A 57,671-nucleotide genomic window follows, 5' to 3' on the forward strand; every position below is an offset into this window, starting at 1 on the left:
TCCTCGGCTCGGCGCTCGCGGAGACCACGACCGATCTCGGCGACGGCTCCGCGATCCGCTACACCGACATCATCGCGATCTTCGTCGATCATCTGAAGCGTCGCGCTGAAGCGGCTGCGGGCGAATCGATCGGGCGCGCGGTGCTCGGGCGGCCGGTGTTCTTCGTCGACGACGATCCGCGCGCGGATCTGCTCGCGCAGCAGCAGCTCGAGGCGGCGGCGCGTTCGGTGGGGCTGAACGAAATCCACTTCCAGTACGAACCGATCGCGGCCGCCTTCGACTACGAATCGCATCTGAACAAGGAAGGGCTCGTGCTGGTCGCCGACATCGGCGGCGGCACGTCGGACTTTTCGCTCGTGCGCGTGGGCCCCGAGCGGATGAAGCAGATCGACCGCAAGGACGACGTGCTCGCGCATCACGGCGTGCACGTCGCGGGCACCGACTTCGACCGGCGCGTCGAACTCGCGACGATCCTGCGCGAACTCGGCAACCAGAGCTTCGATCCCGAAGGCCGCGAGGTGCCGAACCGCGTCTACTTCGATCTCGCGACCTGGCATCTGATCAACACCGTGTACGCGCCGAAGCGCGTCAGCGAACTGTCGCTGATGCGGCACCTGTACACCGATGTGCGTCATCACGATCGCCTGATGCGCGTGGTCGAACGACGGCTCGGTCATGCGCTCGCGGCGCACGCGGAAGAAGCGAAGATCGGCGTCGCTGCCGGCGGCGAAACGCTGATTGATCTCGACGACGTGGAAGACGATCTGCGTCTCGCATTCGACGAAACGCAACTCGTCGCGGCCGGTCACGACGAGACGCAGCGGATCGTGCAGGCGGCCCGCGAGACGGTCAAGGCGGCGGGCATCGCGACGCAGGACGTGACCGCGATCTATTTCACCGGTGGGTCGACGGGGCTGAAGTTTTTGTCGGCTGCGTTAGCGGCGGCGTTTCCGGATGCGGAGCCGGTGTTCGGCGACCGTCTCGCGAGCGTCGCGACCGGGCTCGGCATTCACGCGCAGCGGCTCTTTCGATGAATCGATGAATCGCTGAGGTTCGCGTTTTGTGCCGTTATGGTTTATCGCCTGCGCAATAAACCGCGACCAATAAAAAACCCCGCCGAGGCGGGGTTTTTTTGCGTCCAGAAGGAAGCGTTGCTGCTTACACCGGCTTGATGTTAGCGGCTTGCTTGCCCTTCGGGCCCGTCTTCACTTCGAAAGACACTTTCTGGTTTTCTTGCAGCGTCTTGAAGCCTTCCGTGCGGATTTCCGAGAAATGCGCGAACAGATCTTCGCCGCCGCCGTCCGGCGTGATGAAGCCAAAGCCCTTTGCGTCATTGAACCACTTGACGGTACCGGTTTCCATATTACTTAGTTCCTAAAGATGATAAATAAGGCCGAAGCCCGTGGGGTGCATGAAAATCAAGGAAGGGGGTAATGGGACCAACCGGAGTACCGTTGATGGGCGAACTACGAAAGACCAATTCACTCGCCGCTTGAAATCCTGCCCGTCCGTTATACGGATATTTCGGGCCGAGGTCAACTCAATCCCGCCCTTGATAGGGGGTTTTTTACGGATGGCTCAAGTCTTGCTTACAAAGCTTGCTATTTGCTCGATTTTTTTGTAGGGACACTCGCATTTCCCTGCAATCATTTGGTGCAGTCGTTAAACTACGCGCCGCATGGCGCTTGCACTCCTTCATTGGATGGCACCATGTATGCCGGTCAGTCGCCGGGAGACGATGTGCATGCAGTATTGCAGGACAAGGCGACCCATGACATGACCGCATGTACTCGAATACAGGAGAAGACGTGAAGAGCTCAATTCAACGGAACATCGGCCCGGTCGCGCTGATGCTGACCGGCCTCGGTTCGATCATCGGCTCGGGCTGGCTGTTCGGCGCGTGGAAGGCGGCAAAGATTGCAGGGCCCGCGTCAATTTGTGCATGGGTGATCGGCGCGGTCGTGATCCTCGCGATTGCACTCACGTACGCCGAACTCGGCGCGATGTTTCCGGAGTCGGGTGGGATGGTGCGCTACGCGCGCTATTCGCACGGCGCGCTCGTCGGCTTCATCAGCGCATGGGCTAACTGGATCGCGATCGTGTCGGTGATTCCGATCGAGGCGGAAGCGTCGATCCAGTACATGAGCACCTGGCCATATCAGTGGGCGCACGACCTGTTCGTCAACGGCTCATTGACTACATTAGGGCTACTGCTGTCCGCGGGGCTCGTGATTATCTATTTCCTGCTGAATTACTGGGGCGTCAAGCTGTTTGCGCGCGCCAACTCGGCGATCACCGTCTTCAAGTTCATCATTCCGGGCGCAACGATCCTCGGTCTGATGCTAACGGGTTTCCATCACGAGAACTTCGGCGACGCCACGACGTTCGCTCCGTACGGCTGGTCGGCGGTGTTCACGGCGGTCGCGACGAGCGGCATCGTGTTCGCGTTCAACGGCTTCCAGAGCCCGATCAACCTCGCAGGCGAAGCGCGCAATCCGGCGAAGAGCGTGCCGTTCGCGGTGATCGGCTCGATCCTGCTGGCGCTCGTGATCTACGTGTTGCTGCAGATCGCGTACATCGGCGCGGTGAATCCGACCGACGTGCTGAAGGGCTGGAGCCACTTCAACTTCGCGTCGCCGTTCGCGGAACTGGCCATCGCGCTGAACCTGAACTGGCTCGCGATCCTGCTGTACGTCGACGCGTTCGTCAGCCCGAGCGGCACCGGCACGACCTACATGGCGACGACCACGCGGATGATCTACGCGATGGAGCGCAACAACACGATGCCGAAGATGTTCGGCAACGTGCACCCGTTCTACGGCGTGCCGCGTCAGGCGATGTGGTTCAACCTGCTCGTGTCGTTCATCTTCCTGTTCTTCTTCCGCGGCTGGAGCTCGCTCGCGGCGGTGATCTCGGTCGCGACGGTGATCTCGTACCTGACCGGCCCGATCAGCCTGATGTCGCTGCGCCGCGCGGCCACCGACCTCGAGCGTCCGCTGCACATTCCGGGCATGTCGTTCATCGCTCCGTTCGCGTTCGTCTGCGCGTCGCTGATCCTGTACTGGGCGAAGTGGCCGCTGACCGGCGAAATCATCCTGCTGATGATCGTCGCGCTGCCGGTGTACTTCTACTATCAGGCGAAGGCCGGCTTCGCAGGCTGGGGCCGCGATCTGAAGGCGGCGTGGTGGCTGGTTGCGTATCTGCCGGTGATGGCGATCCTGTCGTTGATCGGCAGCAAGCAGTTCGGCGGCCGCAACGTACTGCCGTACGGCTGGGACATGCTGGTCGTGATCATCTGCGCGCTGATTTTCTACTACTGGGGCGTGCATACCGGTTATCGCACCGAGTATCTCGACGAGCGTGAGCAGCAGGACGATATCCTTGAGGGGATCGGCGCCTGATTGTTCGCGGTTGTGCCGCGTTGCTGGCGGCACAGTCTAGTGAAAAACAAAGCCCGCCTGACGTGAGTCAGGCGGGCTTTGTCGTTCTGGTCGGGTCGACGCGGCGCTTACGCGTTGCCGAATACGTAGTTCGTCATCGCGAGCGCACGCTGATACGTACCGAGCGACTGGATCTGCAGCGTGTAGTTGTCATCCGCGGCACCGAGCGCGGCGAATACCGGCAGCAGATGCTCGTCGGTCGGATGCATCAGTGCGGCGTGCGGCGCACGGTTCCGGTAGTCGAGCAGCGCATCGATGTCGCGCGCGGCCAGCCGGTCCTCGAACCAGTCGGTGAATTCGGCGACGCGCGGATCGGCGTCTTCCGGCCGCGCCGAAAAATCGGCGGCGCGCAGGTTGTGCGTGATCTGGCCGGAGCCGATCACCATCACGCCATCGTCCTGCAACTCGCGCAACGCACGGCCGACGCGAAAGTGATGCGCGGCGTCCATGTGCGGCTGGATCGACAATTGAGCGACCGGAATGTCGGCGTCGGGGAACATCAGCAGCATCGGCACCCACGCGCCGTGATCGAGGCCGTGCGGCTGCGTCGAGGCGGCCACGCCGTGCGCGTCGAGCATCGCAGCAGCGCGGCGTGCGACGTCGGGTGCGCCAGGTGCCGCGTACTCGATCTCATAGAGCGCGCGCGGAAAGCCGTAGAAGTCGTGAATCGTCTCCGGACGCTCGGCGGTGCTCGCGACCGGCGCGGCGGTGCCCCAGTGCGCCGACAGCATCAGGATCGATTCGGGACGCGGCAATTGCGCCGACAGCGTCGCGAATTCACCGGACGGTAACGACGGGTCGATCGGCAGCGTCGGTGCACCGTGGGACAGGAAGAGGGTAGGCAAGCGGTTCATCGCAGCGGCGCCGCGACGGGCGCGGCGTGAAAGTTGGGTTGCCTTCAATATAGAGGCGAACCACCGGCAGATAAACGGGCGAAAGGGGAATTGATTGTGTCGCTGGTGTTGCGAATCGCGAGCGGCCCTTCGCTCTTTCCGCTTACTCGTCGTCGCTGGAACGCAGCCCTTGCCACGCAGGCGCCAACGCCGGCCCGAGCGCAAACAGATCAAGGACACGCGCGACGGTGTGATCGACCATCTCATCGATCGACTTGGGCGCGTTGTAAAACGCCGGCAACGGCGGAAAGATCACGCCGCCCATCTCAGTCACGGCCGTCATATTGCGCAGGTGCGCGAGATTCAGCGGCGTTTCGCGGACCATCAGCACGAGCCGGCGCCGCTCTTTCAGCGTGACGTCGGCGGCGCGCGCGATCAGGTTGTCCGACAGACCGTGCGCGATGCTCGCGAGCGTTTTCATCGAGCACGGCGCGACGATCATGCCGTCGGTCGCGAACGAGCCTGACGCGATGCTCGCGCCGACGTCGCGCACCGGATGGACCACGTCGGCAAGCGCGTGCACGTCGTCTTTCGACAACTGCAGTTCATGCCGGACGTTGAGCCAGCCCGCGCTGGAAATCAGCAGATGGGATTGCACGCCGCCGACGCGGCGCAGCGTTTCGAGAAGCCGGACGCCGTAGATGGCGCCGGTCGCACCGGTGATCGCGACGATCAGCCGGCGCGGTGCCGCGGCCTGTGATGTGGAGGAGAGCGGCACCGTCATGCGGGACAACGACAGCGGTTAACGCGCGCCGCTCAGGCGGCGGCGAACAGTTGCTGCAGTTCGCCCGACTGGTACATCTCCATCATGATGTCCGAGCCGCCGATGAATTCGCCCTTCACGTACAGCTGCGGAATGGTCGGCCAGTTCGAGAATTCCTTGATGCCCTGGCGGACGCCGTCGTCTTCGAGGACGTTGACGGTCTTCGGTTCGTCGACGCCACATGCCTTCAGGATCTGGATCGCGCGGCCCGAGAAGCCGCACATCGGAAATTGCGCGGTGCCCTTCATGAAGAGCACGACGGCGTTTTCGTCGACGATTTGCTTGATGCGTTGTTGCGTGTCCATGAGACTGACCTTGCGGTTCCGGAATGGTGGGGGATAGGCTGAAATGATAGCGGATTTCGCTACAGCCGGCCGGGCGTGGCTCGACGGCCGGGTTCAGGCACTGGCGAGTCCGCCGCTAATTCTCTCGATGCCGGCGAGATCGCACGCCGACCGGACGTCGCGCAACCCGGCCGCCGACAGCAGCGTTCGCACGGCGGCAGCCTGATCGTAGCCGTGCTCGATCCACAGCGCGCCGCCGGCGGCGAGCCGTGCCGGCGCACCGGCGACGATCGTGCGAATGGCCGACAGGCCGTCTGCTTCGTCGGTGAGCGCGCCGCGCGGTTCGAAGCGCAGATCGCCTTGTACCAGGTGCGGATCGCCGTCCGCGATATATGGCGGGTTGCTGACGATTACGTCGAACGGTGCTTCGTTGGATGCGTCGAGGGCCGCGTACCAGTCGCCTTCGAGAAAGCGTAACGCACCGCCGGGCCGACGCGAATCGACGAGCCGCGCAGCGTTGCGTGCCGCGACCGCGAGCGCCTGTGCCGAGCGGTCGGTCGCGCAGACCCGTGCGTCGGGTCGTGTTGCAGCAATCGCAACCGCGATCGCGCCGCTGCCGGTGCCGAGATCGAGCACGCGAGGTGCGTGAGGTGCGCGAGGCGCATGCGACAGGCTCCGGCCTTCGAGCGCCGCCAGCGCAGTCTCCACCAGCAGTTCCGTCTCTGGCCGTGGAATCAGCACGTCCGCAGTAACTTCGAATTCGAGCCCGAAGAATTCGCGCGTGCCGATCAACTGGGCAACCGGCTCGCCCACAACCCGACGTGCTTCGAGCGCACGATAACGAGCGATCGCCACAGCATCGAGCGGCTCGTCCGCACGCGTGATCAGCTCAGTACGCCGCCAGCCGAGCGCATGTCCGAGCAGAATGCGCGCTTCGAGCAACGGCAACGGCGAAGCACGGAGCAGGGTAGCAGCGGTATCCATCAGCGTGGGATCAGTCCGCGTCGCCGAGCGATGCGAGCAGTTCCGCCTGATGCTCGCTGACGAGCGCCGCGATCAGTTCGTCGAGATCGCCGTCCATCAGCGCGTCGAGCCGGTACAGCGTCAGGTTGATCCGGTGATCGGTGAGGCGGCCCTGCGGAAAGTTGTAAGTGCGGATGCGCTCCGAGCGATCGCCCGAACCGACGAGGCTCTTGCGCGTCGCCGCTTCCTTCGCGTGCTGCTCCTGATACTGCCGGTCCTTGATCCGCGCGGCGAGCACCTTCAGCGCGCGATCCTTGTTCTTGTGCTGCGAGCGATCGTCCTGGCATTCGACGACGATCCCCGTCGGCATGTGCGTGACGCGCACCGCCGAATCGGTCTTGTTGATGTGCTGCCCACCCGCGCCCGACGCGCGGAACGTGTCGATCCGCAGATCGGCCGGATTGATTTCGACCTCGCCGATTTCATCGGCCTCGGGCATCACGGCGACCGTGCACGCGGACGTGTGGATGCGCCCCTGCGTTTCGGTCGCCGGCACACGCTGCACGCGATGGCCGCCCGACTCGAACTTCAGCTTCGAATACGCGGCTTCGCCCGCGATCCGCACGATCACTTCCTTATAGCCGCCGAGATCCGACTCGCTCGCCGACATCATCTCGACCTGCCAGCGGTTGCGTTCCGCGTAGCGCAGGTACATCCGCAGCAGATCGCCCGCGAACAGCGCCGATTCGTCGCCGCCGGTGCCCGCGCGGATTTCGACGAAGATGTTGCGGTCGTCGTTCGGATCTTTCGGCAGCAGCATCTTCTGCAGTTCGCTGGCCAGTTGCTCCATCCGTTCGCGCGCCGCGCGGACTTCGTCTTCGGCGAAGTCGCGCATCGACGGATCGGCGAGCAGTTCCTGCGCGGTCGCCGCATCGCCGGCGGCCTGGCGCCAGTGTCCGTAATGCTCGACGACCGGACCGATTTCCGCGTGCTCGCGTGTGAGTTTGCGGTACTGGTCGAGATTGGCCGTAATGTCTTCGCGGCTCAACAGATCGTTCAGTTCGGCCAGCCGCGTAGTGAGCTGGTCGAGCTTGCGTTGCATGCTCGTTTTCATCGGTGGGTCGGAGCGGGTTCCGGAAAGGTCGGACAGTGAATTGGAATCGGTACGGCGCGCGGCCCCTGAACGGGTGCCGGCAAGCGCGCGACAATCCGCGCGACGGCGGGGGAGCGCCGCTAACGCTCCGAGGAGCCAGAGTGTTTGTAAAAGCCGCCCAGCAGATCGATGAGCGAGTCGCGGTCCGCGCCGCTCGCGCGATTGAGCGCGTGCGTGGGGCCGTGGATCAGCTTGTTGGTCAGCGACTGCGACAGCGCTTCGAGTACGGCAGCCGGATCGTCGCCGCGCGCGAGCATCTTCTGCGCGCGTTCAACCTCCGCGCGGCGCAGTGCGTCGGCCTGCGTGTGCATGTGGCGGATGACCGGCACGATGCTGCGCGCGTCGAGCCACTGCATGAAGTTCTGCACGCGCGTTTCGATGATCGCTTCGGCTTGCGCGACCGCCGCCTGACGCGACGCATTGCCTTCGCGGACGATCGCGCCGAGATCGTCGACGGTGTACAGGAACACGTCTTCGAGCTGACCGACTTCCGGTTCGATGTCGCGCGGCACGGCGAGGTCGACCATGAAGATCGGCCGGTGGCGGCGTGCCTTCACCGCGCGCTCGACTGCGCCGAGCCCGATGATCGGCAACGTCGACGCGGTACACGACACGACGATGTCGAACTCGTGCATCCGCGTGGGCAGATCGGCGAGCGGAATGGCGCGGCCGTTGAAGCGTTCGGCGAGCCGCGAGCCGCGTTCGGCGGTGCGGTTCGCGACCACCAGTTCACGCGGCTGCTGCGCGGCGAAGTGCGTCGCGCACAGCTCGATCATTTCGCCCGCGCCGATGAACAGCACGCGCTGGTTCGAGATCTTGTCGAAGATGCGCTGCGCGAGCCGCACGGCCGCCGCCGCCATCGATACCGACTGCGCGCCGATCTCGGTCGTGCTGCGCACTTCCTTCGCCACGGCGAACGTGCGCTGGAACAACTGGTTCAGATAGGTGCCGAGCGCGCCGGCCTCCGACGCGGTACGCACCGCGTCCTTCATCTGTCCGACGATCTGCGTTTCGCCGAGCACCATCGAATCGAGGCCCGACGCGACGCGAAACGCGTGCCGCACGGCTTCCGACTGCGGCAGTGCGTAGACGTGCGGGGCGAGTTCATCGACGGGGAGATTGTGGTACTTCGACAGCCACTGGATCGCGGCTTCGCGCGCCGTCTGGTCGTCGGTCGCGCAGTAGAGTTCGGTGCGGTTGCAGGTGGACAGGATCGCCGCTTCGGGCGCCGTGCGGGCCGTGGCGCCGAGCCATATGTCCTTGAACGTCGCAAGGGCAGGCTTGATCTGTTCGAGCGGAAACGCCACGCGTTCGCGCAAGGCGACGGGCGCGGTGTGGTGATTGATTCCGATCGTTAGAAGCTGCATATGCGGGGCTATGGTTCAGCGCAATATTATAGCTTTTCCGCGGTTCTTTCAGTCTGTCCGGCCGATTCTCCGGCGAATGGGGCGTCGCCTGCGTCCGGCCTCGCGCGAAGCGGCTGCTTCGCGCTGCCGGGAAAGCCGGCGCGGATAGCTGCGATGAAGCGGGCGCAGGCTTGCCGGCACCTCAGCCGAGCCGCGACTATCCGCCGCAGAACCGCTTTTCGTAGTGGTCAATCCTGATTCGTCTTACCTGAGACGAAACTTGCGCGCCGTCGGTTGGTTTCTGGAGTGCCGGTCGTGAGAAGATCGGGGTCTGGCAGCCCTACGCGCAAACAGCGTACCCGTGGTTCGACCGTGTCGATCGAACGGGCACTGCGATTCGTGTCCACAACCGGCCGGCCGTGTGGACTGTCCATAGAGAATGGAACATTAAACAAACCGCTGCGTACAACGAATAACCGTCAGCAGCGGTGCCGACCTTCGATGAAAGAGAGAACGATGTTATCCGGGGACGCGACGCCCGCCCACTCGACCGGTCCGCAGCGCGGCGAGGTCCGCTGATGGGCTGGTTCGGCATTCTGGTGCTCGGCGTCGCAGTGGGTCTCGCTGGTAGATGGCTGCACCCGCTGCGCCGTGCGAGCCGCGCCCGCTGGTGGATGGCGGTCGCGGCCGGCGTCGCCGGCGCGGTGATCGGCCTGATGGCCGGCAACGTGACTGGTCTCTTTCATGATGGCGATCTGCTCGAGTGGCCGGTGTGCACGGCTGCCGCGCTGATCGCCGTCGCCGTGACGGTCGGCCTGTTATCCCGTCGATGAACGCTAGCAGGTGAATCCGATGAATGCCCGTCTTCCGAAAATCTCCTCGATCCCCGAGCGCATCGCCGAGCTGCGCGGCGCGATGGCCCGCGAAGGAATCGCCGCGTATCTGGTGCCGTCCGCCGATCCGCATCTGTCCGAATATCTGCCGGGCCGCTGGCAAGGCCGCGAATGGCTGTCCGGCTTCACCGGTTCCGCCGGCACGCTGGTCGTCACCGACAAGTTCGCAGGACTATGGACCGACAGCCGCTACTGGGTCCAGGCCGACGCGCAGCTGGCCGACACCGGCGTGCAGTTGATGAAAATGACCGGCGGCCAGCAGAGCGCCCCGCATGTCGAGTGGCTCGCGCAGAACGTCGCGGCTGGCGGCACGGTAGGCGCGGACGGCGCAGTGCTGGGCGTCGCTGCCGCACGCACGCTGACCGACGCGCTGACCGCGCGCGGCGTCCGCCTGCGCACCGACGTCGATCTGCTCGAAACGATCTGGCCGCAGCGTCCCACGTTGCCGACCGATGCCGTCTACGAACACGCTGCGCCGCACGCGAGCGTCGCGCGCGCCGACAAGCTGGCCCAGGTGCGCCGCGCGATGCAGGAAACCGGGGCGCAGTGGCATCTGATCTCGACACTCGACGACCTCGCGTGGCTCCTCAACCTGCGCGGTGCGGACGTCAGCTACAACCCGGTGTTCGTGGCGCACGCGCTGATCGGCCTCGACCGCGCGACGCTGTTCGTCGCCGACGGCAAGGTGCCGGACGGCCTCTCGTCGTCGCTGGCGCGCGACGGCGTGCGGGTCGAGCCGTATGCGCACGCGGCCGCCGCGCTGATGGCGCTGCCCGCCGGCGCAACGCTGCTGATCGATCCGCGGCGGATCACGTTCGGCGTGCTGCAGTCGGTGCCGTCTACCGTGAAGCTGATCGAGGCGGTGAATCCGTCGACGTTCTTCAAGTCGCGCAAGACCGAGGCCGAAGCCGAACACATCCGCGCGACGATGGAGCAGGACGGCGCCGCGCTCGCCGAATTCTTCGCGTGGTTCGAAAGCGCGCTGGGCCGCGAGAAGGTCACCGAGCTGACCATCGACGAGCGTCTGACGGCAGCCCGCGCGCGCCGGCCCGGCTTCAAGTCGCTGAGCTTCGCGACGATCGCCGGCTTCAACGCGAACGGCGCGATGCCGCACTATCGCGCAACGGCCGAGTCGCACGCGACGATCGAAGGCAATGGTCTGCTGCTGATCGATTCCGGCGGCCAGTACCTGAGCGGCACAACGGACATCACGCGGGTCGTGCCGGTCGGCACGATCAGCGACGCGCAGCGCAACGATTTCACGACGGTGCTCAAAGGCACGATGGCGCTGTCGCGTGCGCAGTTCCCGCGCGGCATCCGCTCGCCGATGCTCGACGCGATCGCGCGCACGCCGATCTGGGAAGCGGGCGCGGACTACGGTCACGGCACCGGTCACGGCGTCGGCTACTTCCTGAACGTGCACGAAGGTCCGCAGGTGATCGCGCACTACGCGGCCGCCGAATCGTGGACCGCGATGGAAGAAGGGATGATCACGTCGATCGAACCGGGTCTGTACCGGCCGGGCAAGTGGGGCGTGCGGATCGAGAACCTCGTGTTGAATCGCGCAGCGGAGCAGACCGAGTTCGGCGACTTCCTGAAGTTCGAAACGCTGACGCTGTGCCCGATCGACACGCGCTGCCTCGCGCTTGCGCGCCTGCGCGACGACGAACGCGCGTGGCTGAACGCGTATCACGAGATGGTGCGCACGCGCGTGTCGCCGCATGTGTCGGGTGACGCGAAGGCGTGGCTCGACGCGCGCACGCAGCCGGTGTGAAGCCAGGGTTCTGACGAGGACACGGTATGACTGATCTCGCGGTGCTGGTCATCGACGTACAGAAGGCGTTTTTCTTCGGCCCCGACGCTGCGTATCGCGGCGACGAAGTGGTCGACGGCATCAACCGGCTGACCGGCGCCGCGCGTGCAGCCGGTGTGCCGGTGTTCTTCGTGCAGCACGACGGCGAGGCCGGCGACGAAGTCGAGCCGAACACCGACGGCTGGCAACTGCACCCCGGCCTCGTGCGCAACGATGCGGACGCGGTCGTCAACAAGGCGGTCGGCGATTCGTTTCACGAGACGCGGCTCGCCGATCTGCTCGCGCGGCGCGGCGTCGAACGCGTGCTGATCTGCGGCTACGCCACCGAGTTCTGCATCGACACCGGCGCGCGCAGTGCGGCGTCGCTTGGCTTCCGGACGACGATCGTCGGCGATCTGCACACCACACAGCACACGTCGGCACTCACGCCGAAACAGCTCGTCGATCACTACAACCAGCTGTGGCCGCGCACGTCGCTGTCGGGCAACCGCGTCGGTGTGCGTCTGCTGTCCGACGTGCTCGCGACGGAGCTCGCATGACGATCAAGGCAGTCGTGTTTGATTTCGGCGGCGTGTTGATCGACTGGAGTCCGGAGCATCTGTATCGCAAGCTGATTCCGGACGAAGCGGAGCGCCGCTGGTTTCTCGCGAACGTCTGCACGATGGACTGGGTGATCCGCCAGGACGGCGGCCAGCCGCTCGCCGAAGGGACTGCCGAACTGATCGCGAAGTTTCCCGAACACGCGCCGCTGATTCGTGCGTTCTACGACCGCTGGCACGAGATGATCGTCGGCCTGCATGAAGACATGATCACGATCGTCGAAGCGCTCGAAGCTGCTGATGTGCCGATCTACGGGCTGACCAACTGGTCGGCGGAGACGTTTCCGTATGCGTGGGAACACTTCCCGGTGCTGCGGCGGTTTCACGACATCGTCGTGTCGGGTCGCATCAAGCTCGTGAAACCGGACCCGGCGATCTTCGCTGTGATGCGCGAGCGGATCGAAGCGCGGCTACCGGGTATCGCGCCGGAAGAGCTGGTCTTCATCGACGACAATCTGAAGAACGCAGAGGCTGCGACTGCGCTCGGCTGGCATGGGGTGCATCACACCGGCGCGGCGACGACGGGTGCCGCGTTGCGGGCGCTTGGGCTGCCTGTCTGAACGTTCGTTTTGTGTCGCGTTGCGCGTAGTCGCGACTGTCTGCCGCGCAATATGGCCGTGAGCCGTTCTACAACTGCACGACACGCAGCACGCAGCGGCTCGATTGAGCTACGGTTCGATCTATCTTCGTGCCGCTACTGCCCGCCGCGCGACATCGGCGTGAGCCGTTCCGCAATCGCACGACACGCCGCCCGCAGCGGCTCGATATAAGTTTCCTCCGGCGTCGCGCTGCGGCGAAACAGCGGAATACTCACGCTGATGCACGCGACCGGCTCGCCGTCCGGACCCGTAATCGCGCAGCCGTAGCAGAAAATCTGCGCTTCGTTTTCCTCGCGATCTTCCGCGTGACCACGTGCCCGCGTCGCGTCGAGTTCGGCCGCGAGCGCTGCCGGTTCGACGATCGTGTTCGGCGTGAAGCGTTCGAGCACGAGTCCTTGCAGCAGTGCATCGCGTGCGCGCGAATCGAGCGCCGCGAGGTATGCCTTGCCGACCGAACTCGAATAGAGCGTCACACGCGTGCCGATCCGCGACGCCATCCGCACCGCGTGCGGACTTTCCAGCTTCTCGATGTAGACCATCTCCGTGCCGCTGCGCACTGCGAGATGCACGGTCTCCTGCGTCGCATCGCGCAGCGCCTGCAACGCATCGGTCGCGGCGACGCGCAGATCCGAGCGCTCCCAGCTGCGGCTCGCGAGCGTCAGCAGCCGCGGACCGAGTTCGAACGTCGCGCCGTGCGGGCGCTCGATCACCAGTCCCTCGGCGATCAATGCACCGACGATCCGGTAGACCGTCGGCCGCGGATAGCCGCTAAGCGTCGCGAGCTGCGCGATGGTCGGCGGTTCGGCGGCATCCGCGATCAGTTGCAGCACCGCCATGAACTTCGAGAAGGCGGCGGTACCGGTGGCTTGGGCGGCGTCGCGAGAGTCGGTGGAAGTCGGCATGGTTGTCGATGGCGGATAGCTGTGTGACTGACGACGGTTGTGAGTTGCGGACAGGAAGGCGATCGATGCCGTGCCGTGCATGGCGCACGAGCCCTGCTAGAAAGTGGCCGCGATTATATCGGTCGCTGAAGTGGCACCCGTGGGGCGACTAGTGGCTCGCGTCACCGCTGCTTTCACGGCTCGTTTGCCGACCGCTCCCGACACGCTCAAGCCGCCAGATACCCCCCATCCACCGGCAAAACCGTCGCCGTCACAAACGCCGCAGCCGGCGAGCAAAGAAACGCAACCGCCTGCGCGATATCGTGCGGCTCACCCCATCGACCGAGCGGCGTGCGCTCCAGAATCGCACGTGAGCGTTCCGCATCGTCCTGAAGCGCCTGTGTAAGCGGCGTCGCGATCCAGCCGGGTGCGACCGCGTTCACGCGAATACCGTCGCGCGCATACGCGAGCGCGAGCGATTTCGTCAGCTGCACGATGCCGCCCTTGCTCGCCGCGTACGCCGGCACCAGCCCGCCGCCGAAAAAACTCAGCATCGAAGCCGTATTGACGATCGTGCCGCGACTCGCCGCGAGCAGTGGTCGAGCCGCCGAGCACGCGCGCATCGTGCCGGTCAGGTTCACGTCGATCACCTGCTCGAACACATCGACGTCGTGCTCTTCGCCGCGACGGATCATGCCTGCGCAGTTCACGAGCACATCGAGCGACGACAGCGGCGCGAACAGCGCGGCGACGTCGTCAGTCGATGCAACGTCGAGCGCGACGACCTCGATCGACGCACCGAGTGCCGCGCGCTGCGCATCGGTCGGCGCGAGCCCGGCCGCGACGACGCGTGCACCGAGCGCGGCGAGCCGCAGCGCGATTGCCGCGCCGATGCCCTGAGTGCCGCCGGTCACGACAGCGGTTTTGCCTGCGAAAAGATCGTGCTGAAACGTCATGATGGATCGATCAACCGGAAAGAAAAAATCACGCAGGCCGAGCCGCGACCGCTTCGTCGACGCGATCGGCGATCGGCACGCGCACGACGAACATATAAACGAGTGCCGCCGCAAACGACACCGCCGCGCTGATCAAAAACGCGTTGACGAACGAATGCGTGCGATCGACGACGACCCCGGTGATGAACGGCGCAAACGACCCGCCGAAATACCCGCCGAAGTTCTGAATGCTGCCGAGCGACGCCACCAGATGCCGTGGCGCCGCGACGCTGACGAGCGCCCACGCGCCGCCGCTCGCGAGGTTGATGAAGTACATCGCGAGCGACAGATAGACGATCGCGAGCGTCGTGTTCGGCGTGTACGCAGCGGGCACCGTGAAGACCGCCGCGAAAATGAGTCCGGTGCAGATCGGCCACTTGCGACTGCGGATCGGCGCGACGCCGCGCGCCATCAGACCGTCGGCGACGAAGCCGCTCGACAGCATCCCGAGCGTGCCGAACAGATACGGAATCGACACGATCCAGCCGGTCTTCGCAATCGACAGATGGCGTTCGTGTTCGAGATACGCGGGCAGCCAGGTGAGATAGAGCCACACCATGTAGATCACGCCCATGAAGCCGAAGATCATCCCCCACGTGGTCCGCGACGCGAACAGGCCGCGCCATTCGGCGAACGTCATCCGGCGTTCGGCGCGTGTGTGCGGTTCTTCTTCGGTCAGGTGGACGACTTCTTCGGGCGCGAGCCGGACGTCGGCGCGGTTGCGATAGACGATGTACCAGCCGATCGCGACCGCGATGCCGAGCACGCCCATCACGACGAACATCCAGCGCCAGCCGAACACCAGCAGCAACACGGTGAGGATCGGCGGCGCGAGTGCGGGGCCGATCGTCGACGACGTCGTGAAGATGCCGGTCGGCCGGCCGCGTTCGCGCAGCGCGAACCATTCGCTGACGACCTTCGCGCCCGCTGGAAACTGCGGCGCCTCGCCGATGCCGAGCGCGATCCGCGCGGCGAGAAACTGCGGCAACGTCTGCACGAGTCCGCCGAACAGCTGCGCGACCGACCACACGAGCATCCCGACACCGAGCATCAGCCGCGCGCCGAAGCGGTCGAGCAGCACGCCCATCGGCAGTTGCGAAAACGCGTACGAGAACGAGAACGCCGACAGCAGCAAACCCATCTGCGATGCGCTGAGACCGAGTTCACCGCTGACCGAGTGATTCGCGATCGACAGCGTGCTGCGATCGAGATAATTGACGATGCCCGCGAGTGTCAGAAACACGAGCGCGATCACCTGGATGCGCGCGAGGCGCGAGGTCTTGGCCTGCATGGTTGTCTCCTCCGATGCTCTTTTGAGTCTATGGATGGATGAAGCAGAGTGACCGCGCTTACCTCACGAACTGGTCGACGAATCCGCCGCCGAGTCCGACCTTCTCGAAATGCGCGCGGCACATTTCGAGCTTCGTGAACACGTCCTCATAACCGGTGAAGTTGCCGTACGGATCGCAGTAGTACATGACGCCGTTCACCTGGAAGTAGGTGATCATTTCCTCGACGTCTTCGGGCACGTACAGCGTGTGCGTTTCGCCGGGCGGCTCGAACACGTAGCTGCCTTCGGTCGCGACCCAGTCGTGTTCGAGATAGCGCCATTTGCCCTTCAGCACCATCCCGTGCACCGCCTGCGGATGACGGTGACGACTCAGCACGCCGGACTTGCGCACGCGCAGCAGGTTCATCCAGTAGCCGGTCGACACGTTCAGGCACAGCGGGCGAAACCATACGTTGTCGGCTTGCGGGACCCACAGACGTTCGTCCGTTGGGATCGCGGATTCGACGACAATCTCGCGCAATGCTTCGGGGGGATTGGGGAGTTGGTAGGGCGTGAGTGCATCCGGCGCATTTGCGCCGGCGGAGGGAGCGGACATGGTGTCTCCTGATTTGTCCATATTGTGGATCGATAAATCAGATTATGGACAAATCGTCGAGCTTTGCGCGGCGCGTGTCAAGCACGCGCTCTTTACTGCCCGATCAGATTCTTCAACGCATCGCCGAGTCCCTTCACCGTTTCTCCCGCGCCCTTCGCGACACCTTCCACGCTGACGCCCAGCGTCTTTGCAAAACCGGTGCGCAGTTCGGTCATCAGGTTTTCGTTCAGCCGGAATTTCGGATCGCGCAGATTGCCGTCGAGCACGAAGTGCAGCGTGATGTCGTTACCGTGCGACTTGAGCGCCGCGACGGCGGCGCGCGTCGGGATCGACAGGAACGTGTCGAGCGGATCGCTGCTTTCCGCGAGCTGGAGTTTATGTAGCGTCAGCGTGCCGGGTGCGTGCAGCCGGTAGTCGCGCACCGTCGAATTCAGCGTGAGGTCGATGGTGCCGCCCGTGACCTGCGCTTTCGCGCCGGCCTTCTTCAGCAGATACGGATCGAGCGTCACGACGTCGACGCCGCGCAGCGACGTGGTCATCTGAGAATCCTTGCTCGCGATCTTGATCCATCCGTTGAGCGACACCTTGCCGGTGTGCTGCGGACCTTTGATCGATCCATTGACTGCCACGTTGGTCGGCTCAGTGAGCGCAGGCAGATGCAGATGATCGACCTGCGCGCCCGCGTCGCCGATGGTCACATGAAACGGCGGATTACTCACCGACTGATCGTAGAACTCGAACGTGCCGCGTTCGAACGAGATGTGGTCGATCAGCTTTTCGGCGGGCATGGAAGGCGTGGCTGCGCTCGCAGCTTGCGACGGCTGCGGTTCGCCCACGGTTTGACGCAGATTCGGCAACAGCCGCAATGCGCCATCCTTCGTGCGCAACGCGGTGAGGGTGAAGCCGCGAACGGTGATGTCGCGCAGATGCACGCGATGCGTGAGCAGATCGCCAATGTCGGGCGTGAGGACAATTTCGTCCGCGTGCAGCGGATCGGCGGGCCAGCCTTCGGGCGCCTTCAGCCGCACGTCGAACAGATGCACCGACGTGAAGCCGACATCGATCCGCCCCGCGCTGCCGAGCGGTCCGAGTGCCGCGACCACGCGCGCTTCGACTTCGCGTTGCACGAAGTGGAGCCCGACAAGCGCGGCTGCGGCGGTTACGACTACGACGCCCGCAACGGCGATGGCCACGCGTTTGCCGATCGACATCACCATGCCTGCCTCCTCGTTGCCGTGCTTTACGCGTCGAGCGTTGCTCGGCTTGTGGCGTTGCCCGGTGCGGCCGGGCCTATGCGGCGGCGCGTGCTTGTGCGCGATGCGCAGCACGCGGCGAATATAGTGCGGCGTTCCAGTGGTGTTACTGCGATACAGACGAGCAGAGAAACAAAGCCGCGTTACGGCGAGCGTGCGCGCAAGCGCCGTACCCGGCGGCGTATCGATAGAGACCTGCCGCCGGGCCGCGCACCGCGCCGCGTTACATCAGCGAGCGATCGGCTTGTAGCGCAGACGCTTCGGACGCGCCGCTTCTTCGCCGAGCCGTTTGATCTTGTCGGCTTCGTATTCCTGGTAGTTGCCGTCGAAGAACGTGATCTGCGAATCGCCTTCGAACGCGAGAATGTGCGTCGCGATCCGGTCGAGGAACCAGCGATCGTGCGAGATCACCATCACGGAGCCGGCGAATTCGAGCAGTGCGTCTTCGAGTGCGCGCAGCGTTTCGACGTCGAGATCGTTCGACGGTTCGTCGAGCAGCAGGACGTTGCCGCCCGCGATCAGCGTCTTCGCCAGATGCAGCCGGCCGCGCTCGCCGCCCGACAGGTTGCCGACGTTCTTCTGCTGGTCGCCGCCCTTGAAGTTGAAGCGGCCGATGTACGCACGCGACGGCGTTTCGTACTTGCCGACCGTCAGCACGTCGGCGCCGCCGGAGATTTCCTCGAACACGGTCTTCGAGCCGTCGAGTGCATCGCGGCTCTGATCGACATACGCGAGCTTCACGGTCGGGCCTTGCACGATCTCGCCCGAATCCGGCTGTTCCTTACCGGTCAGCATCCGGAACAGCGTCGACTTGCCGGCGCCGTTCGGTCCGATGATCCCGACGATCGCGCCCGCCGGAATCTTGAAGCTGACGTCGTCGAGCAGCAGACGGTCACCGTACGCCTTGCTCACGTTCTTGAATTCGATCACTTCATTGCCGAGGCGATCGCCGACCGGGATGAAGATTTCGAGCGTTTCGTTGCGCTTCTGGTAGTCCTGGCTGTTCAGTTCCTCGAAGCGCGCGATCCGTGCCTTCGATTTCGCCTGGCGTCCCTTCGGGTTCTGGCGCACCCACTCCAGTTCCTTCTTGATCGCCTTCTGACGCGCCGATTCCGACGACTCTTCCTGCTTCAGCCGCTCGTCCTTCTGGTCGAGCCAGCTGCTGTAGTTACCCTTCCACGGAATGCCGTGGCCGCGGTCGAGTTCGAGAATCCATTCGGCTGCGTTGTCGAGGAAGTAGCGATCGTGGGTCACGGCGACGACGGTGCCAGGAAAGCGCGTGAGGAACTGTTCGAGCCACTCGACCGATTCCGCGTCCAGGTGGTTGGTCGGCTCATCCAGCAGCAGCATGTCGGGCTTTTCGAGCAGCAGCTTGCACAGTGCGACGCGACGCTTTTCGCCGCCCGACAGATTTTCGATCTTCGCGTCCCATGCCGGCAGACGCAGCGCGTCGGCGGCGATTTCGATCTGCTGCTCGGCGCTGCCGTCGGCAGTGGCCAGGATCGCTTCATACTTCGCCTGCTCGGCGGCGAGCGCGTCGAAGTCGGCGTCCGGCTCTGCGTACGCCGCGTAGATTTCGTCGAGCTTCTTCTGCGCGCCGAACACTTCGCCGAGACCTTCCTCGACGGCTTCGCGCACGGTCTTCTGCGGATCGAGCTGCGGTTCCTGCGGCAGATAGCCGATGTTCAGGTTCGGCATCGGCGTCGCTTCGCCTTCGATGTCCTTGTCGACGCCCGCCATGATGCGGATCAGCGTCGACTTGCCCGAGCCGTTCAGGCCGAGCAGACCGATCTTCGCGCCGGGGAAGAACGACAGCGAGATGTCTTTGAGGATCTGGCGCTTGGGCGGCACGATCTTGCCGACCCGGTTCATGGTGAAGACGTATTGGGCCATTTGCTTGCAATAGGACGTTGGCGACGCCGGCCGCATGAGGACCGGCAATCGGGGGTGAATGGGAAATCGGTACAGGCCCGCGGTGCAGGCCGGGCAGGGCGCCCGGCACCGGCGCGTCGCTGGGCTTGAGACTGCCCCCGCGCGCGGGCGGATGGTTCAGGTGGCATTGTACTTCGCCGCGACGGGCGACAGCGAGCGGGGCGGCGTAGCGGCTCGCGCAGATCTACAGCCAGTCCGCGACACCGCCGTGCCGTGAGCAAGTGCCGCTGCGATGGCGGCTAAAACTATAGGTGCCGTCGCGGCAGCGCGCGGTCGCGCTTTGCGGAACCTGTCCGGACAGCGAGCGCGCCGGCGCATGCACGGTGTCGCCGTCGTGATTCCGGTAGGTGTTGTGATTGCTGAGATTGCCTTCGTCGGCGTTCGTGCCGGGTGCGACGTACGCGAATGCCGGCGACACGCTCAATAGAAACGCGACGGTGAACGCCGCGCACGGACGGATCAATCTGAGTGCGATGGGTCGTCTCATGGTTTCTCGATCGTGCGCGTCGCCGCGTAGTCCCGGCTCGCGTCAGTTCGCCCGCTGCCCACTCGCCGGATCGAAGAAATGCAGATGCCGCGCAGGCAGCGCAACCTGCAGTGCTTCGCCCGCTGCGGGCCGGTGCGTGTGCGGCAGCCGCGCGGTGACATCGTGCACGCCCCAGCGCCCATGCGCGAGATTATCCGCGCCGAGCAGTTCGCACGAATCGACGGTGAGCGTCGCATGCGCCGCGTCGGGCAAACCCGGCGTCATGTGCTCGGGACGGATGCCGACGATCCACTCGCGCCCAGCCGTCACTTCGCGACCGATCGACGGTGCACCCGCGATCGGCAGCGAAGGACCACCGTCCGCGATCTCGAACGTCGAGCCGTCGGCGGACACGCGGCCGTGCAGCAGATTCATCCCCGGCGAGCCGATGAAGCTCGCGACGAACACCGTCGCGGGCCGCTCGTAGACGTCGGTCGGCGAGCCGATCTGTTCGGCGTGGCCCTTGTTCATCACGATCACGCGCTGCGCGAGCGTCATCGCTTCGACCTGGTCGTGCGTGACGTACAGGCTCGTCGTCGCGAGGCGCGCATGTAGTCGCTGGATTTCGAGCCGCATCTGCACGCGCAGCCGCGCGTCGAGATTCGACAGCGGCTCGTCGAACAGAAACACCGCCGGTTCGCGCACGATCGCGCGACCCATCGCAACGCGCTGCCGCTGACCGCCCGACAATTCGCGCGGCTTGCGTTCGAGCAGTGGCCCGAGTTCGAGAATCTTCGCGGCCGCATCGACGCGCTGCGCGATCATGGCGGGCGCAGTGCCCGCGATCTTCAGCGCGTAGCCCATGTTCTGCGCGACGCTCATGTGCGGATACAGCGCGTAGTTCTGGAACACCATCGCGATGTTCCGGTCTTTCGGTTCGAGCCGGTTCACGACCGTGCCGCCGATCGAGATCTCGCCGTCGGAGATGCTCTCGAGCCCGGCGACCATCCGCAGCAGCGTCGACTTGCCGCAACCCGACGGACCCACCATCACGACGAACTCGCCGTCGCGGATGTCCACATCGATCCCGTGCAGCACGAACTGTTTGCCGTCGTAGGTCTTCTTGACAGCCTTGAGCGTCAGCGCAGCCATTCCACCCGCCTTTCAGTGCAGAGGCGGCCGGCTCGATCCGAGCGGCCGCGTGTTGTGTTCATTGAGGTATTCACTGCTTCGGCCCGCTCACTTTTCCGCATCGACGAGCCCGCGCACGAACCAGCGCTGCATCGTCAGCACGACCGCGAGCGGCGGCAACATCGCGAGCAGCGTTGCGGTCATCACCAGATGCCATTCCGTCGCGGTGTCGCCGGACGCGATCATGCTCTTGATCCCGACGACCGCCGTCGTCAGCGACTGCTGGCTCGTGATCAAAATCGGCCACAGATACTGGTTCCAGCCGTAGATGAAGGTGATCACGAACAGCGCGGCGACGTTCGTCTTCGACAGCGGCATCACGATGTCCCACAGGAATCGCAGCGGCCCCGCGCCGTCGATGCGCGCGGCCTCCATCAATTCGTCGGGCAGCGTCATGAAGAACTGGCGGAACAGGAACGTCGCGGTTGCGGATGCGATCAGCGGCAGCGTGAGCCCTGCGTACGTGTTGCTCAGATGCATCGACGATACGACCTGCACCGTCGGGAAGATGCGCACCTCGACCGGCAGCATCAGCGTGATGAAGATCAGCCAGAACGCCGTATTGCGAAACGGGAAACGGAAGAACACGATCGCGTACGCCGACAGCATCGAGACCGCGATCTTGCAGACCGCGATGACGAGCGCCATCACGAGGCTGTTGAACAGCATCCGGCCGAACGGCGCGGCCGCGTTGCCGCTGCCCTGCGACCACACGGTCGCAACGTTCTCGAACAGATGCGTGCTCGGGATCAGCGACAGCGGCACGGTGAACACTTCATGCTCACTCATCGTGGCCGCGCAGAACGCGACGTACACGGGAAACACCACCAGCACGACGCCGATCAGCAGCACCGCGTGGCAGAAGATATCGAAACCGCGTCGATTTTCGATCATGAGTATTGAACCCTCCGCTCGACGAAACGGAACTGCACGACCGTCAGCCCGACGACGATCACCATCAGCACGACCGACTGCGCGCCCGAGCTGCCGATGTCGAGCCCCTGGAAGCCTTCCGCGAAAATCTTGTAGATCAGCGTGCGGGTCGCCTGAGCGGGACCGCCGCCGGTGGCTGCATCGATGACCGGGAACGTGTCGAAGAACGCGTAGACCAGATTCACGACGAGCAGGAAGAAGCTGGTCGGCGACAGCAGCGGCAGCGCGATGCCGAAGAAGCGCCGCACCGGACCGGCACCGTCGATCGCAGCGGCTTCGATCAGCGAACGCGGAATCGCCTGCAGGCCCGCGTAGAAGAACAGGAAGTTGTAGCTGACCTGCTTCCACACCGACGCGAGCACGACGAGGAACATCGCCTGCCCCGCGTTCAGCGCGTGATTCCACACGATGCCGTACTTCGCGAGCGCATACGTGACGAGTCCGATGCTCGGATTGAACAGGAACGACCACAGCACGGCCGCGATCGCGGGCGCGACTGCGTACGGCCAGATCAGCAGCGTCTGGTACGCCTTCGCGCCGCGCGTCACGCGGTCCGCGCAGGCCGCGAGCAGCAGCGAGATCACGAGACCGGACACCGTGACGAGCGTGCAGAAAATGAGCGTCGTCCACATCGACGACAGATACAGCGGATCGGCGAACAGCTGGCGGAAGTTCGCCAGCCCGACGAATTCGCTCGACGTGCCGAACGCGTCCTGGGTCTGCGTCGATTGCCATAGCGCGGCGCCGGCGGGCCACAGGAAGAAAACCAGCGTGATCGCGAGCTGAGGGCCGACGAGCAGATAGGGCAGGACGCCTGAGCCGAAGCGGGAGCGTTTATCCATCGAATTTTCCTGCTGGAGTGAAACGTGATGCGGAACGACGAAGCGGCCGCGTGGGTAAAACCACGGCCGCTTCGTCATGCTTCTCTGCTTTTACAACCGGTACGACAACCGTATTAGCTGCCTGCCTTCTCGAAACGACGCAGCAGTTCGTTGCCACGCGACACCGCCGAGTCGAGCGCTTGCTGCGGCGACTTCTTCTCCGCCCAGACCTGTTCGAGTTCTTCGTCGATGATCGTGCGGATCTGCGGCATGTTGCCGAGACGCAGGCCCTTCGTGAACGGCAGCGGCGGTTTGTTCAGCATCTGCTTGATTGCCGTGTCGCTGCCCGGGTTCTTTTCATAGAAGCCCTGTTGCTGCGTCAGCTCATACGCGGCCTTCGTGACCGGCAGATAGCCCGTGTCCTGGTGCCACTTCGCGGCGACGGCCGGCGAGCTCAGGTACGCGAGGAACTTCGCGACGCCCTTGTACGTGGCCGGATCCTTGCCCGACAGCACCCACAGGCTCGCGCCACCGATGATCGCGTTCTGCGGCGCACCCTTCACGTTCGCGTCGTACGGCATCATGCCGGTGCCGAAGTTGAACTTCGCGTACTTCTTGATCGTCGCGAGCGAGCCCGACGAGTTCGTGATGATCCCGCAGTCGCCGCTATAGAACTTCGACACCGGTTCGTCCTTGCGGCCGACGTACGAGAACGTGCCTTCCTTCGCCATCTTCTGCAGGAACTGGATGTGCGCGACCTGCAACGGCTTGTTGAATTCGAGCACCGCGTCGGTGCCGTCGAAGCCGTTGTTCTCCGACGCGAACGGCGCACCGTGCCACGCACTGTAGTTCTCGAGCTGGATCCAGCTCTGCCAGCCCGACGAGTAGCCGCACGACATCCCCGATGCCTTCAGCTTCTGTGCGTCCTGTTCGAGTTCGGCCCACGTCTTCGGCGGCTTGTTCGGATCGAGCCCGGCCTTCTTGAACGCGTCCTTGTTGTAGTACAGCACCGGCGTCGAGCTGTTGAACGGCATCGAGATCAGCTCGTTGGTCTTCGCGTCGCTGTAGTAGCTGGCGATGGTCGGCACGAACGCTTTTTCGTCGAGCGGCACGCCGGCCTGCTTGAACACGTCGGAGACCGGAATGACGGCCTTCTTCGCCTGGATCATCGTGGCGGTGCCGACTTCGTACACCTGCAGGATCGCGGGCGCGTTACCGCTGCGGTACGCGGCGATGCCGGCGGCGAGCGTCTGGTCGTAATTGCCCTTGTAGACCGGAACGATCTTGTAGTCGCTTTGCGACGCGTTGAACGCGTTCGCGATGTCGTTCAGGCGTTCGCCCAGTGCGGCTTCCATCCCGTGCCAGAACTGGATTTCGGTTGCGGCCTGCGCGTGCTGGGCGACGCCCAGGGCGAGCACGGCAGCAACGGACAGCGAACGGATCAGGGGTTTTCCAATCATCGATGGGTCTCCTTCGATACTTGCGTGTGAGCGCCTCTCGGGCGGATGCGCGATTCTAATTCGGGTCGATGACAATAAAATGCTGGAGTCCTGCGGATCGACCGGCACAGATTCTTTCGCTGTATTGCACGGTTGATCGCACATCTACGCCGGTTGCAACCGGCTTTGCAGGCCCATAAAAGGCGCAATGTATCACTGGTTTTGCCGAACCCTGCATCGGCGGAAACGCGGATTGCGCTGTGGCCTTCGACAAAGCGCCATGCTGGTGCAACGCCGCTGTCGCGTCCTCCCGCCACCCCGCCGGTATATCCCAAAAATATGGAACGACGTCCAAAAATATATTGGACGTTCCTTTCAGTCTGCTTTATGTTCAACCACCCTCGACTGCCGGATGCCGGGCGTTGGGGTTTCGCCTCAGGCTGCGGGCAGCACCGCTCGCTGCAACGACAAGAAATTCATAGATTCCTGGAGACGGATTCAGATGAAAAAACCACTTCTCGTATTCACCGCACTCAGCACGTTCGCAGGTGTCGCGCATGCACAAAGCAGCGTGACGCTGTATGGCCTGATCGATACCGGGCTTAGCTACGTCAACCACAGCGCGACCGCGACCGGCTCGGGCAAGCGCTTCAAATACGACGACGGCGTCGCGCAAGGCACGCGTTGGGGCATGCGCGGTTCCGAGGATCTCGGCAACGGATACAGCGCGGTCTTCGTGCTCGAAAACGGCTTCAACACCGGCACCGGCGCGCTGAACCAGGGCGGCGCGGAGTTCGGTCGCCAGGCGTTTGTTGGGTTGTCGTCGAAGTCGGTCGGCGCGGTGACGTTCGGCCGCCAGTATTCGCTATCGACCGACGTGCTCGGCAACCAGTATTCGGCCGGCACGAACAACATGGCCGGCAACTACGCGTATCACATCAACGACGTCGACCAGCTGGTCAACAGCCGGATCAACAACTCGGTGAAGTTCGCATCGGTGGACTTTTCGGGTTTCAAATTCGGCGCGTTGTACGGCTTCTCGAATCAGGCGGGCGCGTTCGCCGGGTCGGCGCCGGTCGGCTCGACGGGGTCGTCGCGCACGTACAGCTTCGGGCTCAACTATGCAGCAGGCAGCCTGTCGGTCGGCGCAGCCTATACGGACATTTCGTATCCGACAGCCGCCGCACCGAGCATCCTGACGACGATCTCGAACGTCAATGCGGGCGGCACCGGTGGTGGCAAGGATCTGCGCACGTTCGGCATCGGTGCGCGCTATCTGTTCGGCCCGCTGGCCGTGTTCGGGCTCTATACGAATACGCGCATCGAAGCGCTGAACGGCGCAGCGACGGACTTCGACGCGTACGACATCGGCGCGCGCTACAACTTCACGCCAGCGTTGACGGGCAGCCTCGCGTATACGTACGAGAACATGCACAACGCGAACAGCGGCCACTGGAACCAGGTCGACGCGAGTCTCGATTACGCGCTGTCGAAGCGTACCGATGTCTATGTGGTCGGCGTGTTCCAGAAGGCAGCGGGACGCAACGGCGCAACGGACGTGCAGGCGCAGATCGGGTCGAGCACGGCGTTCTTCGGTCCGTCGGGTGCGGGGACGACGAATCAGCTGGCCGCTCGTGTCGGTATCCGGCACAAGTTCTGATTTTGTTCTGCCGGTTCTGCCGGTTTGCGGAAAAGAAATGCCGGGCCGGGTTCGACAGACCCGGCCCGGCATTTTTTATTTCGCGTTCGCGTTCGCGCTCTCGATGCTGTCGGCACTCCAGCCGCCGCCCATCGCCTGATAAAGCTGCACGCGCGAACTCAGCGCGTTCGCGCGAATCTGCACGACGCTCAGCTGTGCGGAGAGCAGACCGCGCTGCGCATCGAGTTGATCGAGATAGGTCGTGTAGCCTTCGCGATAACGGTTGGTCGCGATGCGCAGCGTTTCGACCAGCGTGTCGCGCTGCGCTTTGACCAAGGTCAGTTGCTCGTCGTAGTGCTGCGCCGACGCGAGCGCGTCTTCGACTTCACGAAAGGCCGTCAGTACCGTACCGCGATAGGCGAACGCCGCTTCGTCGCGTTGCGCGCCTGCCTTGTCGGCTTCGGCGGTCAGCTTGCCGCCTTCGAACAGTGGCGCGAGCAGACTGCCGCCCAGTGACCAGATCGTGATCGGATCGATCTGCGCAGTCGAAAACGATCGACCCAGCGCGGTCGACAGACGCACCTGCGGCAGGAAGTTTTTCCGCGCGACGAGCAGCGATTTGTCCGCGGCCGCGAGCTGATACTCGGCCGCTGCGATATCGGGCCGACGACGCAGCAGGTTCGACGGCAGGCCTGCGGGAATGCCGGGCTCGGTCAACGCATCGAAGACGGCGCCGCGTTCGATCGCCGACGGTGTTTCGTCGGTGAGCAGGCTCAACGCATTTTCGGCTTTCGCGATTGCCAGTTCAGTGCTGGGAATCAGTTGTTCGGTCGACTCGTACTCGGCCTGCGCCTGCTGTAGTTCCAGCTTCGACGAATAGCCCTGGTCGAATTGCCGTTTCGCGAGGCGCAGCGAATCGGCGCGCGCGGCGAGCGTTTCGTGGGCAATTTTCAGTTGCGCATCGAGACTGAGCAGTGTGATGTAGCCGCTCGCGGTCGCACCGGCAATCGATAGCCGCGTCGCGTCGCGTGCCGCTTCGCTGGCGAGATACGCATCGCGTGCCGCCGACTGTTGATCGGACAGCCGGCCAAACAGATCCACTTCCCACGCTGCTTCGACTTCGAACTGTCCGCCGCTTTGGAAAAGCTGCGTCCCAAAGCCGCTGACGCTGCTCGAGCGCAACGCACCGGCGTTCGCATCGAGCGTCGGCAGCAGTGCGGAGCGTGCCAGTTGCACGTTGGCACGCGCCGCGCGCACGCGACTCACAGCGACGTTGATATCGGTGTTGTTCGCGAGCGCCTTCTCGACCAGCGCGGTCATCGCCGGATCGCCGAATTGCCGCCACCATGCGGTATCGAGCGGCGTCGTCGGTCCGGCATCGGTGCGCCACGTTGCGGGCGGCGCGACGGCGGGCACCGTCGCGGTTTTTACCGGCGGCCCGGAGCAGGCCGCAAGCAGCAGCGCGACGGCGAGAAGAGAGACGGAGCGGTTCACGGGCTTCACTGTTGTTTACCGCCGTGTGTATCGATCGAGGTTTCGACCGACATCCCCGGCCGCAACCGCTGCGCCAGTTCCTGCCCCGGGTCCACGTTGATCCGCACGGCAATCCGCTGCGCGACCTTGACGAAATTTCCGGTCGCATTGTCGGAGCGGATCGCCGCGAATTCCGATCCGGTCGCTGGCGCGATTTCTTCGACGTGGCCGCGCAGTTTCGCACCGCCGAGCGCATCGACTTCGAACGTCGCCGCCTGGCCGACGCGCATGTGGTGGGTCTGCGCTTCCTTATAGTTCGCGACGATCCACACGCTGTGCGGAACCAGCGACATCAGCTGCGTACCGGCCGTGACGTAAGCACCGTTGCGCACGCCGACTTCGGACAGCTGCCCATCGACCGGTGCACGGATGACCGTGTGCCCCAGGTCGATCTGCGCGCTGAGCAACGCGGCCTGATTCGCATCGATCGCGGCCTGCAGACCCGGACGCGCGACGAGCACCGTGCGCACATCTTCCGAACCGATCGCGCGACTCGCGAGCGCCTGCTGCAACGACGCCTGCGCGGCGAGCAGCGCCTCGCGCGCCTGGTCGTGTTCGCGCTTCGACAGCGAGCCGTCCTTGACCAGCGCGTCGGCGCGTCGCATGTCCGCCTCGGTGCGCGCGAGTTGTGCGCGGGCGCTCGCGATATTCGCTTCCTGGCCCTGGATCGCGATTTCGCGCGAGCGCTGCGACTGCGTGGAATTCGCGAAGGTCGCGCGCTGCGCGGCGAGGTTCGCTTCGGCCTGCATGACCCGCGCGCGATAGGTGCTGTCGTCGATCGTCACGAGCACCTGGCCGGTCTTCACCTCGGCGAAGTCGCTGACCGGCACGCTCGTCACGTAGCCGCTCACCTGCGGACTGATCGTCGTCACGAATCCGCGCACATACGCGTTGTCGGTTTTTTCGGGGAGACCGGAGAACGGCGGCAGTCGCCACGCGTACAGCACGACGAGGATCGCGACGATCGCGAGCACGACGATCGCGATGATGGTCGTGAGATTTTTCTCGGGCGGGCGCCAGCCGTGCGGCGCGCCGAGCGGGTCGGCAGCGGGGGTAGCAGATGCAGCGGGCCCGGGAGTGGCCTTCGACGGCCCGGTGTTCTGTGTGTTCATCGAGTCGCTTACCTTTTACCTGTTTCCGACGTTACTTTCGTGGCTGGCCTGTGCCGCGAGCGCAGCCTGGGCGGCCTGAGCCTGCATGACTTTTTGTTGAAGCGCGACGATCGGCGAAAGCTCGTTGTTCCGCCGTACCGACCAGCGAATCGCGTAGCCCCACAACAGCGTGAGCACTGCGAGTACGCCGACCAGCAGGAACACGTCGTTATACGCGAGGATATTGGCCTCGCGTGTCACGGTCTGCGCGAAACGGGCCATGCCGGCGGCATGAATGCGCGCGGCGATGACGGGATTGGCGAGATCGATCGACTGCACGAGTTCGTTCGAATGGAAACGCTCGCGGATGATCTGGAACGTGCCGAGCAACGCGGTGCCGATCTGCCCGCCGACGCTCTGGCTGATGTTGAACAGCACCACGAACGTGACGAAATGCTGGCCGCCCGCGAGCAGCACCTGCGCCATCCCGATCACCATCGCGCGGCCGAGGAACAGCAGCGACGCGAACCCGATCAGCGCCTGGCTGAAGTAGAAGTTTTCCGGTCGCGTGAGGTTGGTCGCGCCGGCATCGAGGAACGCGCCGACGGCGATCAGCAGCACCGCGAGCCGGACCGCCGATGCGGGATTGTCCGGTCTGAATGTCAACACGCTGACTGCGATGCCGGCAATCGACGCCGAGAGGATGATCAGGTTCAGCGTGATCATCTGGTCGTTGAGCATGCCGAAGAGCGTCAGCAATCCGACCGAGCCGAACGCCTGCTCGGACAGCAGAATGCGGATCGTGGCGGCCACCAGAATCACCCGCATCATCTCTCGTCTGGTGAGCCAGCGGGTGTTGATCAGCGGGTTTGCGCGCCGATGTTCGACCAGCATCCCCGCGGTGACCAGCGCGATGCCGGCGGCTAGCGACCAGCCCATCCATGCACGCTCCATCCACCATTCGATGCGTCCTTCGGACACCACCGCGACCACCAGCGCGAGACCGGGGGCGAGCAGCGCGAAGGTGAGGAAATCGAGTGGCTCGAAGACCTTGACCCGATCGCTGCGCGGTAACGGCAGCAGCATCACTGCGGTAAGCGACGCGAGCGCCAGCGCGAACTCGAACCAGTAGAGCATGTGCCAGTCGCCGGTATTCAGCAGGCCAGGCGACAGCACGCGCGCGAGCGGCACGGCGAGCTGCGGAATGCTGATGCCGATCATGATGCCGTGCAGCTTTTTCGGCGGGAGCATCGATTGCAGCAGATAGTTGATCGCGAGTGTCGTCAAACCGGCTGCGGATACCGCGCTGATCGCGCGCACCGCGACCGCCATCCAGAAACTCTCGACGAACAGATGCAGCAGATTGATCAGCGCATACGCGACGAGCGTGCCGCGGATAAAACGCTGCAGGCCGAATTGCTGCCGATACTTCACCAGCAGCAGATTCACCGACACGTACACCATGAAATACGCGGCACTCAGCCAGTTGGCTTCGTCGCTGAAGAGGCCGAGCGTGCCCTGCGCGAAGTTCAGGTTCACCACGACCAGCGCGTTGCCCAGGCCTTGGGTGATACCGAGCAGACAACCTATCGCGAAATACCCGGCGCGACGTGCGCCCGGATGCTCGGGATTGTAGGGAGAGCCGGGCAGCGATGGCCGCTCGCTCGGCTTGAAGACGTACTCGATCGGCTCTGACATGAAGTGGGGGGACTCCGCTTGGGACACGACCCGCTCTGCAAGCAAACCGGGATAGCTTTTCTGAACCATTAGACGAAACATCGTCGTCGGTTGTGACATGGTTGCGGCGGCGTACCTCGCGCCAAAGCATACTATCGGGCGGTTGGTTTAACCACACGCATGTCGCGATGAAGGTCGGACTCGACCCGATGCAAAATCTACGCAAGATCGAGCGGGATGGGGCGGGTGTATTGACGTGTCGAAATATCGACGTGCGATGGTGTCGAAGTCCGTAGTCATTTTCAAATGGCGATTATGCGTGAGCGTTCGACTACGGAAATTCTCTGGAAAAAGCTGAAGCGTTAAAAAAGAAAACGGCGTGACACTTCGGGATTTAAACAGCTCGATAAAACCGCGCTAATTGAAACCGCGAAGTTCGCAAATTGCCAGGTGCCGGGCAATCGAATCGCAGTTGACAACCTAAAAATGGCTTGCTCCAATCGTGCCGGCGATTTGCCCATTTAAAAAATAATCCAGAAATCGAGCCACAACGGCTCACGAGACAAGAACATCACGGCGTCATCTTTCCGGTATCCCGTACGGCGGCATATTTGTCGTCGGCGATATCGTGCTTTCGGTTTTCGGAATTGCAGCAGCAGATTTTATTCAATGCGAAATGCATAAACGCGTCGGCTTGGGCTGGCGTATCCGATTGATTTGGCTTTCTGTGTCTATCCATAAACATGGTACGAACACATTTAACGCCTTCAGAAAGTGAAAGTACGGCCGGTGCGTTTGATATTGCCGATCCGGCAACGTCGACGCATTACGAGGTGCAGATACTCGGCCATTATGCGAGGCCCGTTCGGCGCATCGAGCCGATCGCGGATGCGCGGACGTTGACACTGACGGCCGCGCTCGCCGCGATCGAAACCTGTGCGCGACTCGATCGCTATTTGCCGGTGATCGTCGACAGTCGTCAACGGCGCGATACCGCGCCCGGCATCGCGCATTGGACCGGGTGGCCGGAGTCGCTGAACTTCGCGTCGCGCGATCGTGCGCTGCGGCTGCTCGATGCCGCGCGCAGCAGCGACGTCCCCGATCGCGCGATGCAGGTCGATCTGATCAGTCGTCCCGTCGAACTGAATGCGGGACGCGCAGCGGTGCGCATTCTGTGCCGGCTTGGCGAAGAGATGCTGTCGGTGATCGCCGTCTGCGCAGAGGACGATCCGTGGGCGCAGGCGTGCGACGCGGTCGCCGAACTGTATGCCGAAATCCTGCACGAACTGCTGACCGATCCCGACGCAACGCCTGCCACCGCGCGCGGTCTCGGCTCCGCTTCGTTCGAGAGCGTGGTCGGTGCGCTTGCAGGCGAAGCGCGCGACCACGGTGCGTGGCGCGCGATTCCGCAGATGATTGAAGACAGCGTGGATGCGCATCCGGCGCGCCCCGCGTTTTGCTTCGACGGCCGCTGGCTCACCTACGCGGAATTCGATCGCCGGGCGAATGCATTTGCCGCCCAGCTTGCCGCGCGCGGCGTGACGAAAGGCGCGATCGTGCCGGTGCTGCTCGCGAACAGTCTTGAAATGCCGGTCGCGTATCACGCACTGATGAAGCTCGGCGCCGCGTTCGTGCCGCTCGATCACGCGTGGCCGGTCGAACGCCTCGTGCAGGCACTGGAAGAACTGTCGAGCGACGTGGTCGTCTGCGCAAACGCGGACGACTTGCCCGAGACATTTCGCGCCGGCGCGCTCGCGATCGACATCGACCGGCTCGAACCGCAGCGTACGCGGCCCGACGTCGCGATCGAACCGGACGATGCGATCTACGGAATCTTCACGTCGGGCACGACGGGTCGCGCGAAGTGCGCGCTGAATCTGCACGGCGGCCTCGCGAATCGCTTTCGCTTCATGTCGCGCTATTTCGATCGGGTGGCGGGTGAGCGCGCGTGCATTCTGCAAAACAGCCGGCACACGTTCGACTCGTCGGTGTGGCAACTGTTCTGGCCGCTGACGACCGGCGCGAAGGTCGTGATTCCGAAGCAGGGCGCGTTCCTCGATCTCGAGACGACGGTCGACACGGTCGCGCGCTACGGCGTCACGATGACCGACTTCGTGCCGAGCGTGTTCAACCAGATCGTCGCGCTCGCCGAACACGACGACCAGGTGTGCGCGAAGCTGTCGACGCTCGCGGAACTAATCGTCGGCGGCGAGGAAATTACGCCGCCGATGGTTCACAAGATGCGCGCGCTGTTGCCGCATCTGCGGATCACGAATGCGTACGGTCCGACGGAGACGTCGATCGGCATGGTCTTTCATCCGGCCGAAGCGGCGGACGGCATGTCGATTCCGATCGGCCGCCCGATCGACAATTGCTACGTCGTGATCGTCGATCCTGAACTGCGGCCGTTGCCGCCGGGCGCGTGCGGCGAGCTGCTGATCGGCGGGATCTGCGTCGGCGCTGGTTACGTCGGACGACCCGAACTCACCGCGCGCGTCTTCATCGACAACCCGTTCCCGACGATTCCCGGCGCGAAGCTCTACCGGACCGGCGACCTCGGCTGTTTCGACAGTCATGGCGAACTGCGTTTCGTCGGCCGCAAGGATTTTCAGGTGAAAGTGGGCGGCGTGCGGATCGAACTCGGCGAGATCGAGGCGGCTGCGGAGCGTTGTCCGCATGTGCATCACGCGAAGGCGTTCGTCGCGGGCGAGCGCAGCGCGCGGTCGATCGCGCTCTTCGTGACCGGCACGGCGGATCTCGACCGCGCGACGGTCGAGCGTCATCTGCGCGGCGTGCTGCCGCGTGCGTCGCTGCCGCGGCATTACTTCGTGCTCGCGTCGATGCCGCTCGCGGAAAGCGGGAAGGTGAATCGCAAGGTTCTGCAGCAACAGCTCGACGACTATCTCGCCGACACCGATCGTCAGGTGCTGCACGCGGTGCCCGTCGCCGACGACGATGTGACCGCGCGCGTGCTCGCCGTGTTCGCCGCGCAGTTGCGTTGCGCGGACCTCGGTGTCGACGACGATTTCTTCGAAGCGGGCGGGGATTCGCTCAACGCGCTTGCGACTGCGATCGAGCTTGAACGGCTGTTCGGGCTGCGCTTCAGCGTCAGCGATCTGCTCGCGCATCCGAGTGCGGCGAAGGCTGGGGTGTATATCGAGCAGCGGCTGGGTGGTGGCGGCGCGGACGAGCCAGACGAATCTGAGGCGGCATTGATGGAGCGCGATGCGCATGTCTTCGCGAGCGCACTGCAGGCGACGCAGCACGGCACATCGGCGGCTGCGGACGCTGGGCTCCGCAATCGCATCGAGCATGCAGGGCGCGCATCGAACGCATCGAGCACGTCGAACGCACAGCACGCACCGCGCAGCTTGCTACTCACAGGCGGCACCGGTTTCATCGGCAGCTATCTCGCGAAGTCACTGCTGGATCGCGACGACGATCTTGAGGTCGTGGTGCTTCTGCGCGCGGACGGCGATCCGCAGCGCCGGCTGATCGAATGCTTCAATGAAAAGCACCTGTGGGACGAGCGCTATGCGGGCCGGCTTCACGCAGTCGCAGGCGATCTCGCAGCAACAGGACTAGGCCTGGACGCCCCGGACCGCGACGCACTCGCCGCACGCTTCGACGCGATCGTCCACTGCGGCGCGCTCGTCAATTTCGCCTACGACTATCGTGCGCATCGCGCGTCGAACGTACTCGCGACACAGCAGTTGCTGCGCCTGTCGTTCGAACATCACGAGAAGCCGTTCTTCTTCGTGTCGACGCTCGGCGCGTTCGAACAGGAAGCCGCGCAACGCGCAGCGCTACTCGACGAAGCGTTAGACCCTCACCATACGATCGTTCCGCGTTCCGGCTACAGCCGCTCGAAGTGGGTTGCCGAACGGATGTTGCTCGACGCGCGCGCAAGCGGTTTGCCGGTCACCGTGTTCCGGCTCGGCGAGGTGATGCCGTCGAGCGGCGGCGTGAGTTGCGTGCCGAATCCGCGCGCGCTCACGCATTTCCTGTTGACGGCGATGGCGCAGTTGAACGCGAGACCCGCAGTGCCGATGCGTTCGGACTGGTCGCCGGTCGACTATGTCGCGTCGCGCGTGGCGTCGGCGGTCTTCGATGCCGACACGTGGGGTCGTGCGTATCACGTCTTCCATCCACGCAGCGTGCGTTTCGACGACGCGTTTTCTCACACCGGCACTGCGCTCGATACGCTGTCGTGCACGCAATGGCTCGCCGCGCTCGATGCATGCATCGCGCAGCATGGATCGCACGAACTGAGTTTGCTGCGCAGACTGCTGCCGTCCACGCCAACCGACGAGGCCACGCTCGCCGCGACGTTCTCGTCGCTGCTGACGAACAATCCTGGTCTTTTCGACAGAGCTGGCTGCGATGCGCTCGAACGCACGCACGGTCTCGCGGACGTCGATCTGGATCACGCGATCGCGCGATATGGCCGTCAGTTGCTCGGCGCGGGTTGATATACATCATCAAGCGAAGTCACAAGCGAGGAGCCGCAATGCATTACCGAAGAATGGGACGTCTAGGCTGGCAGGTCAGCGAGGTCGGCTACGGCATGTGGGGCATTGCCGGCGGCCCCGGCAACTTCACCGGCGCGAACTACGACACCGCGCCCCACTGTCTCGATGCGGCAGTCGAAGCCGGTTGCAATTTCTTCGACACCGCATGGGTCTACGGACGCGGTATCAGCGAAGAGATGCTGGGACGCGTGCTGCGCTCGCATCCGGATCGCCGGCTGTACGTCGCGACGAAGATTCCGCCGAAGAACCGCGAGTGGCCGCCGCGCGCTCACGACACGCTCGACGACGTCTTTCCGGCTGCACACATTCGCGAGTACACGCAGCGCAGTCTCGAGAATCTCGGCGTCGACCGGATCGATCTGATGCAGTTCCATGTGTGGGACGACCGCTGGGCTCACGACGAATCGTGGCAGCGCACGATGAGCGATCTGCGTGCCGAAGGGCTGATCGAAGGCATCGGGATCAGCGTGAATCGCTGGGAGCCGGCCAACTGCGTGAAGGCGATTGAAACCGGGCTCATCGACGTGATCCAGGTGATCTACAACATCTTCGATCAGGCGCCCGAAGACGAACTGTTCCGCGTCGCGCAGGAACGCGATATCGGGATCATCGCGCGCGTGCCGTTCGACGAAGGCGGCCTGACCGGCACGCTGACGCGCACCAGCACCTTCCCTCCCGAAGACTGGCGCAGCACCTATTTCGGTCCCGAGAATCTCGGGCCGACGGTCGAGCGTGCCGACGCGTTGAAGCGCATCGTGCCCGACGGCTCGACGCTGCCGGAACTCGCGCTACGTTTCATTCTTCATCATCCGGCGGTGTCGACGGTGATCCCCGGCATGCGACAGCTCGCGAACGTGCGCGCGAACATGGGCGTGAGCGATGCGCCGCCGTTGTCGCCCGAGCTGCTGGCGGAGTTGCGCCGGCATCGCTGGGATCGCTTGCCGACTGCGTGGTCGCAATGAATGCAGCCGTTCACAGGAGATAACGCGTGAGCAAGATCATCGCGATGTGGGCGCATCAGCGTGCGATGTCGACGGCGTTCCTGCGCATGATGCTGGAGCGCGGCGACGTGACCGTGATCCACGAGCCGCTGGTCACGCTGATCGATACCGGACGCGTGAGCGTGCCGGACGTCGACGGCTCGACGATCGAAGTGGACTCGGAAGCCGCGCTGTTCGCGCAGATGCGCGTGCTCGCGCAGACGCGTCCGGTGTTCTTCAAGGACACCGTCGAGCATCGTTATCGCTATCTGTTCGAGCATCCCGAGGCGATCGCCGATTTCGAGCACACGTTCATCGTGCGCGAGCCGCATAGGACGATCAGCTCGCTGTATCACATGAAGCCCACGATCACGTGTCCCGAGGTGGGCTACGAGCATCTGTTCGAGATCTTCGAACTGATCAGCAGCTTGAAGACTTCGCCGCCGCTGGTGATCGACGCGGAACGGCTCATCGCCGACCCGCGAACCGTCGTCGCGCGCTGGTGCCGCGAGACCGGTCTGCCGTTCCTCGACCACGCGCTCACCTGGCAGCCCGAGGATCGTCCCGAATGGCAGCGCACGCGGCAGTGGCATACGGGCGTATCGCAAAGCTCGGGATTCAGCGCGCAGCAGCACGACTACGAGGTGACGGTCGACAACCATCCGATGCTCAAGCAGTACTTCGATCACCACCGTCCGTTTTACGAGCAGCTGGTTCGCCATGCGATCCGCTGAACCGTCTTCCGCAACGCGTTTCGTGCTTTTCATTCTTCAACCCGGTTTCCGCTTTTTCTCCTTATAGCGAGGCGAACTCATGTCAGGCAATTCATCCGCGGTCGATGCAGCAGCGCAACTTTCGTCGGGCGAGACGTTTGCCCGCGCGTTCGTCGCGAACGGCCGGAACACCGAGGTTCATTTCGATTACACGATCACCGAGGCGTTCAAGCCGACCCAGGACCGGCCGCGTCTGATGGTGAGCCAGCTGTTTCGCAAGCGCCGCATCGATGCGCCGACGAGCCGCTTCTGGTCCGAGAGCCGGCCGCCCGCAGGCCAGACCGGCGATGTCTTCGAAGGGAAGCTGCGTCAGGAGGCGACATTCCGCTTCGGTACGAGCGAGGCCGAGGTGCGACCGATCTCCGCGTGGGTGCAGCTTCCCGAAGCGCTCTTCGGCGACGAGCGGGCGATCGCGGAGTTCATCGACTACCGTCTGCTGGTGCGCCTCGCGACCGCCGAGAACCAGGCGTTGACGCTCGGCCCCAATGGGCTCTTGAACTATCCCGGCGTGACGCAGCTCAAGTATTCGGGCAGCTACGTCGACGGCGTGCTGGCCGCGTGCAACGAGATCGAGCAGAACGGCGCGACCGCGCACGCGATGATCGTCAACTCGGTCGACTACTATCATCAGATGCTCGGCAAGGGCAGCCTCCTCGCCGACCTCAAGGCGAATGGCACGATCATCGTGCGGACGCGGATGGTCGCGCCGGGCTGTGCGCTCGTCGGTGATTTCGCGGTGGCGGCGCGTTTGCTGCATACGGGCAAGTCGGTGATCCGCGTCGGTACGCCGCCGACCGGCACGTTCGCGAGCGATGGTTTGGCTGTATGCGCGGAAATCTACGAAGGACTCGCCGTGCATCTGCCGACGCACTTCTTCCACGCTATGCCGGGCTAACGGCGCCGCGCGCGTGCGGCAGTGACCGGTCAACACCAGTCTTTCATCAAGGAACAGGGAGCGGCGATGGACGAGCGCATTGAGGGGGGCGTCAAGACATCGGGATGGCGGTTCTACGGGACTTACATGCCGCTTTTTCTCGGCCTGTTCTGTTGTCACTTCGGGATCGGCGCGACGCTTTCCGTGCTGCCGTTCTACGTGAAAGACAGGATGGGCGGCAGCGACGTCAGCGTCGGAACGGTGATTGCCGCGATCGCGGTGGCCGTGGTGATCACGCGGCCGATCGCCGGGCGGCTGTCCGACCGGATCGGTCACAAGACGCTGATGATGATCGGCGCCGTGCTCTGCGCGCTCGCGGGCGCGTGCTATGCGATCGCGTCGAATCTGGACCTGCTGGTTGCGGTCAGGGTGCTGCACGGCGTCGGCGAAGGTGCGGTGTTCACGGCGGGCGCGACTTGGCTCGTCGCGATTGCGCCGGCCGAGCGGCGCGGCAAGATCGTCGGCCTGTACGGCGTCAGCATGTGGACGGGCGTGACGCTCGGGGCGCTTGCCGGCGCGACGCTGATGAAGGCGTTCGATTTCGGTCCGGTCTGGGCGGTCTGCACGGTGATGCCGGTGATCGGCGTGCTGTTGATGTCGCGCAAGTCGGCACCCGCGCGGGTCCGCGCCGCGAGAAAGGCCGCACTGTTTCCCGCGACCGCGTTCGTGCCGGGTGTCGCGCTCGCTTGTGCGTCGATGGGATATGCGGCACTCGCGTCGTTCGTGTCGCTGCACATGGCAAAGCGCGGTATCGACAACGGCATTCTGGCGTTCAACGTGTTCGGCTTCGCGTATGTCGGGTCGCGGCTGTTTCTCGGTCATCTGCCCGACAAGCTCGGACCGTACCGCGTCGCGCTCGGCGCCGCGCTCGTCGAGGCGTGCGGACTGGTGCTGGTAGGCATTGCGCCGTCGCTGGCGGTCGCGGTGGTCGGCGGGTTCACGATGGGGCTGGGACTGTCGCTGCTTTATCCGTCGCTGGCGCTCGTCGTGATCCGCAACACCGACTCGTCGCAGCACGGTGCCGCGCTCGGGATGTTCACGTCGTTCTGGGATCTCGGTGTGGCCGCGGGCGGTATCGTTGCGGGCTTCGTCGCGAGTCGTACCGGCTATCCGGCGATCTATGTCGTGATGCTGGTGTTCGCGGTTGTGTCGGCGGGTCTCGTGCCGCTTGCGGCGTTGCGTCGCACGGCGACAGTCTCGCAACCCTGAACCCACGCGGAGTGTCTGGAGAATTCATCAATGAGTGGAAACAATCTCGTGTGGCAGGACGTGACGATCGGTGCCGAAGCACGTGCTGCGCAAAAGAACCAGCAGCCGTGCGTGCTCTGGTTCACCGGTCTGTCGGGCGCGGGTAAATCGACGATCGCGAATCTTGTCGATGAACGGCTCTTCGCGCGCAACCGCCACTGCTTCGTTCTCGATGGCGACAACGTGCGGCACCGGCTCAATCGCGATCTCGGTTTCACCGACGAGGATCGCGCGGAGAACGTGCGACGAGCTGGCGAAGTCGCGCGGCTGATGGTCGATGCCGGGCTGATCGTGCTCGTCACGTTCATCTCGCCGTTTCGCGAGCAGCGGCTCGCGGCGCGGCGTCTGTTCGGCGCGCGCGAGTTCGTCGAAGTGCATGTCGATACGCCGCTCGAAGTCGCGGAGGCGCGCGATCCGAAAGGACTCTATCGCAAGGCGCGTAGCGGACTCATCACGCACTTCACCGGCGTCGACTCACCGTACGAGGCACCCGACGAACCCGAGATCCGTCTCGACACCACGCGATGGAATGCGCAGCAATCGGCGGATGCGGTGCTAGCGTGGCTGGATCGAGAGAAGCTGATTTGAACGTCGATTTCGTCGTGATCGGCGGCGGGATGGCGGGCGCCGCGTGCGCGTATTGCCTGGCGGAAGCGGGGCGCGTCGCGTTGCTCGACGGCGAGGATGCGTTCGGCTATCACGCGACCGGGCGCTCGGCGGCGATCTTTTCCGAATACTTCGGCGCGCAGCCGGTGCGTCTGCTGACTGCGGCGAGTCGGGTGTTTTTCGAAAGTCCTCCGGATGGGTTCGTCGATGTACCGTTGGTGTCGCCACGCGGCACGATCGCGCTCGCGACTGCAGCCGACGTCGATGCCGGGCGCTTCGACGCCGCACTCGGCGAGAGTCGTCCGCCGCACGCAGCCGCTGTCGAGATCACGCTCGACGATGCGCGCTCGATGTGTCCGATCCTGTCGCCGGTAGAGTATGTGAGGGCGTTGAGCCGGCCCTCGGTGCTGGACATCGACGTCGACGCGCTACACCAGGGCTTTCTGCGCGGCGTGCGTGCACGCGGCGGCAGCACGATTCGCGGCGCGCGCGTACGCGGCTTGCGTCGCGACGGTGCTGCGTGGCGGATCGATGCAACCGGCGAGCAGACATTCACCGCTGGGTGCGTCGTCAATGCGGCCGGTGCGTGGGCCGACGAAGTCGCGGCGATGGCCGGTGTCGCGCCGATCGGACTGGTGCCGAAGCGTCGCACCGCAGTGCTCGTCGATGTACCGGATGATCTGCAACTTCGCGCGTGGCCGCTGGTCACCGATCTCGCCGATACCTTTTACTTCAGGCCGGAAAGCGGCAAGCTGATGGTGAGTCCGTCCGACGAGACGCCCGTTGCACCGTGCGATGCGCAGCCGGAAGAACTGGACGTCGCCGTCGCGATTCAACGGCTCGAAGCGGTGACGACGCTGCGGGTCGCGCGGGTCGTGCGCAAGTGGGCCGGTCTGCGCAGTATGATCGCCGATGACGTGCCGGTGCTCGGTGCAACGCGCGACACGCCAAGGTTCGTCTGGGCGGCTGCATTCGGTGGTTACGGCATTCAGACGGCGCCTGCTGCGGGACGCGCGGTGGCCGCACTGGTCATGCGCGGTGAGTTGCCCGATGAGTTGCACGCCGTGGGTCTGACCGAAGCGCGGTTGTCGCCTGAGCGCGTCGCAAGAGAACATAAAAATGGAGAGAGTCGATGAAATACCTGACCGGTTGCAGCATCGCGGCACTCGTACTTTCGCTTGTCAGCCACGCGACGTTCGCCGACGAAGCGCGCGTGAATCGCGGCAACGATCCGTTCTTTCAGATCTCGAAGGCGATCGCCGATTGCCCGGTGCCGCTCGGACCGCTCGTGACCGAGCAGGAGTGGCTCGACGATGCGCACTACCGGATCGAGCGCGGCAACAGCTGCTGGGTGGAGGGGCGTTGCAGGCTGTCGAACGGTTATCTGTACGACAAGGAAATCCAGGAAGCCGTCGGCCGGCGTCTGACGAACATCAACTACACGACGCATTGGCTCGACAACACGACACTGTGGTTCACGCTGCAGCGGCGGTTTATCTATGTGGAAGGATGCGTGTCGCCGGACTTCGACAAGGAGAAGTTCCTGACGGAACTCGGCAAGACCGCGGACGTCGAGCGGGTGATCGACAATACGATGACGGATCCGAAGGGGAAGCCGCCGTACAAGACGGTGACGGGGGTGGGGAAGTAGTGATGTCTGGACGTCAAGGGTGACGACCTGACGGACCCCATGGCGCGATGTCCATGGGGTGCAGTGTGGCTTGTCGTTAGACGTTAAACAGAAAATTCATCACGTCGCCATCATGCACGACGTATTCCTTCCCTTCCGCCCGCATCTTGCCCGCTTCCTTCGCCCCATGCTCGCCCTTGTACGCGACGTAGTCCGCGAAGCCGATGGTCTGCGCGCGGATGAAGCCTCGCTCGAAGTCCGTGTGGATCACGCCGGCAGCCTGCGGTGCCGTGTCGCCGATATGGATCGTCCACGCGCGCACTTCCTTCACGCCTGCGGTGAAGTAGGTCTGCAGACCGAGCAGCTTGAAGGCCGCGCGGATCACGCGGCTCAGGCCCGGCTCTTCCATGCCCATGTCGGACAGGAACACTTCCTTGTCTTCGTCGGCGAGATCGGCGATCTCCGCTTCGATCGCGGCGCACACCGCGACGACCGGTGAATTTTCCGCTTCCGCGTGACGGCGCACTGCGTCGAGGTGCGGGTTGTTCTCGAAGCCGTCGTCCATCACGTTCGCGACGTACATCGTCGGCTTCGCGGTGATCAGGCAGAACGGCTTGAGCAGCGCATTCTCGTCGTCCGACAGCGACAGCGCGCGGACCGGCTTCGCCTGGTCGAGCTGCGCGCGGACTTTTTCGAGCACGGCGGCGAGCTTGCCCGCTTCCTTGTCGTTACCGGACTTCGCGGCCTTCGAATAACGCGTCAGCGACTTTTCGACAGTAGCGAGGTCGGCGAGCGCGAGTTCGGTGTTGATCACCTCGATGTCCGACAGCGGATCGACCTTGCCCGCGACGTGGATCACGTTCTCGTCTTCGAAGCAGCGCACCACGTGCGTGATCGCATCGGTTTCGCGGATGTTCGCGAGGAACTGGTTGCCGAGCCCTTCGCCCTTGCTCGCGCCCGCGACGAGGCCCGCGATGTCGACGAATTCGACGACGGCCGGCACGATGCGCTCAGGCTTGACGATCTCGGCCAGCGCGTTCAGGCGCGCGTCCGGCACCTCGACGATGCCGACGTTCGGTTCGATCGTGCAGAACGGGTAGTTTTCGGCGGCGATGCCGGCCTTGGTCAGTGCGTTGAAAAGCGTGGACTTGCCGACGTTCGGCAGGCCGACGATGCCGCATTTGAGGCTCATGGGATATCTCTGGAAATCGAATCGGGTGATAACTGGCTTCGTCGCGCGCGGGGGCGCAGACAACGCACAAGCGCGGCGTCGTGCCGCTGACGGCCGGCGCCGGAAAAACCGCAATTGTAACCCTGTCCGGGGTGCTGGTCCGCAGGCGGGCGGCTGCCACGCCGGTCACCGGCAGCGCGCCCGCCCGGGCCATCGCGAATGGCACCCACAGCTATAATGCGCGAATGACTCATACCCAGACCTTTGACGCCGCCGTGATCGGCGGCGGGCTCGTCGGCAAGACCGCTGCGCTCGCGTTGACGCAGGGCGGTCTGCGCGTCGCGCTGCTCGCGCAGCCGTGTGCGCCGCAACCCGCCGACGAAGCCTTCGACGCCCGGGTCTACGCACTGTCCGCGAGTTCGCAGGCGCTGCTCGAGCGGCTGCGCGTGTGGCAGGCGCTCGATGTATCGAAGCTGTCGCCGGTCTATGACATGCGGGTGTTCGGTGATGCGCATGCCGAGCTGCATTTCTCCGCGTTCCAGGCGTCGGTGCCGCAGCTTGCGTGGATCGCGGAGTCGTCGCTGATCGAGCGTGCGCTCGATGCCGCGCTGCGCTTTCAGGCGAACGTCACGTGGCTCGATACGCGTGCGCAGGGCCTCGACGTGACGTCCACCGGCGCGACCGTCGCGCTCGCGAACGGTCGCACGATCGCCGCCGATCTGGTCGTCGGCGCGGATGGTGCGCACTCGTGGGTGCGTTCGCAGATCGAGTCGAACGTCACGCGGCGCGACTATAAGCAAACCGGCGTGGTCGCGAATTTCAAGGCGGAGCGGCCGCATCGCGAGACTGCGTATCAATGGTTTAGCGAAGGCGAGATCGTCGCGTTGCTGCCGTTGCCCGATGGTCATGTGTCGCTGGTATGGTCGGCGCGCACCGAACACGCGGACGAACTGCTCGCACTCGATCCCGCGGAACTCGCGGCCGAAGTCGAGCGCGTGTCGCAGGGCGTACTGGGCGGTCTCGAATGCGTGACGCCGGCGAAGGGTTTTCCGCTGTCGATGCAAACCGTCGATCGTTTGATCGCGCCGCGCGTCGCGCTGGTCGGCGATGCCGCGCATCTGATTCATCCGCTCGCGGGCCAGGGAATGAACCTCGGGCTGCGCGACGTGGCGTCGCTGGCCGATGTCGTCGCGCAGAAGGAAGCGTTCCGCGATACCGGCGATACCGTGCTGCTGCGTCGCTACGAACGCTCGCGTCGCGAGGACATCCGCGCGCTGATGCTCGCCACCGACGGTCTGCAGAAACTGTTTGCGGTGCCCGGGCCGTTCGCGCGTGCGATGCGCAACGCAGGCATGGCGATGGTGGGTGCGCAGCCGCTGGTCAAACGCTGGCTGGTGTCGGCGGCATTGGGATAACGAGGTAACGGGTAAAGGCAGTACCGCTCGAACATTCGAAGCAGGCGCGCGCATCCGGCGTGCGCGAATCTATCAGTGAATCAGGGACTCAGGGAATCCGCATGAACAAGCCTCTCCGTATCGCCGTGCTGGTCCTCGCGACCGTCGCCGCGACGCTCGGCTGCACCGCGCAGGCCGACCAGACCACCGACAAACTCAAGACGACGCTGCAGGCGCGCCTCGGCGACGTGACGATCAAGGGCATCACGAAATCGCCGATCGCCGGGTTGTACGAAGTGAACCTCGGCACCCAGATGCTCTACAGCGATGCGGCAGGCGACTACGTGCTGCTCGGCGATCTCGTCGATGCGAAGACGCACAAGAACCTGACCGAAGCGCGCATGTCGGAAATCAACAAGATCGACTTCGCGAGCCTGCCGTTCGCGAACGCGGTGAAAGTGGTGAAGGGCAACGGTAGCCGCCGCATCGCGGTGTTCTCCGATCCGAACTGCCCGTACTGCAAGCAGCTGGAAAAGACGCTGAAGTCGGTCGATAACGTGACGGTCTACACGTTCCTGTATCCGGTGCTGACACCGGATTCGGCGGTGAAGTCGAAGTCGATCTGGTGTTCCGCCGACCGCGCGAAGGCGTGGGAATCGTGGATGCAGGATCACCAGGCGCCGACCGCCGCCGGCACCTGCGATACCGCCGCGATCGACAAGAACCTCGCACTCGGCCAGTCGATGAACGTGACCGGCACGCCGACGGTGTTCCTTGCGGATGGCCGTCGTCTGCCGGGCGCTGTGCCTGCTGATGAACTGAACAAGCAGCTGTCGGCGGTGCACTAAGCCGTAGCAGCGCATCGCGTGAGGCACGACAGGTGTCTGTCTCACGCGATTCCGATGTGCATCCCGCAGTTGCCGTTTCCCCTATCTTCTTTCGCCGTCCGCCTCCCTCCCGCCGATGAAGCCGATCCGCTACAGCATCGTTCCGAAGCAACCCGCCGCTCACTTGTTCGAAGTCACCGTCACGGTCGCCGATCCCGATCCGGCCGGGCAGCGCTTCATGTTGCCCGTGTGGATTCCGGGCAGCTACATGGTGCGCGAGTTCGCGCGCAACATCGTCACGCTGCGTGCGTTCAACGACGCGGGCCGCAAGGTGCGCATCGCGAAGACCGACAAGCACACGTGGCAGGCCGCGCCGGTGAAGGGCGCGTTGACGCTGCGCTACGAGGTCTACGCGTGGGATCTGTCGGTGCGTGCCGCGCATCTCGACGACACGACCGGCTTCTTCAACGGTACGAGCGTGTTTCTGTCGGTTGAAGGCCGTGAAGAGGCGGCGTGCGTTGTCGATATCCGCAAGCCGGACGGTGCGCAATACCGCAACTGGCGCGTCGCGACCGCGCTGCCGGAGGCACGCGGCACGAAGCGCTACGGCTTCGGCGAATATCGCGCGCAGAACTACGACGAACTGATCGATCATCCAGTGACGCTCGGCGAATTCGCGCTTGCGACGTTCGAGGCACACGGCGTGCCGCACGATATCGTGATTGCGGGACGCGTCGTCGGGCTCGACATGAAGCGGCTCGCCGCCGATCTCAAGCGCATCTGCGAAGCGCAGATCGCGCTGTTCGAACCGAAGTCGAAGCAGGCGCCGGTGGACCGCTACGTGTTCATGACGCAGGCCGTGACCGACGGCTACGGTGGCCTCGAACACCGCGCATCGACGGCGCTGATCTGCAATCGCGGCGACTTGCCGGTGACAGGCCGCGACGCGATGACCGAGGGCTACCGGACCTACCTCGGCCTGTGCAGCCACGAGTACTTCCATACGTGGAACGTGAAGCGCATCAAGCCGGCGACGTTCGCACCGTACGATCTGTCGCACGAGAATTACACGTCGCTGCTGTGGCTGTTCGAAGGCTTCACGTCGTACTACGACGATCTGATGCTCGTGCGCAGCGGCGTGATTTCACCGGACGATTATTTCGGGCTCGTCGGCAAGGTAGTCGGCAGCGTGCAGCGCGGCAGCGGGCGGTTCCGGCAGACTGTCGCGGAGAGTTCGTTCGACGCGTGGGTCAAGTACTACCGGCAGGATGAGAACGCGGCGAACGCGATCGTCAGTTATTACACGAAGGGATCGCTGGTCGCGCTCGCGTTCGATCTGTCGATCCGCGAGCAGACCGGCCATCGCAAGTCGCTCGACGATGTGATGCGTCTGCTGTGGCAGCGCTATGGACGCGACTTCTATCGCGGCAAGCCGGTCGGTATCGATGAGGCGGACGTCGAGGCGCTGTTCGCCGACGCGACGGGCGCCGATCTCGCGGAACTGTTTGCCGAGGGCGTGCGCGGTACGGCCGATCTGCCGCTCGCTGAGTTGCTGAAACCGTTCGGTGTGTCGCTGAAGCCGGCCGAGGATGCGCAGGCGAAGCCGTCGCTCGGTGCGCGGGTGCGTAACGGTGCGGACTGCACGCTCGCTGTCGTGCATGACGGTAGCGCGGCGCAGAAAGCAGGGTTGTCGGCAGGTGATGTGCTGGTTGCGATCGACGGTCTGCGCGTGACCGGCGGTAATCTCGATGCGTTGCTTGGCCGCTATCTGCCGGGTGCGAAGGTCGAGGTGCATGCGTTCCGGCGCGACGAGCTGCGGGTCGCGCAGGTCCAGCTCGATGCGCCTGAGGTGAGTCGCTATACGCTTGAGGCGGCAAGCGACCGGGGTGCTGCGCGGAAGGCGCGCGATCACTGGCTAAAGGGGTGAGGGGCTGAACGGCGGGCGCGCTGCCGAGCCCGCCGAAGCATCCCGCGCACGCCGGCTCCAGGCATCCGCTCCCACAAGCTCAGCTTACGCTTTGCTGTCAAAAGCGAAACGCTCGAACATCCGGTTCGGGGTCTGAGCGTCCGATTGTTCTATGGCTGCAACAATGCTTCGCTCGCGCGGTACTTTTTCGCGGCCTCGCAAAAAAACACAATGGCTCCACTCGCGCACAACACTGCGCGCCCCAACTGGAGTCCAAGATGACCACGATCCTGCAAATCAACTCGGCAGCCCGCTCGCAAGGCGCGCAATCGACGCTGCTCGTCAACGAACTGACGGAAAAGCTGAAGCTAACCCATCCGGACGCGCACGTCGTTGTCCGTAACCTGCAAGCCGAACCGCTGCCGCACCTCGACGACGCTGTCCTCGGCGCGTTCTTCACGCCGGCCGATCAGCGCACCCCCGAACAACAGGCGCTGTCCGCGCGCAGCGAAGCGTTGATCGCCGAACTGCAAGCCGCCGACATCGTCGTGATCGGCGCGCCGATGTACAACTTCGGCATCTCGTCGCAACTCAAGACGTATTTCGATTTCATCGCTCGTGCGGGCATCACGTTCCGCTACGGCGCGTCCGGCGCGGAAGGCCTCGTGACGGGCAAGAAGGTGTTCGTCGTGTCGGCTCGCGGCGGCAAGTACCAGGGTACGCAGAACGACAGCCAGACGCCGTACCTGAAGACGTTCCTCGGTTTCCTCGGCATGACCGACGTGACCTTCATCTACGCTGAAGGCCTGAACATGGGCCCGGACGCTGCCGCTGCTGCGCTCGCAGGCGCGCGCGAAGCGATCGCTGCGCACTGAGTCGGCTGCGTTACCCGTCGCCGTGTTTGCGGCGACGGAGTCGTACAAAACAAAACGCCACGGAATTGATCCGTGGCGTTTTTGCGTTTCGGCGCAGCGTCGGTTGAATGAAGAATCTATGCGAGCGTCTGCGCGGTCTCAGGCAGACGCCAGTCGATCGCGTCGCGACCCTGCCCGACGAGATATTCGTTCGCGAGCGCGAAATGCCCGCAGCCGAGAAAGCCGCGATGCGCGGACAGCGGCGACGGATGCGGCGCCTCAAGCACCTTGTGCGACCGTCCGCCGAGCAATGCGCGCTTGGCCTGCGCGTGTGCGCCCCACAGCATGAACACGAGTCCTTCGTGACGCTGCGCGAGTTCGTGAATCAGCGTGTCGGTGCAGCGTTCCCAGCCGCGTTTTGCGTGGCTCGCCGCGTTGTCGCGCTCGACCGTCAGCACCGTGTTCAGCAGTAGCACGCCTTGCCGCGCCCATGAATCGAGGCAGCCATGCGTGGGCACCGGATAACCGAGGCTCGCCGCAATTTCCTTGAAGATGTTCTTCAGCGACGGCGGCGGCCGCACCGAAGGCGGCACCGAAAACGCGAGGCCATGTGCCTGCGGCGTGCCGCGATCTTCACCGTGATACGGGTCCTGGCCGAGGATCACGACCTTCACGTCGTCGGGGCTCGTCAGACGCAGCGCGCGGAACACGTCTGCCGGATACACGGTCTTGCCGGCTGCCCGTTCGCCATCGACGAAATTGCACAGCGGCGCGTAGGTGTCGCTGTCGATGAACGGTTGAAGCAGCGTGCGCCACTCGGGCGGTAGCGCAGCGAACTGCGCTTCGAGCGATTGCGCGGACGGCGGTGCCGACGTGGCGGAAGAAGAGGACGGCGCAGGCTCGTCGGCGAACAGCGACGATTGCGACGGATGGGAACGGGATCGGGAGGAGGACGTCATGACGCGCAAGTGTCGCAGCAAAGCCGCGGTAGCTCAAGGCGCGTCTACAGTTCGCGCAACTGGTAACCGCGCTGCGCCTTGCTGATGTCGTCGGGGGCGAGACCCGTGATCGCCGCACATAGTTCATCGGCGAGAGCGTGCAACGCGCGGTCGCCGTCGTTGCCGGCCTGCTTGAGCTCCAGCTCGACTTCGCAGATCGGCGCGCGCCGCGTCGTGCTGTCGACAACGGCGGTCACTTCGCCGACGTCGATGGCCGCTTCGATCTTGGCATCGTCGTAATCGACAAGCCAGATCGTGCGCGTGAAGTCGGTGCGGAACAGTTCGATCAGTTGAGGGGCGGCGTGTCGCAACGCGTCGGCGGCAGAGGCGTCGTCGCAGGCGTGCAGCAGCGCATCGATCTCGAGTGCGGCGCCCGCGATGGGCATCTCCCATTCGTGCCGGCTATGCAGCCCGCCGGTCGCAACCCCGACGGTCTTGAACGTCTGCAGCCAGCCTTGCGGTGTCTGCCGCAGGCGCAGCGCGCTTTTTGCGCGGGCGAGCGCGAGTGCGGGGGTATCGAAGTAACGGTTCGCAAGCGGAAAGGCGTTGCCCGTGCGACCGGTGCGCGCGACGAACCACTGCGTCGCCGCAGCCACCTGATGCGCCGGCAGCGCCAGCTTGATTTCGCGTTCGATACCCATTGCGCGTGCAGTCAGAAGGTAGTCAGGAGACAGTCAGAAAAACATCCGCGCGAGTTCAGCGCCCGGATTATCCGCACGCATGAACGCTTCGCCGACGAGGAACGTATGCACGTCCTGCGCACGCAGCCGCTCGACGTCCGCGCGCGACAGGATGCCCGATTCGGTGACGACGATACGGTCGTCGGGAATCGAATCGAGCATGCCGATCGTCGTTTCGATCGACGTTTCGAACGTGCGCAGATTGCGGTTGTTGACGCCGATCAGCGGCGTCTTCAACGTCAGCGCTTCGGCGAGTTCGTCGTGATCGTGTACCTCGACCAGCACCGCGAGGCCCAGCGAATGCGCGAACGCTTCGAGGTCCTGCATCTGCGAGGTTTCCAGTGCGGCGGCGATCAGCAGGATCGCGTCCGCGCCCATCGCGCGCGCTTCGACGATCTGGTACGGATCGACGATGAAGTCCTTGCGCAGCACCGGCAGATCGCAGGCCGCGCGTGCTTCTTCGAGATACGCAGCGCTGCCCTGGAAGAACTGCACGTCGGTCAGCACCGACAGGCACGCCGCGCCGTGCTTCGCGTACGAGCTCGCGATCTCGGCGGGGACGAAATGCTCGCGCAGCACGCCTTTCGACGGGCTTGCCTTCTTCACTTCGGAGATCACCGCCGCGACGCCGGCCGCGTGCTTCGCGCGCAGTGCGCCGACGAAGTCGCGCAGATCGCGCGCCGACGCGGCGAGCTTCAACTCTTCGAGCGGCGCGCTCTGCTGCGCCGCGCGGATCTCGCTGCGCTTGACGTCGATGATGCGTTCGAGGATATCGCTCATGAGAATTCCGTACCGAAAATTTACTGCTTGAATTGCTGGGTGAAGCGGATCAGTTCGTCGACCTTCGCGCGCGCGCGACCGCTCGCGACCGCTTCGCGTGCGATGCCGATGCCGTCCGCGATCGAGTCGGCGACGTTCGCCGCATAGAGCGCAGTGCCGGCATTCAGCACGACGATTTCGCGCGCGACGCCGGGCTTGTTGTCGAGCGCTTCGAGCAGCATCGCCTTCGACTCGTGCGCGTCCGTGACCTTCAGCGTACGGTTCGACACCATCTGCATGCCGAAGTCTTCCGGATGGATTTCGTACTCGCGCACCTGGCCGTCGCGCAGTTCGCCGACCTGCGTCGCGGCGCCGAGCGACACCTCATCCATACCGTCCATCCCGTACACGACCAGCACGTGCTTCGCGCCGAGCCGCTGCATCACGCGCACCTGAATGCCGACGAGGTCCGGGTGAAACACGCCCATCAACTGATTCGGTGCGCCGGCCGGATTGGTCAGCGGGCCGAGGATGTTGAAGATGGTCCGCACGCCGAGTTCACGGCGCACCGGCGCGATGTTCTTCATCGCCGGATGATGGTTCGGCGCGAACATGAAACCCATGCCCGTTTCGGCGATCGATGCGGCAACCTGATCCGGCTGCAGATCGATGTTCACGCCGAGTGCTTCGAGCACGTCCGCGCTGCCCGACTTGCTCGATACGCCACGATTGCCGTGCTTCGCGACCTTCGCGCCGGCTGCGGCGGTGACGAACATCGTCGCGGTCGAGATGTTGAACGTGTGCGCACCGTCGCCGCCGGTGCCGACGATATCGACGAAGTTCGAGTTGTCCTCCACCTCGACGTGCAGCGCGAATTCACGCATCACGGTCGCGGCCGCGGCGATTTCGCCGATGGTCTCTTTCTTGACGCGCAGCCCGGTGATGATCGCCGCCGACATCACCGGCGACATGTCGCCGCGCATGATGAGGCGCATCAGGTGCAGCATCTCGTCGTGAAAAATCTCGCGATGCTCGATCGTGCGCTGCAGTGCTTCCTGTGGGGTAATCGACATGATCTCGGCCTCGACTTTCATGCGTGACGTTGCAGGCTGGCGGATTTCGACTGCTTGACGAAATTTTCCAGCAGCGCGTGGCCGTGTTCGGACAGGATCGATTCCGGGTGGAACTGTACGCCTTCGACCGCGAGGGTTTTGTGACGCACACCCATGATCTCGCCGTCGTCGGTCCATGCGGACACTTCGAGGCAATCCGGCAGCGATTCGCGCTCGATCGCGAGCGAGTGATAGCGGGTGATGGTGAAGTGCTTCGGCAGATCGGCGAACACGCCTTTGCAGTCGGTTTCGATCTGGCTCACCTTGCCGTGCATGATGGTCTGCGCGCGCACCACGCGGCCGCCGAACGCTTCGCCGATCGCCTGATGGCCGAGGCACACGCCGAGGATCGGCACCTTGCCGGAAAATTCGCGCAGCACGTCGAGCGTGATGCCCGCATGTTGCGGATTGCTCGGTCCCGGCGACAGGCAGATGCGCTCGGGCTTCAGCGCGGCGATTTCGTCGAGCGTGATTTCGTCGTTGCGATGGGTCTGTACGTCTTCGCCGAGCTCGCCGAAGTACTGGACCAGGTTATAGGTGAACGAGTCGTAGTTGTCGATCATCAGCAGCATGGTCTGTCTCCGGTCAGAAGTCGCTATCGAGGCCGTCTTGCACCTGCTCCGCCGCGCGCAGTACCGCACGCGCCTTGTTCTCGGTCTCTTGCCATTCGGATTCGGGCACCGAGTCAGCGACGATACCCGCGGCCGCCTGCACGTACAGATTGCCATTGTGGATCACGCCGGTGCGGATCGTGATCGCGAGATCCATCTCGCCGGTGAACGACAGATAGCCGACGGCGCCGCCATAGAGGCCGCGCTTCACGGGTTCGAGTTCGTCGATCAGTTCCATCGCGCGAACCTTCGGCGCACCCGACAGCGTGCCGGCCGGGAAGGTCGCGCGCAGCACGTCGAAGTTCGTCATGCCGGGCTTCAGCTTGCCTTCCACCGAGCTCACGATGTGCTGCACGTGCGAGTACTTTTCGATGACCATCTTGTCGGTCACCGCAACCGAGCCGATCTGCGCGATGCGGCCGACGTCGTTGCGCGCGAGGTCGATCAGCATCACGTGCTCGGCGATTTCCTTCGGGTCGTTCAGCAGCTCGGTCGCGAGTTCGGCGTCGCGCTCGGGCGTGTTGCCGCGCGGACGCGTGCCGGCGAGCGGACGGATCGTCACGATACGATCTTCGCCACGCTTTTCCTGACGCACGAGAATTTCCGGCGATGCACCGACGACGTGGAAATCGCCGAAGTTGTAGTAGTACATGTACGGCGACGGATTCAGCGAACGCAGCGCACGGTACAGCGACAGCGGATTGTCGCGATACGGCTTCGTCAGACGCTGACCGACCTGCACCTGCATCAGCTCGCCGGCCGCGACGTATTCCTTCGCCTTGCGCACGGCGGCGAGGTAATCGTCTTTCGCGAACTCGCGATAGGTTTCGGTACGCACGCTCGCCGACGTGACCGGCGGCTGCACAGTGGTACGCAGACGCTGGCGCAGTTCGCGCAGCCGCTGCTTTGCGCGGGTGTAGGCCTCGGGCGTGGTCGGGTCGACGTAGACCACGAGGTACAGCTTGCCCGCGAGGTTGTCGATCACCGCGACCTCTTCGGTCAGCAGCAGCTGGATGTCGGGGAGATTCAGATCGTCGGGCGGCGCGGTGTGTGCGAGCTTCTTTTCGATATAGCGGACCGCGTCGTAACCGAAGTAGCCCGCGAGGCCGCCGGCAAAACGCGGCAGGCCCGGACGCTGCGCGATCTTGAAGCGTTTCTGGAATTGCTCGATGAACGCGAGCGGATCGCCTTCATGGGTTTCGACGACCTTGCCGTCCTTCACCACTTCCGACACGCCGTTGCGCGTGCGGATCAGCGTACGCGCCGGCAGCCCGATAAACGAGTAACGGCCGAACCGTTCGCCGCCCACCACCGACTCGAGCAGAAACGAATTGGCGCCGTTGCGTTCGGGCTGCGCGAGCTTCAGATACAGCGACAGCGGCGTGTCGAGATCGGAGAGCGCCTCGGCGATCAACGGAATGCGGTTGTAGCCCTCGTTCGCGAGAGACTGGAATTCGAGTTCGGTCATGTTCCGATCCTGTTCGTGCGTCCGGCGGCATTTAGCGCCGGACAAAGCGGGGTGTTGCGCTACCGGTTGCGGGTGCCGTCGACGGTGTCGGGCGTGAGCGACCGGTGCGACGCAGAACCTGGGCTGGCGGTGCGCGCATCGTGCGGATCGTCACGATACCCGACGTGCGGGGCGACGATCGATCCGATGCAGCGGGACCAGGGATAACAACCAGTAACCAGGAAAAGCGCGCGAGCGCAGCGAAGTAAAAAACGGTGCCGAAATCGGGTTTCAGCGTACCTCAAGCGAGGTATCAGCGCGACCAGCGACGCCAGGGCCAAGCTCCCCGGTCGATGCTGCTCAGACTCCGTTTTTTATTCAGAAACATGAGGAAGGACTTTGTTAAGCCGTTGATTGATGTGCCGCGATTGCCTTGGCGGCATCGAGGAGCGAGGCAACTATACCATCCGATTTTATCGTTTGTACAGCCTGCCCATGGTTGTACCCGTAGGGCACCGTGAGCGTCGCCATGCCCGCTGCGCGGCCCGCCAGCGCGTCGTTCTCGGAGTCGCCGATCGCGACCGCCGCTGCCGGAGGAACGCCGAGTTCGGCGCACGCGTGCAGCATCGGCAGCGGGTCGGGTTTTTTCTTCGGCAGGCTGTCGCCACCCAGCACGATGTCGAAGTAGCGCAGCAGCCCGTACTGCTCAAGCAGTTCGACGGCGAAGCGGTGTGGCTTGTTCGTCACGCACGCGAGCTTCAGACCTGCCGCGCGCATCGCGGCGAGACCGGCTTCGACGTCGGGGTAGAGCGTCGTATGGCGGCCGTTGATCTTCGCGTATTCGTCCTGGTAGAGCGCGAGCGCTTCGTCGAAGCGGGCCTGCGCGCGCTCGTCGCCGAAGCGCGGCGCGAGCACGCTGCGGACCAGATGCTCGGAGCCCTTGCCGACGTAGCCGATCACTTCCTCGCGCGACGTGTGGTCGGCATCGAGTTGCGCGAGCATGCCGTTCAGGCCGGCGGTGAAATCGTCTGCGGTATCGATCATCGTGCCGTCGAGGTCGATAATCGCTGCTCTGATCTGCGGCCCGGTGAACGCTGGCGTTGCTGCGCTCATGAACGGTGCGAGACGGCAGCGAGCGCGCCGCGCATTTCGTCGATCACTGCCTTGTAGTCCGGCTTGCCGAAAATGGCCGAGCCAGCGACGAACGTGTCCGCGCCGGCAGCCGCGATTTCCGCGATGTTGTCGACTTTCACGCCACCGTCCACTTCGAGATGGATGTGGCGGCCGGTGCGTTCGTTATAGGCGTCGATCTTCGCGCGCGCTTCGCGCAGCTTGACCAGCGCCTCGGGAATGAACGACTGCCCGCCGAAGCCCGGATTCACCGACATGATCAGCACGAGGTCCAGCTTGTCCATCACGTGATCGAGATAGTTGAGCGGCGTCGCCGGGTTGAACACGAGGCCGGCCTTGCAGCCGTGATCGCGGATCAGCGACAGCGTGCGGTCGATGTGATCGGAGCCTTCGGGGTGAAAGCTGATGACGTTGGCGCCCGCCTTCGCGAAATCCGGCACGATGCGATCGACCGGACGCACCATCAGATGCACGTCGATCGGCACCTGAACGTGCGGACGGATCGCTTCGCAGACGAGCGGTCCGATCGTCAGGTTCGGCACGTAGTGGTTGTCCATCACGTCGAAGTGAATCCAGTCGGCGCCGGCGGCGACAACGTTGCGGACTTCTTCGCCGAGCCGCGAGAAATCGGCGGACAGGATGCTGGGGGCGATATGGAATTGCGTCATGGCGGGGAGGGGCTGACGGAAAACCGCTATTTTACCGGTTCGCTGCCTGATGCGACCGGGTTGCGACCTTGTCCCGACAGGAGACGCCGGTTGCGGGTCCGCGTGGCATCAAGCAGAATGCCAATCCATGACGAGCCTCCCGCCGGCCGGCCGGGAATCCGGTCTGAGGACCGGGTTGAAGACCATTCGCGGGCGGGCTTCACGAAGACCTTTCACTTTATCTTCACCAGACCGGAAGCGAGCGGAACCAGGATGAGCCAGTACGAATTCAGCGTGTCGTCGCAGGTGCAATACCTGCCCGAAGAGTCGGACCCGGAACATCGCCAGTATGCGTTCGCCTATACGCTGACCATCCGCAACAGTGGGCAGATCCCTGCTCAACTGATCGCCCGCCATTGGGTCATCACCGACAGCGAATCGCGCGTGCAGGAAGTGAAGGGGCTCGGCGTGGTCGGGCATCAGCCGCTGCTCAAACCTGGCGAGCAATTCGAATATACGAGCTGGGCGGTGATCGCGACGCCGGTTGGGACGATGCGCGGAGAGTACTTCTGCGTGGCCGAGGACGGCGAGCGCTTCGACGCGACGGTTCCCGAGTTCATTCTGCGTATGCCGCGCACACTGCATTGAACGCTCGCTCGCGTTCGAGGTCTGTCGACAGTCTCTGCGCTATTTGTTGTCGCGCGACGCCTGTTCGCGGGACGCGGGTCCGCGCGATGCCTTTTTCTTTCCCGACGACGTCCACACCACGATGAAAATCAGCAGCCCCAGCGCAAGAAGCGATTCGAGCGCGAACATGAGCATCGGGTATTCGTCGAGCAGATCAGACATGGCAGTTTCCATCAAGAGCGAACATTGTATGCGTATTTTTCGGCGCGCTGCCGCATGGGCGGGAGCGGTGTCGATCGCGGTGCTGCTTGCCGCGTGCGGTGGGCGCGAAGCGGTGCGGCCCGTTAGTCCGCCGACCGGCGCGGCGATCATCCCCGGGCAGATTGCGCCCGCGCGTCTGACGCAGGTGGAGTGGCAACAGGTGCCGGGCTGGCAGGACGATTCGCTGATCGGTGCGACGGCGGCACTGCGGCAGAACTGCGTGCGGCTCGCGCGTCAGGCGAACTGGCAGCGCGCGTGCGCGGCGGCGAGCCAGCTTGATGACCTCGACGTTGCAGGCGCGCGGACCTATTTCGAAACTTACTTCGCGCCGTTTCAGCTTGCTAACAGTGACGGCACGCTCGACGGTCTCGTGACCGGCTACTACGAGCCGCTGCTGCGCGGCTCGCGCACGCGTCACGGTGTGTATCAGACGGCGCTGTATCGCTGGCCGTCCGGCTATCGGACGGGCACGGCGCTGCCGTCGCGCGCGCAGCTCGAGCGCTCCGGCGTGCTGAACGGCAACGAACTCGTGTGGGTCGACGATCCGATCGAAGCGTTCTTTCTGCAGGTGCAAGGCTCCGGGCGTGTCGTGATGGAGGACGGCAGCGTGATGCGTGTCGGCTTCGGCGGGACCAATAACCAGCCGTACCGGTCGATCGGCCGCTGGCTGCTCGATCGCGGCGAATTGACGCCGTCTCAGGCGACGATGCAGGGCATCAAGGCATGGGCGCGCGCGAATCCGACGCGGGTCGATGGGCTGCTCGATACGAACCCACGCTTCGTGTTCTTCCGCGAGATGTCCCCGGAAGCGGCGCCCGGCGGCGGCGCGGATGGTCCGATCGGCGCGCTCGGCGTACCGCTGACACCTGAGCGTTCGATTGCGGTCGACCCTTCGTCGATTCCGCTCGGTACGCCGGTGTTTCTGCAGACCACGCGGCCACTGACCAATCAACCGATGAATCGCCTCGTGTTCGCCCAGGATACCGGCTCGGCGATCAAGGGCGGCGTGCGTGCCGATTACTTCTGGGGACTCGGCGACGATGCGGGCGACCTGGCCGGCAAGATGAAACAGGCCGGCCGGATGTGGTTGCTGTTGCCTCGCTCGTGATGTGACTCGGCGCGACGTGGTGCATGAGCTTCAGGCGTTCTTGTTGCGCTTGTCGATCACGCGTCTTGCCTTGCCCACCGATCGTTCGATCCCGTTGACCGCCAGAATGTTGACCACCGCGCTTACGCCGATCAGTGACTTGATGTCGTAAGTGAGCGCGTGCCGGGCCGTGTCGAGCGCGGCGGTGTCGGGCGCGGTTTCCGGACATGGCTCGACGTTCAGCGTCAGCACGTCCAGCGGACCTTCCTTCGTCAGCACGATCTGATAGTGCGGCGCGAGTGCGTGCTGCTTCAATAGCAGCTCTTCGATCTGCGTCGGGAACACGTTCACGCCGCGCACGATCATCATGTCGTCCGAGCGGCCGGTGATCTTTTCCATCCGACGCATCGTGCGCGCAGTGCCCGGCAGCAGACGCGTCAGATCGCGCGTGCGATAGCGGACGATCGGCAGCGCTTCCTTGGTCAGCGACGTGAACACCAGTTCGCCGAGTTCGCCGTCGGGCAATACCTCACCCGTGTCGGGATCGATCACTTCGGGATAAAAGTGGTCTTCCCAGATGGTCGGACCGTCCTTGGTCTCCACGCATTCCGATGCGACTCCCGGCCCGATCACTTCCGACAGACCGTAGATGTCGACCGCATCGATGCCCATCCGCTGTTCGATCGCGCGGCGCATGTCGTTGGTCCACGGCTCCGCGCCGAAGATGCCGGTGCGCAGCGAGCACGTTGCCGGGTCGATGCCCTGGCGTTCGAGTTCGTCGGCAATCGACAGCATGTAGCTCGGCGTCACCATGATGATGTCGGGCCGGAAATCCTGGATCAGCTGCACCTGCTTCTCGGTCTGGCCGCCGCCGAACGGAATGACCGTGAGGCCTGCGCGTTCCGCGCCGTAGTGCGCACCGAGGCCGCCGGTGAAGAGGCCGTAGCCGTAGCTGATGTGCACCTTGTCGCCT

52 protein-coding genes and 1 pseudogene (2 of these 53 only partly in view) are annotated in these 57,671 nt (G+C 64.2%); 21 read left to right on the top strand and 32 right to left on the bottom strand.

Features of this window, described 5'->3' with window-relative positions; translation table 11 throughout:
• On the top strand, positions 1–1,034 hold the 3' portion of the coding sequence (locus tag E1748_RS30945; protein WP_133651116.1) for an Hsp70 family protein. 217 nt of this gene lie to the left of the window's left edge; only the last 1,034 of its 1,251 coding nucleotides appear in the window; its start codon lies off the left edge, out of view; it ends in the stop codon at positions 1,032–1,034.
• 124 nt (positions 1,035–1,158) lie between these two features.
• Here E1748_RS30945 and E1748_RS30950 read toward each other — a convergent pair whose 3' ends face one another.
• Positions 1,159–1,362 carry a cold-shock protein gene (locus E1748_RS30950; protein ID WP_091019821.1) on the bottom strand — a complete coding sequence of 68 codons (204 nt, stop codon included), beginning with the start codon at positions 1,360–1,362 and terminating at the stop codon, positions 1,159–1,161.
• A gap of 446 nt (positions 1,363–1,808) precedes the next feature.
• Here E1748_RS30950 and E1748_RS30955 point away from each other — a divergent pair, with 446 nt between their 5' ends.
• Positions 1,809–3,401, top strand: a complete 1,593-nt coding sequence (locus E1748_RS30955) for an APC family permease (protein WP_133651117.1) — start codon at positions 1,809–1,811, stop codon at positions 3,399–3,401.
• 107 nt (positions 3,402–3,508) lie between these two features.
• Here E1748_RS30955 and E1748_RS30960 read toward each other — a convergent pair whose 3' ends face one another.
• The 6 genes from E1748_RS30960 to hemA all read right to left on the bottom strand — a co-directional run bounded on the left by E1748_RS30960 (position 3,509) and on the right by hemA (position 8,863).
• Positions 3,509–4,294, bottom strand: a complete 786-nt coding sequence (locus tag E1748_RS30960) for a DODA-type extradiol aromatic ring-opening family dioxygenase (protein ID WP_133651118.1) — start codon at positions 4,292–4,294, stop codon at positions 3,509–3,511.
• A 142-nt stretch (positions 4,295–4,436) separates the two neighbouring features.
• The gene (locus tag E1748_RS30965) at positions 4,437–5,057 is read right to left on the bottom strand and encodes a UbiX family flavin prenyltransferase (RefSeq protein WP_133651119.1); all 621 of its coding nucleotides are present in this window, start codon (positions 5,055–5,057) and stop codon (positions 4,437–4,439) included.
• A 32-nt stretch (positions 5,058–5,089) separates the two neighbouring features.
• Positions 5,090–5,401 (bottom strand): Grx4 family monothiol glutaredoxin, encoded by a 312-nt coding sequence (grxD, locus tag E1748_RS30970; RefSeq protein ID WP_133651120.1) that lies wholly within the window; start codon positions 5,399–5,401, stop codon positions 5,090–5,092.
• A gap of 93 nt (positions 5,402–5,494) precedes the next feature.
• Positions 5,495–6,364, bottom strand: a complete 870-nt coding sequence (prmC, locus tag E1748_RS30975; protein ID WP_133651121.1) for a peptide chain release factor N(5)-glutamine methyltransferase — start codon at positions 6,362–6,364, stop codon at positions 5,495–5,497.
• A gap of 10 nt (positions 6,365–6,374) precedes the next feature.
• On the bottom strand, positions 6,375–7,457 hold the full coding sequence (gene prfA / locus E1748_RS30980) for a peptide chain release factor 1 (protein ID WP_133651122.1): 1,083 nt from the start codon (positions 7,455–7,457) through the stop codon (positions 6,375–6,377).
• Positions 7,458–7,576: 119 nt separating this feature from the next.
• Positions 7,577–8,863, bottom strand: coding sequence for a glutamyl-tRNA reductase (gene hemA / locus E1748_RS30985; RefSeq protein ID WP_133651123.1), 1,287 nt, complete (start codon positions 8,861–8,863; stop codon positions 7,577–7,579).
• Positions 8,864–9,420: 557 nt separating this feature from the next.
• Here hemA and E1748_RS30990 point away from each other — a divergent pair.
• Genes E1748_RS30990 through E1748_RS31005 form a run of 4 tightly spaced genes read left to right on the top strand, consistent with a single transcriptional unit; the run spans position 9,421 to position 12,707 of the window.
• Positions 9,421–9,675 (top strand): hypothetical protein, encoded by a 255-nt coding sequence (locus E1748_RS30990; RefSeq protein ID WP_133651124.1) that lies wholly within the window; start codon positions 9,421–9,423, stop codon positions 9,673–9,675.
• 19 nt (positions 9,676–9,694) lie between these two features.
• Positions 9,695–11,509: an aminopeptidase P family protein gene (locus tag E1748_RS30995; RefSeq protein ID WP_133651125.1), complete on the top strand. Its 1,815-nt coding sequence runs from the start codon at positions 9,695–9,697 to the stop codon at positions 11,507–11,509.
• A 26-nt stretch (positions 11,510–11,535) separates the two neighbouring features.
• Positions 11,536–12,087 carry a cysteine hydrolase family protein gene (locus tag E1748_RS31000; protein WP_133651126.1) on the top strand — a complete coding sequence of 184 codons (552 nt, stop codon included), beginning with the start codon at positions 11,536–11,538 and terminating at the stop codon, positions 12,085–12,087.
• Positions 12,084–12,707 (top strand): HAD family hydrolase, encoded by a 624-nt coding sequence (locus tag E1748_RS31005; RefSeq protein ID WP_133651127.1) that lies wholly within the window; start codon positions 12,084–12,086, stop codon positions 12,705–12,707. Before E1748_RS31000 ends, E1748_RS31005 begins: the two co-directional genes overlap by 4 nt.
• A gap of 134 nt (positions 12,708–12,841) precedes the next feature.
• Here E1748_RS31005 and E1748_RS31010 read toward each other — a convergent pair whose 3' ends face one another.
• From E1748_RS31010 to ugpB, 11 genes are all read right to left on the bottom strand, one after another.
• Positions 12,842–13,648 (bottom strand): IclR family transcriptional regulator, encoded by an 807-nt coding sequence (locus E1748_RS31010; protein WP_133651128.1) that lies wholly within the window; start codon positions 13,646–13,648, stop codon positions 12,842–12,844.
• A gap of 206 nt (positions 13,649–13,854) precedes the next feature.
• Positions 13,855–14,583, bottom strand: coding sequence for an SDR family NAD(P)-dependent oxidoreductase (locus E1748_RS31015; protein ID WP_133651129.1), 729 nt, complete (start codon positions 14,581–14,583; stop codon positions 13,855–13,857).
• A gap of 28 nt (positions 14,584–14,611) precedes the next feature.
• Positions 14,612–15,913: an MFS transporter gene (locus E1748_RS31020; RefSeq protein ID WP_133651130.1), complete on the bottom strand. Its 1,302-nt coding sequence runs from the start codon at positions 15,911–15,913 to the stop codon at positions 14,612–14,614.
• A 58-nt stretch (positions 15,914–15,971) separates the two neighbouring features.
• A complete protein-coding gene (locus E1748_RS31025) occupies positions 15,972–16,508 on the bottom strand; it encodes a 2,4'-dihydroxyacetophenone dioxygenase family protein (RefSeq protein ID WP_133651131.1) in 537 nt (178 codons plus the stop codon).
• 92 nt (positions 16,509–16,600) lie between these two features.
• Positions 16,601–17,725 (bottom strand): DUF748 domain-containing protein, encoded by a 1,125-nt coding sequence (locus E1748_RS31030; protein WP_133651132.1) that lies wholly within the window; start codon positions 17,723–17,725, stop codon positions 16,601–16,603.
• Between the two features lie 264 nt (positions 17,726–17,989).
• Positions 17,990–19,654, bottom strand: a complete 1,665-nt coding sequence (gene ettA / locus E1748_RS31035) for an energy-dependent translational throttle protein EttA (protein WP_133651133.1) — start codon at positions 19,652–19,654, stop codon at positions 17,990–17,992.
• A 223-nt stretch (positions 19,655–19,877) separates the two neighbouring features.
• A complete protein-coding gene (locus E1748_RS31040; protein WP_133651134.1) occupies positions 19,878–20,180 on the bottom strand; it encodes a DUF3761 domain-containing protein in 303 nt (100 codons plus the stop codon).
• A gap of 42 nt (positions 20,181–20,222) precedes the next feature.
• Complete coding sequence (locus E1748_RS31045) at positions 20,223–21,311, bottom strand: sn-glycerol-3-phosphate import ATP-binding protein UgpC (protein ID WP_133651135.1); 1,089 nt, start codon at positions 21,309–21,311, stop codon at positions 20,223–20,225.
• An 87-nt stretch (positions 21,312–21,398) separates the two neighbouring features.
• Positions 21,399–22,244, bottom strand: coding sequence for a sn-glycerol-3-phosphate ABC transporter permease UgpE (gene ugpE / locus E1748_RS31050; protein ID WP_133651136.1), 846 nt, complete (start codon positions 22,242–22,244; stop codon positions 21,399–21,401).
• Positions 22,241–23,125 (bottom strand): sn-glycerol-3-phosphate ABC transporter permease UgpA, encoded by an 885-nt coding sequence (gene ugpA, locus E1748_RS31055; protein ID WP_133651137.1) that lies wholly within the window; start codon positions 23,123–23,125, stop codon positions 22,241–22,243. The genes ugpE and ugpA overlap by 4 nt, the downstream gene beginning before the upstream one ends.
• Positions 23,126–23,238: 113 nt before the next feature.
• Positions 23,239–24,564, bottom strand: a complete 1,326-nt coding sequence (gene ugpB, locus E1748_RS31060) for a sn-glycerol-3-phosphate ABC transporter substrate-binding protein UgpB (protein WP_133651138.1) — start codon at positions 24,562–24,564, stop codon at positions 23,239–23,241.
• Between the two features lie 481 nt (positions 24,565–25,045).
• On the opposite strand from ugpB, the gene E1748_RS31065 reads away from it, so the two are divergent.
• Positions 25,046–26,203: a porin gene (locus E1748_RS31065; protein ID WP_133651139.1), complete on the top strand. Its 1,158-nt coding sequence runs from the start codon at positions 25,046–25,048 to the stop codon at positions 26,201–26,203.
• A 75-nt stretch (positions 26,204–26,278) separates the two neighbouring features.
• On the opposite strand, the gene E1748_RS31070 is transcribed toward E1748_RS31065, so the two are convergent.
• From E1748_RS31070 to E1748_RS31080, 3 genes are read right to left on the bottom strand one after another with little or no spacing between them, the layout of a single operon-like run.
• On the bottom strand, positions 26,279–27,676 hold the full coding sequence (locus E1748_RS31070; protein ID WP_133651140.1) for an efflux transporter outer membrane subunit: 1,398 nt from the start codon (positions 27,674–27,676) through the stop codon (positions 26,279–26,281).
• A 5-nt stretch (positions 27,677–27,681) separates the two neighbouring features.
• Entirely contained in the window at positions 27,682–28,827 is a 1,146-nt protein-coding gene (locus E1748_RS31075; RefSeq protein WP_133651141.1) for an HlyD family secretion protein, read from the bottom strand.
• Positions 28,828–28,842: 15 nt separating this feature from the next.
• Complete coding sequence (locus tag E1748_RS31080) at positions 28,843–30,504, bottom strand: efflux MFS transporter permease (RefSeq protein WP_133651142.1); 1,662 nt, start codon at positions 30,502–30,504, stop codon at positions 28,843–28,845.
• Between the two features lie 878 nt (positions 30,505–31,382).
• Between E1748_RS31080 and E1748_RS31085 the strand changes: the two genes are divergently transcribed.
• From E1748_RS31085 to E1748_RS31120, 8 genes and pseudogenes are all read left to right on the top strand, one after another.
• Positions 31,383–34,955, top strand: a complete 3,573-nt coding sequence (locus tag E1748_RS31085) for a non-ribosomal peptide synthetase (protein ID WP_166653664.1) — start codon at positions 31,383–31,385, stop codon at positions 34,953–34,955.
• Between the two features lie 38 nt (positions 34,956–34,993).
• Positions 34,994–35,977: an aldo/keto reductase gene (locus tag E1748_RS31090; RefSeq protein WP_133651144.1), complete on the top strand. Its 984-nt coding sequence runs from the start codon at positions 34,994–34,996 to the stop codon at positions 35,975–35,977.
• A gap of 26 nt (positions 35,978–36,003) precedes the next feature.
• Positions 36,004–36,729, top strand: coding sequence for a sulfotransferase-like domain-containing protein (locus E1748_RS31095; RefSeq protein ID WP_133651145.1), 726 nt, complete (start codon positions 36,004–36,006; stop codon positions 36,727–36,729).
• Positions 36,730–36,808: 79 nt separating this feature from the next.
• The gene (locus E1748_RS31100; RefSeq protein WP_133651146.1) at positions 36,809–37,663 is read left to right on the top strand and encodes a family 3 encapsulin nanocompartment shell protein; all 855 of its coding nucleotides are present in this window, start codon (positions 36,809–36,811) and stop codon (positions 37,661–37,663) included.
• Positions 37,664–37,729: 66 nt separating this feature from the next.
• A complete protein-coding gene (locus tag E1748_RS31105) occupies positions 37,730–38,911 on the top strand; it encodes an MFS transporter (protein ID WP_133651147.1) in 1,182 nt (393 codons plus the stop codon).
• A 39-nt stretch (positions 38,912–38,950) separates the two neighbouring features.
• Positions 38,951–39,538, top strand: a pseudogene (cysC, locus tag E1748_RS31110) (adenylyl-sulfate kinase); the annotation flags it as partial.
• On the top strand, positions 39,535–40,692 hold the full coding sequence (locus E1748_RS31115) for an NAD(P)/FAD-dependent oxidoreductase (protein ID WP_205965330.1): 1,158 nt from the start codon (positions 39,535–39,537) through the stop codon (positions 40,690–40,692). The pseudogene cysC and the gene E1748_RS31115, both read left to right, overlap by 4 nt.
• A complete protein-coding gene (locus E1748_RS31120) occupies positions 40,689–41,207 on the top strand; it encodes a hypothetical protein (RefSeq protein ID WP_133651150.1) in 519 nt (172 codons plus the stop codon). Before E1748_RS31115 ends, E1748_RS31120 begins: the two co-directional genes overlap by 4 nt.
• Before the next feature lie 76 nt (positions 41,208–41,283).
• Here the strand turns inward: E1748_RS31120 and ychF are convergent, their stop codons facing one another.
• Positions 41,284–42,378, bottom strand: coding sequence for a redox-regulated ATPase YchF (gene ychF, locus E1748_RS31125; RefSeq protein WP_133651151.1), 1,095 nt, complete (start codon positions 42,376–42,378; stop codon positions 41,284–41,286).
• 224 nt (positions 42,379–42,602) lie between these two features.
• Here ychF and E1748_RS31130 point away from each other — a divergent pair, with 224 nt between their 5' ends.
• From E1748_RS31130 to E1748_RS31145, 4 genes are all read left to right on the top strand, one after another.
• Positions 42,603–43,772 (top strand): UbiH/UbiF family hydroxylase, encoded by a 1,170-nt coding sequence (locus E1748_RS31130; RefSeq protein ID WP_133651152.1) that lies wholly within the window; start codon positions 42,603–42,605, stop codon positions 43,770–43,772.
• Between the two features lie 101 nt (positions 43,773–43,873).
• Positions 43,874–44,599 (top strand): DsbC family protein, encoded by a 726-nt coding sequence (locus tag E1748_RS31135; protein WP_133651153.1) that lies wholly within the window; start codon positions 43,874–43,876, stop codon positions 44,597–44,599.
• A 115-nt stretch (positions 44,600–44,714) separates the two neighbouring features.
• Positions 44,715–46,505 carry a M61 family metallopeptidase gene (locus E1748_RS31140; RefSeq protein WP_133651154.1) on the top strand — a complete coding sequence of 597 codons (1,791 nt, stop codon included), beginning with the start codon at positions 44,715–44,717 and terminating at the stop codon, positions 46,503–46,505.
• 257 nt (positions 46,506–46,762) lie between these two features.
• Complete coding sequence (locus E1748_RS31145) at positions 46,763–47,359, top strand: FMN-dependent NADH-azoreductase (RefSeq protein ID WP_133651155.1); 597 nt, start codon at positions 46,763–46,765, stop codon at positions 47,357–47,359.
• A gap of 116 nt (positions 47,360–47,475) precedes the next feature.
• Here E1748_RS31145 and E1748_RS31150 read toward each other — a convergent pair whose 3' ends face one another.
• From E1748_RS31150 to rpe, 8 genes are all read right to left on the bottom strand, one after another.
• The gene (locus tag E1748_RS31150) at positions 47,476–48,297 is read right to left on the bottom strand and encodes a uracil-DNA glycosylase (protein WP_133651156.1); all 822 of its coding nucleotides are present in this window, start codon (positions 48,295–48,297) and stop codon (positions 47,476–47,478) included.
• Positions 48,298–48,341: 44 nt separating this feature from the next.
• Positions 48,342–48,977, bottom strand: a complete 636-nt coding sequence (locus E1748_RS31155; RefSeq protein ID WP_133651157.1) for a CYTH domain-containing protein — start codon at positions 48,975–48,977, stop codon at positions 48,342–48,344.
• 33 nt (positions 48,978–49,010) lie between these two features.
• Entirely contained in the window at positions 49,011–49,796 is a 786-nt protein-coding gene (gene trpC, locus E1748_RS31160; RefSeq protein WP_133651158.1) for an indole-3-glycerol phosphate synthase TrpC, read from the bottom strand.
• A gap of 20 nt (positions 49,797–49,816) precedes the next feature.
• A complete protein-coding gene (trpD, locus tag E1748_RS31165) occupies positions 49,817–50,848 on the bottom strand; it encodes an anthranilate phosphoribosyltransferase (RefSeq protein WP_133651179.1) in 1,032 nt (343 codons plus the stop codon).
• A gap of 17 nt (positions 50,849–50,865) precedes the next feature.
• Entirely contained in the window at positions 50,866–51,459 is a 594-nt protein-coding gene (locus E1748_RS31170) for an aminodeoxychorismate/anthranilate synthase component II (RefSeq protein WP_133651159.1), read from the bottom strand.
• Between the two features lie 13 nt (positions 51,460–51,472).
• A complete protein-coding gene (gene trpE / locus E1748_RS31175; RefSeq protein WP_133651160.1) occupies positions 51,473–52,966 on the bottom strand; it encodes an anthranilate synthase component I in 1,494 nt (497 codons plus the stop codon).
• 381 nt (positions 52,967–53,347) lie between these two features.
• The gene (locus tag E1748_RS31180) at positions 53,348–54,058 is read right to left on the bottom strand and encodes a phosphoglycolate phosphatase (RefSeq protein WP_133651161.1); all 711 of its coding nucleotides are present in this window, start codon (positions 54,056–54,058) and stop codon (positions 53,348–53,350) included.
• On the bottom strand, positions 54,055–54,744 hold the full coding sequence (gene rpe, locus E1748_RS31185) for a ribulose-phosphate 3-epimerase (protein WP_133651162.1): 690 nt from the start codon (positions 54,742–54,744) through the stop codon (positions 54,055–54,057). Before rpe ends, E1748_RS31180 begins: the two co-directional genes overlap by 4 nt.
• 252 nt (positions 54,745–54,996) lie before the next feature.
• On the opposite strand from rpe, the gene apaG reads away from it, so the two are divergent.
• Entirely contained in the window at positions 54,997–55,371 is a 375-nt protein-coding gene (gene apaG / locus E1748_RS31190; RefSeq protein WP_133651180.1) for a Co2+/Mg2+ efflux protein ApaG, read from the top strand.
• Positions 55,372–55,410: 39 nt separating this feature from the next.
• Here apaG and E1748_RS31615 read toward each other — a convergent pair whose 3' ends face one another.
• A complete protein-coding gene (locus E1748_RS31615; RefSeq protein WP_166653665.1) occupies positions 55,411–55,572 on the bottom strand; it encodes a hypothetical protein in 162 nt (53 codons plus the stop codon).
• On the opposite strand from E1748_RS31615, the gene mltA reads away from it, so the two are divergent.
• Positions 55,493–56,719, top strand: coding sequence for a murein transglycosylase A (gene mltA / locus E1748_RS31195; RefSeq protein WP_133651163.1), 1,227 nt, complete (start codon positions 55,493–55,495; stop codon positions 56,717–56,719). The genes E1748_RS31615 and mltA overlap by 80 nt on opposite strands.
• A gap of 30 nt (positions 56,720–56,749) precedes the next feature.
• Here the strand turns inward: mltA and paaK are convergent, their stop codons facing one another.
• Positions 56,750–57,671: the 3' portion of a phenylacetate--CoA ligase PaaK gene (paaK, locus tag E1748_RS31200; protein WP_133651164.1), read on the bottom strand. Its footprint extends 383 nt past the window's final position; only the last 922 of its 1,305 coding nucleotides appear in the window; its start codon lies off the right edge, out of view; it ends in the stop codon at positions 56,750–56,752.

It is taken from the genome of Paraburkholderia flava, assembly GCF_004359985.1.
Lineage (GTDB): Bacteria > Pseudomonadota > Gammaproteobacteria > Burkholderiales > Burkholderiaceae > Paraburkholderia > Paraburkholderia flava.

Bases quoted from the DNA above. Each gene is read 5' to 3' on its own strand.
- E1748_RS31040 (WP_133651134.1), bottom strand. From the start codon at position 20,180: ATGAGACGACCCATCGCACTCAGATTGATCCGTCCGTGCGCGGCGTTC.
- ychF (WP_133651151.1), bottom strand. From the start codon at position 42,378: ATGAGCCTCAAATGCGGCATCGTCGGCCTGCCGAACGTCGGCAAGTCC.
- E1748_RS31120 (WP_133651150.1), top strand. From the start codon at position 40,689: ATGAAATACCTGACCGGTTGCAGCATCGCGGCACTCGTACTTTCGCTT.
- prfA (WP_133651122.1), bottom strand. From the start codon at position 7,457: ATGAAAACGAGCATGCAACGCAAGCTCGACCAGCTCACTACGCGGCTG.
- E1748_RS30965 (WP_133651119.1), bottom strand. From the start codon at position 5,057: ATGACGGTGCCGCTCTCCTCCACATCACAGGCCGCGGCACCGCGCCGG.
- mltA (WP_133651163.1), top strand. From the start codon at position 55,493: ATGAAAATCAGCAGCCCCAGCGCAAGAAGCGATTCGAGCGCGAACATG.
- rpe (WP_133651162.1), bottom strand. From the start codon at position 54,744: ATGACGCAATTCCATATCGCCCCCAGCATCCTGTCCGCCGATTTCTCG.
- E1748_RS30960 (WP_133651118.1), bottom strand. From the start codon at position 4,294: ATGAACCGCTTGCCTACCCTCTTCCTGTCCCACGGTGCACCGACGCTG.
- E1748_RS31135 (WP_133651153.1), top strand. From the start codon at position 43,874: ATGAACAAGCCTCTCCGTATCGCCGTGCTGGTCCTCGCGACCGTCGCC.
- E1748_RS31130 (WP_133651152.1), top strand. From the start codon at position 42,603: ATGACTCATACCCAGACCTTTGACGCCGCCGTGATCGGCGGCGGGCTC.
- prmC (WP_133651121.1), bottom strand. From the start codon at position 6,364: ATGGATACCGCTGCTACCCTGCTCCGTGCTTCGCCGTTGCCGTTGCTC.
- E1748_RS31020 (WP_133651130.1), bottom strand. From the start codon at position 15,913: ATGCAGGCCAAGACCTCGCGCCTCGCGCGCATCCAGGTGATCGCGCTC.
- grxD (WP_133651120.1), bottom strand. From the start codon at position 5,401: ATGGACACGCAACAACGCATCAAGCAAATCGTCGACGAAAACGCCGTC.
- E1748_RS31005 (WP_133651127.1), top strand. From the start codon at position 12,084: ATGACGATCAAGGCAGTCGTGTTTGATTTCGGCGGCGTGTTGATCGAC.
- E1748_RS30990 (WP_133651124.1), top strand. From the start codon at position 9,421: ATGGGCTGGTTCGGCATTCTGGTGCTCGGCGTCGCAGTGGGTCTCGCT.
- trpC (WP_133651158.1), bottom strand. From the start codon at position 49,796: ATGAGCGATATCCTCGAACGCATCATCGACGTCAAGCGCAGCGAGATC.
- E1748_RS30995 (WP_133651125.1), top strand. From the start codon at position 9,695: ATGAATGCCCGTCTTCCGAAAATCTCCTCGATCCCCGAGCGCATCGCC.
- E1748_RS31180 (WP_133651161.1), bottom strand. From the start codon at position 54,058: ATGAGCGCAGCAACGCCAGCGTTCACCGGGCCGCAGATCAGAGCAGCG.
- E1748_RS31090 (WP_133651144.1), top strand. From the start codon at position 34,994: ATGCATTACCGAAGAATGGGACGTCTAGGCTGGCAGGTCAGCGAGGTC.
- E1748_RS31030 (WP_133651132.1), bottom strand. From the start codon at position 17,725: ATGGTGATGTCGATCGGCAAACGCGTGGCCATCGCCGTTGCGGGCGTC.
- E1748_RS31025 (WP_133651131.1), bottom strand. From the start codon at position 16,508: ATGTCCGCTCCCTCCGCCGGCGCAAATGCGCCGGATGCACTCACGCCC.
- ugpB (WP_133651138.1), bottom strand. From the start codon at position 24,564: ATGATTGGAAAACCCCTGATCCGTTCGCTGTCCGTTGCTGCCGTGCTC.
- E1748_RS31015 (WP_133651129.1), bottom strand. From the start codon at position 14,583: ATGACGTTTCAGCACGATCTTTTCGCAGGCAAAACCGCTGTCGTGACC.
- E1748_RS31010 (WP_133651128.1), bottom strand. From the start codon at position 13,648: ATGCCGACTTCCACCGACTCTCGCGACGCCGCCCAAGCCACCGGTACC.
- E1748_RS31100 (WP_133651146.1), top strand. From the start codon at position 36,809: ATGTCAGGCAATTCATCCGCGGTCGATGCAGCAGCGCAACTTTCGTCG.
- E1748_RS31105 (WP_133651147.1), top strand. From the start codon at position 37,730: ATGGACGAGCGCATTGAGGGGGGCGTCAAGACATCGGGATGGCGGTTC.
- E1748_RS31045 (WP_133651135.1), bottom strand. From the start codon at position 21,311: ATGGCTGCGCTGACGCTCAAGGCTGTCAAGAAGACCTACGACGGCAAA.
- trpD (WP_133651179.1), bottom strand. From the start codon at position 50,848: ATGTCGATTACCCCACAGGAAGCACTGCAGCGCACGATCGAGCATCGC.
- E1748_RS31615 (WP_166653665.1), bottom strand. From the start codon at position 55,572: ATGTCTGATCTGCTCGACGAATACCCGATGCTCATGTTCGCGCTCGAA.
- E1748_RS31000 (WP_133651126.1), top strand. From the start codon at position 11,536: ATGACTGATCTCGCGGTGCTGGTCATCGACGTACAGAAGGCGTTTTTC.
- E1748_RS31155 (WP_133651157.1), bottom strand. From the start codon at position 48,977: ATGGGTATCGAACGCGAAATCAAGCTGGCGCTGCCGGCGCATCAGGTG.
- E1748_RS30950 (WP_091019821.1), bottom strand. From the start codon at position 1,362: ATGGAAACCGGTACCGTCAAGTGGTTCAATGACGCAAAGGGCTTTGGC.
- ugpA (WP_133651137.1), bottom strand. From the start codon at position 23,125: ATGGATAAACGCTCCCGCTTCGGCTCAGGCGTCCTGCCCTATCTGCTC.
- trpE (WP_133651160.1), bottom strand. From the start codon at position 52,966: ATGACCGAACTCGAATTCCAGTCTCTCGCGAACGAGGGCTACAACCGC.
- E1748_RS31145 (WP_133651155.1), top strand. From the start codon at position 46,763: ATGACCACGATCCTGCAAATCAACTCGGCAGCCCGCTCGCAAGGCGCG.
- E1748_RS31150 (WP_133651156.1), bottom strand. From the start codon at position 48,297: ATGACGTCCTCCTCCCGATCCCGTTCCCATCCGTCGCAATCGTCGCTG.
- hemA (WP_133651123.1), bottom strand. From the start codon at position 8,863: ATGCAGCTTCTAACGATCGGAATCAATCACCACACCGCGCCCGTCGCC.
- E1748_RS31140 (WP_133651154.1), top strand. From the start codon at position 44,715: ATGAAGCCGATCCGCTACAGCATCGTTCCGAAGCAACCCGCCGCTCAC.
- ugpE (WP_133651136.1), bottom strand. From the start codon at position 22,244: ATGATCGAAAATCGACGCGGTTTCGATATCTTCTGCCACGCGGTGCTG.
- E1748_RS31170 (WP_133651159.1), bottom strand. From the start codon at position 51,459: ATGCTGCTGATGATCGACAACTACGACTCGTTCACCTATAACCTGGTC.
- E1748_RS31075 (WP_133651141.1), bottom strand. From the start codon at position 28,827: ATGAACACACAGAACACCGGGCCGTCGAAGGCCACTCCCGGGCCCGCT.
- ettA (WP_133651133.1), bottom strand. From the start codon at position 19,654: ATGGCCCAATACGTCTTCACCATGAACCGGGTCGGCAAGATCGTGCCG.
- E1748_RS31080 (WP_133651142.1), bottom strand. From the start codon at position 30,504: ATGTCAGAGCCGATCGAGTACGTCTTCAAGCCGAGCGAGCGGCCATCG.
- apaG (WP_133651180.1), top strand. From the start codon at position 54,997: ATGAGCCAGTACGAATTCAGCGTGTCGTCGCAGGTGCAATACCTGCCC.
- E1748_RS31065 (WP_133651139.1), top strand. From the start codon at position 25,046: ATGAAAAAACCACTTCTCGTATTCACCGCACTCAGCACGTTCGCAGGT.